This window comes from Legionella rubrilucens, from assembly GCF_001468125.1.
Classification (GTDB): Bacteria; Pseudomonadota; Gammaproteobacteria; order Legionellales; family Legionellaceae; genus Legionella_C; species Legionella_C rubrilucens.
On the sequence record NZ_LNYT01000006.1, the window covers coordinates 198,840 to 256,510 of the forward strand.

Below are 57,671 nucleotides of genomic sequence, written 5' to 3' on the forward strand. Positions count from 1 at the left end.
GGCCTTGACAGATGTGGCCAGTTCCATTCGTTTACTGCGTTTCATTGAGGTCTTAAGCGTCTTATGAGTATTCATGGTGTTCCGAACATTTTCGTTCATATAATTGTAACCCCCCCATATTTAGTGGCATCCTAAATTAGAGTTCATTGGCTGATTTTTTGCCAGATATTCCCACGGCGTTAAATCATTTAGTGAATCATGGGGTCTTTCGTCGTTGTACTCTTTTATCCAGTTTTCTGTTAGCTCTCTTACTTCGTGTAAATTTTTAAACACATACATATCCAGTATTTCTGTGCGATAAGTTCTATTGAATCGCTCAATAAATGAATTTTGTGTTGGCTTTCCTGGTTTGATAAATTCCAATTGCACCTTATTTTTTTCTGCCCAATCAGCCAGAGCACCTGAAATAAATTCAGGACCATTATCCATGCGTAGTTTGGCGGGGAGACCACGCCAGGCAACAACACGTTCTAATACGCGAATTACTCGCTGTGCAGGCAGGCTCAAATCTATCTCAATCGCTAACACTTCACGGTTGAAATCATCCACTATGTTAAATGTTCTGAAGCGTCGACCACACATCAATGCATCGGACATAAAGTCCATTGACCAACACTGGTTAATGGACGCTGGCACACTTAGAGGTTCAGGTGAGCGATTGGGTAACCGCTTTTTTCCCTTACGACGCATATTGAGCTTAAGCTCACAATACACACGGTAAACCCGTTTATGATTCCATCTGTGCCCCTGACGTCGTAAGACCTTAAGCAATTTACTGAAGCCATACGCTGGGTAACGTTCAGATGATTCCTGCAATGCCACAATGACACTTTCATCAGACCGACTATCCGGCTTATAGCGATAAACCGAGTCGCTGATACCTACAACTTTGCAAGCGCGGCGTAAGCTCACAGCATGAGTATTGACTGCATAATCAACCAACTCCCGACGCACAGTTGGCTTCACAGCTTTTTTTCGACAATATCCTTCAGGATTTTGTGGTCAAGACTTAGCTCAGCATACATTTGCTTAAGACGACGGTTCTCTTCCTCAAGCTCTTTCAGACGCTTTATGTCTGATGATTCCATGCCTCCGTATTTTGCTTTCCAGTTGTATATGTTGCGTCAGAAATGCCATATTCACGACAAACTTCTTTAACCAGTCTGCCTGCTTCAACCTCTTTTAGAATTTTGACAATCTGAGTTTCTGTATAACGCGATTTTTTCATCTTTGTTCTCCTTAGGCGTAGTTTAACTTGGAGAACTCTAATCAGGAATACAACTATTTTAGGGGGGGTTTACAACTGAGGCTGGCGTTCTATGGGATTTTGGTTTTAAAAAACGGGCGGGTCACACTTTTAAACATGGTTATTTAAGTCGAGGAGATAAATACGTAATGTAACGCTTGATGCCGTTATGAAGTGTTTTAAGCTTTCTATTGATAGATATTTTCCGATCAAAAAGAAGCTTTAATCCTTGTTCACTAATGAACAACGCTTCAATTAAAACCATTCTAATGTTATTTAACAGTTTATATTTTTTTTTGGTTGATTGCATTTTAGTAGTTATATCCGCAGCACAAGAATTAAGACTTATGTTCTTTAGATAGGTCAAAATCTTCCGGCCAACCAAATTACCTAACTGACTAGCATGATATAAATCAGACTGGATTAAGTCATTAAATACATTATCAGCAAGATTTTGCAAATAATCATAGTCCCCTAACATTTCAACAATCTCATCAATATTTGAAAAATCCTTTTTTAAAAGTATATAGTGTTCTCCAGGTTTACATATACCATTATAGTGACCAGGGAACATAATCATTGGAGTTTTGGTTGCCGCGGCCTCAAATACCCGGGGTGAGATGGCATTATAAACAATAATACCATCATAGCTTTTTAGAACGCGCTCATAAACAGTATCAAAATCAGCATTTTTGTTTTTTGTTAAGAAGAGCTCGGTTTCCTTCTTTACTTGACCATCAAAGTCCCAAATACTAGCACCACTTTCTGTAGCTAGCACGGCTTTAGAGTTTTTCAGCAAATTTAGCCAATTTTCACCATACAGACGATGTGATTCTTCAAGACTAATATCAAGCGAAAGTCCTCTGCTTTCAACTCGTCTCTGGAATTGTTCAGCAATAAGTTCTTTCTCATAAGCTAAGCTTCCTAACCAATAATCACAACGTCTTCCTCGATAAGAAACATCAATAACGCGATCTTTAATTTGAGGGGAAGAAATTTTTTTCATCTCATCATTAACATATCCAGTTAAAACAGTTATTTTTTCTAACTTTTTTAATCTAGGATCAGGATAAGCACGTGATAAAGTATTTTTATTAACCAACGTAAATAAAGTGGTAAACTTTAACTCATAAAGATAGTCCTGCACCTTATTCACACTTTGGTATTCATCCTGAAGAAATATAAATTTGTAGCCATTGAATTGCGATATTTTACTCTTTAAATGATCTGATAAATAATAGTTATTATAGGGTTTAATAGAGTAATGAATACCTATAGCATCAAACAATGATAAATCTAATTTATCTAGAACTTTATTAATTAAAGGATTTTCAATATGCCACTCGATGTCTCTACACGAAGTTACTGCATGAATATGATCGCGAACCGCACCAGCGTTATGAGTGGTATCAGCTAAAAATAATACATTAGGTTTATTCATAAATCCTTTACGTTTTTTATTTAAAATAATTTTTTCCCAATCATGCGGATCGTATTCCTGGGTCTTAATAGCAATTTAATTAAAAACTTTATATTTACTGGCATTTTTTGATACATACTCAAACTTGATTTGTAGAAAATAGTCTTTAAGGAAATATACTGAACATGCTTTCTAAATTGGTCTTCAGTGTAGAACGTATGGACAGTTGATTTATTGCGCGCTGTAAATTCTCTGCTTATAAGATGATCTACTTTTTCTATAAATGCACTATAGTGATACTGAGGGTTTAAGGCAATTTCCTGATAAGCTCTATCAACAATTCTCTGTAAATAATCATCGTCTTTTATTTTTTCCAAAACTTCATGAATATTACTAAAATCCTTTTTTAATTCAATATAATGTCTTTCGGGCTTCAATATGCCTGAGTAGTTTCCTTCATATAACACTAATGCCGTTTTAAGTGCTATTGCCTCAAAACACCGTGGTGAAATCTGGTTAAGATAATATTTTCCTTCATGTTCCTTCAAAAACATAGCTTGAACTTGATGAAAAGTTACTCGCGGATGAAGAAATTGGTACTTGTCAATTTTTTTCTCGAGTTCTCCAGTAAAATCCATTACACTAGCGCCGCTCTCAACCCCTAGTGTTGCTTTGCAATTTCCTATAAACTTAATCCAATTCTCACCGTATATTCTGTCGTTTTCATTATAAGATATATCAACCTTCAATTTTTCATGAGTTGTATGTTTCTTCCATTTTTCAACTATATCCCATTTTTCAAAGCCTAATTCTCCATACCAGAATGGCAAGCGTCTCCCACGGTAACCCACGTGAATAGAGCGATCTAGGACTGGTTTTACATTGTCATAATCTAGAAGTCTCTTAGGTATATATCCAGTTAAGTTGTTGTATTTAGAAACTCCTGGTAATTCATCCTCTGGATATATCCGCTTGATTTCTTCTTCACAAAAACAAGAAAACAATACATCGACATTTAAAGATTTTAATTCTTGCCTCATGGTATTGATTTGTCGATATTCATCCTGAACAAAAATAATCTTTAGTCCCTTATAGTCTGCTATTCTCTTCTTAGCTTTTTCAGATAGATAGTGATCATTTAAAATACATAAAGAGTAGTGAATAATAATAACATCAAATTTATTAAAATCTAGCTTGCTGCTTATATCTCCCATCCCTGAATGAACCCAAATCTTATGGCTTGAATAGTCCTTAAAAGCATCAATATGATCAACAATCGTATTTGCATCATTACCTAATAGAGGTCTATTGCACAGAAAGAGAATATTTAATTTCATCAATCTATCTCACTAAATAATTCAGCTGGTTGTATCTTATTATTATCATCCTCACTAATACACCACTCTGCCGGATGATAGAATAAAGTACAGTCATCCTTGTATTTTCCTTTTACCTCAAACTGGTAGCTTCTAGACAATAAATCATAATAAGTGGCCGTTGATAAATCATACAAATCCAAAGTTTGATAAATAGCTGCTGAGAAAATGTACTTACCATTTCCTAATAGCGTATTCTTATAAACCAATTTCACTGTGGCTTCATCCGATTCATGGAGCTCAAAAGTGTATTTTTGGCTACAGTGACGAGAAAGCCAACGACCATCCTCCGTAAAAAGTAAAACAACAAAATAGACATCAAATTTATCTTTCTTATCCGCCCTAATAGTAAATTGTATAGTTAATTCATCACCTGAATTGATTTCAGATATTTCCTCACTGAATCGATCCAGTAATCTAATTTCTTTTATTTTCAAACCAGCAATTAAGGAGGGCCAACGAGAAACATCCCTGTCTTTTTGATCAATGACATTAAGTAAAAGATCAGATTTTTCAGAATCGGTGGATGTATGTTGAGAAATAACCTGGATCAGTAATTTCTCTCGAAGCCACTTCGATTGAATAATAGGCGTAGGCTTTTTATTAGATAGCTTACTATTAACTTGATTCTCAATTTCCAATCTTTTTGTATACTCTTCGTACCGCTTTACTATATCAATGGCTTTACCCTGCATAACAATTTCACCGCATTCCAGCCAGATTGCAGTTTCACAAAATTGTAAAACTTGAGCAGTTGAATGCGAAACAAGAAGTAAGGTACATCCTGAACCGGTTAATTTTTTCATCCGATCAGCTGATTTAGCACTAAAATAAGCATCACCAGCACCCAAAACCTCATCAACAATGAGAATATCGGGCTTTATTGCTGTCGCTGTTGCAAAATAGAGTCTGGACTGCATGCCAAGCGAATAAGTTTTGATTGGCTGATAAAGAAAATCTCCTAATTCAACAAAATCAATGATATCTTCAACTGCTTCGTTATACTGGTCTTGAGTCAATCCATTGTATATGAGCGAGGCTTTGATGTTTTCCAACCCTGTAAATTCAGGATGAAATCCTAAACCCGTGCTCATCAATGCCTGAATCTTACCATTTACAGTAACATCACCTTGGGTTGGTAAAAAATTACCTGTCATTAATTTCAATAGCGTCGATTTTCCTGCCCCATTTCGGCCTACTATTCCAAGTCTCTCACCTTTATAAATAGTAAGATTGACATTCTTTAAAGCAAAAAATTGTTGGTAATTATTTCCTTTACTGAGTCCTAATGCATCTAACATCATCTGCCAAGGAGTGTTGTAAAGTTTATACGTTTTATCGACATTCTTAAATTCAATGGCCTTATCATGCAAATTCATAAAATACCTTTTTAGTTTTATCGTAAAAATAATGACCAAGGCTAAAGCAAAATAAACTAATAAATGTAGCGATCAAAAAATTATAACTTATGACACCTTTTACAAATAAGTCTTGATAAGACCATACATAATACGAAAATGGATTTAAATAAATAATTAATTTTAATGTTTTAGGCACCATAGCAGGTGTATAAGCGATAGGGCTTACAATCATGAGGAGCATAGTGACAAAAGAAAGTGACTGTTGGATATCTTTAAGTACCAGATTAAGAATAGACAAAACCCAAACAATTCCAGTTGTAAACATTATTTGCAGGATAATAAGTGCAGGCAATACCAAAATGCTTAAGTTTATAGTCCTCAGACAGAGCAGATTAGCAATAATCAACAATAAAACACCTACAAATAATGTCATACAATTTACCACCACAGCTTGCAAAGGAATATATTCTGATGGATAAACTGTATTGAGAAGAAGCGATTTTTTGCTGGATAAAGATGTTGTTCCGGCGGTCAATCCATCAGAAAACCCAAGAAATGGCAGTAGGCCACTCATAATATAAATGACATAGGTGTTAGTACTCATGTCAGTGGGCTTAACACGAAAAATAAGAATGTATAAGGTTGAATAAATAAAAAAAAGTAGCAATGGGTATAATATAAACCAGAATACCCCAATTACTGAACCTGCATGACGCTTGGCAAGTTCAGAAACGATTGAGTTTTTCAATAGACTATAGTGTTTGATAATTGAAAGGAAAGGATTTACCAAGTGATTTATTATTTTCATAGCTTAAATTCAATTAAAATGTTTACTATTTTCTCCGCTGCATTACCATCGCCGTAGAGTGGCAAGCCCCCTTTCACCTGTTGACTACAATTAACAAGTTCAGTCAATAAAAACGCCTTATCCGGAGAACACAATTGGTTCCAGCCCGCCTCCACCAGTTCGACCCACTCCGTTTCATCGCGCAGCGTGATGCAGGGAACCTGATTGAAATAGGCTTCTTTCTGCACGCCGCCGGAATCGGTGACAATAAAGGCTGCGTGTTTTTCCAGGGCCAGCATATCGAGATAGCCAACCGGCTCGGTCAGAAAAACCTGTTTTTCCAGCGTTGTAAAATAGCTTTTCTGGCTCAAGGCAGCACGGGTGCGCGGGTGCAGCGGCAGAATAATCCGATAAGTTTTGCTCAATTCAATCAGGGCATTGCAGATATTCTGCAAGCGTGATTCATTGTCGGTATTTTCAGCACGGTGAATGGTTGCCAACACATACGGTTTAGCCAGAAGTTGCCACTCATCGACTTTGGTTTGCCTTGAGGCATTCAGTTCATTGTAAAACAGCGTCGCATCGAGCATCACATCGCCGACATTAACGATCTGTCTGGGGTCAATCCCTTCCTTCAGTAATTGCTGTTTGCCGTTTTCTGTGGGAGCAAACAATAATTGACTGAGGTGATCGGCCGTGATGCGATTAATCTCTTCGGGCATTTTACGGTTAAACGAGCGCAGTCCCGCTTCGACATGCGCCACGGGAATATGAAGTTTAGCCGCCGCCAAGGCTCCGGCCAGCGTGGAATTGGTATCCCCGTAAACCAGAACCCAGTCAGGCTTTTCCCGGATTAACACGTCTTCAATGGCGGCCAGCATCTGCCCTGTTTGATGACCATGGCTGCCTGAGCCAATGTTTAAATGGTAGCCCGGTTGCGGGATGGATAACTCGTCAAAAAACTGCGACGACATATTGGCATCGTAATGTTGCCCGGTGTGGATGATGATTTCATCCACATCAGCCCGTTTCGCGATGATTCTGGACACCGCGGCGGCTTTGATGAATTGTGGGCGCGCACCCACAATCGTACACACTTTAATCATAATAAATCCCCGTCCTACTGTTCCATCAATGCCACGGTATTGTTTTCAGTCAGAATATAGATGTCGCCCGTCTGTTGGCATTTGGCATAAGAAAGGCCGTCCGTTTCTTTTTTGAACAAAAGCCGTTCACCAAAACGGCTCATCCAGCCGATTTGCCGGGCCGGAACCCCGACCATCAGGGCATAAGCCGGTACATCCTGGTTAACCACCGCACCGGCGCCCACAAACGCGTACTCGCCGATGGTCACGCCGCAGACAATTGTGCAGTTCGCCCCTAAGGTCGCACCCCGTTTTACAAGTGTGTCACGGTATTCGTCCTTGCGGGAGACGGCCGAGCGGGGGTTGTACACGTTGGTAAATACCATGCTCGGGCCGCAGAAAACATCGTCTTCCAGTGTAACATTGTCATAAATGGACACGTTGTTTTGTATTTTAACATTATTGCCAATCACCACCCGGTTGCCGACAAACACATTCTGGCCAAGGCTGCAACGTTCGCCAATGCGCGCCCCACCGCAGACATGAACCCAATGCCAAACGCGTGTGCCTTCACCCAGCTCGGCACCCTGATCAATAATGGCAGTGTCATGAGCCTGATACGACATACTATAACTCCAGGGGTAAATGCACCGTTGAACCATCGCGTGCGGAACGGTAAGCAGCAATTAATAATTCCAGCGAGGTTAACCCTTCACGGCCATCCGTTTCCGGTTCTTCTTTGCCCTGCAGGGTATTGATCACATTGTCATAATAAAGCGGGTGACCAAAGCCATACACGGACGTTGTCTGATAGCTGGCGGCCTTGATTTGATCATCCTCGGGTTGCCTGTCGGCGAATTCCCATTGCTGAATCTCATTGACGGCCACACCGCCAATTCTGACCGTGCCCTTTTCACCGAGAACGGTGATTGAACCCTCAAGATTTCTGGGATAGGTTAGCATCGTCACGCTGACAGACCCCATGGCGCCGCTGCGCCAACGGATGTTCATCACGCCCGTGTCCTCGGTTTCAATGTCGCGGGCTAACGTTCCCATCATGGACTGAACCGATTGCACGGGACCGAGCAGCCAATGGATTAAATCAATGTAATGGCTGGCCTGATTCATGAATGCGCCGCCATCAAATTCCCAGGTACCGCGCCAGGACGCCTGATCATAATAATCCTGTGGCCGCGTCCAGAAAACATTAATATTGGCCAGATAAATCTTACCAAAACGCCCCTGGTCAATGGCTTTCTTTAAGAGCTGCAGGGTGGCATTGCGCCGGTTTTGTTTCACAACAAACAGGCGGACGCCGGCTTCATCGCAGGCATTCACCATGCGTAAGCCATCCTGCCAGCGGGTGGCCATTGGTTTCTCAGTCAACACATGCCGGCCGCTGCGGGCAATCTGGATGGCCTGAGACGGGTGCAGACCACTCGGCGTACACAGTGAAATGATGTCGGCATTGGTGTGTTGCAACAAGTCTTCAAGGCTTCGATAGCCGTCTACGCCGTATTCGCTGGTGGCTTTTTGCAGGGCCTCGGCATCGATATCGCACACCGCCGTCAGGTTCAGGCGATCGCGGTGTTCGGCAATGGATTGCAGGTGGTTGCGCGAAATGCGACCGCAGCCAACCAAAGCGATGTTGATTTTGCGATCCGTGATATTCCAGGGTGCTTTTTTCATCATCAGGCACTCACTATGTTATTGCTTTTAAACGTCTTGAATGCCGCGCGCGTATCGACAATCAGCGGCGCGTGTTCGGCAATCAGGGCATAGTCAAAGGCATTATGGGCTGTGGCTAAAACCACGCAATCGTATTGACTGATGGATTCGGCGGTGATATCCACGCTCTTCATTTCCAGATGGTGATGACGCATGGGCGGCAGTGCCGGTACGTGCGGATCAGAATAGCTGACCAGCGCACCTTTCTCCTGCAGCAATTCAATGATTTCCAGCGAGGGTGATTCGCGCATGTCATCGACATTGCGTTTATAGGCTGCTCCTAAAACCAGTATTTTACTGTTTTTGATTGCCTTGGAGCGTTCATTTAACGCATCGGCCACCTTATTCACAACCCACAAAGGCATGGCACTGTTGATTTCCCCAGCCAATTCGATGAATCGGGTATGCAGGCCATACTCCCTCGCCTTCCAGGTCAGGTAGAAAGGATCGATGGGGATGCAATGGCCGCCAATACCGGGTCCGGGATGATAGGCGACGAAGCCAAAGGGTTTGGTGGCGGCGGCATCGATGACTTCATGAATGTCGATACCCATTTTGTCGGCCAGAATTTTCATTTCATTGACTAAACCGATGTTCACGGAGCGGTGAATGTTTTCAAGCAGTTTGGTCATTTCGGCTACCTTCGTTGAGGAAACCGGCACAACCTTGTCGATAACGCCTGAATACAAGGCCAGCCCTGCTTCAAGGCAGGCCTCGGTATCTCCGCCGCAGACTTTGGGAATGGTCGCGGTGGTGAAATGTTGATTGCCTGGATCTTCACGCTCAGGGGAATAAACCAGGAAAATGTCGCGGCCCACCACAAACCCGCGGCTTTCAATCCGGGTTTTCAATTCCTCTTCGGTGGTGCCGGGGTACGTGGTGCTTTCCAGTGAAATCACCTGTCCCGCGCGAAGATGAGGCAGGAGAGAATCCATGGTCTGCAGCACGAAGCTTAAATCGGGCTCGCGGTATTTATCCAAAGGCGTCGGTACGCAGAGAATAATCGCATCCGCTTCGGCGGCCTGCGAAAAATCAGACGTGGCCGTGATGTAATTTTTTACACCCTCAATCTGCTCTGACGGGATATGTTGAATGTAGGAACGGCCTTGGTTAATCGCCTGGTTTTTACGCTCATCAACATCAATCCCAATGACGCGGTAACCCACCTCGGCAAAACGCAGCATCAAGGGCAATCCAACATACCCAAGTCCTACAATGCTAATCATTGCTTCTTTGTTTTTTATTCTTGGCAATAACGTTGCTAACATCTTCTTCATCCCATCTAAATTGAACTTTTACAGTTACAAGTACACTTATTTTTCTTTTAATACAGCATCCGTACTCTTGAATGTTTATGATCGATAAACATGGCCGGGAATCATAGCACCCAAAATTAAAAAAATCTCTTAATTAAACAAAAACAGTTCAATCGTGAAAAAAATTTACCGATTTTCATTTTAGCCCGCGGAAGTGAAATGATTTAAAAAAGAAAAAAGTCGCCAAAGCCGGGTAATTGGCTATATACTGGCTTAACGTTTAACAACCGGGTGGTTACATGTCCTTAAAGGCCATGTATAACGAAATCGCGAGTCACTACGCTACAGCTGATCGCTTTGGCTCTTTAAGCGAGAGTCATAAAACGGCAATAGAACAGATTAAGAAAGAACATTTGGGTTTTAAAGAGAATTACAAGATTCTTGATTTTGGCGTAGGCAACGGCGCCTTTCTTGAAAAACTTCGAGAATACCTTCCCAATGCTCATTATACCGGGATTGATATTTCCTCCGAAATGCTGACTGAAGCCCGAAAAAGGCTACCCCTGACCACCATCGAAGCCAGCGCCACCGAAGCGAGCCATTATCTCCCCCATCACAGCCAAGATTTGGTTCTGGCGCATTTCATCAATGCCTACATCCCTATCCATACCCTGTTCTCAGAGGCTGACCTGCTGACGCGCTCCAATGGTTATTTTTCGTTAATTACAACGACGTATGAATCCTTCCCCATTGCCCAGCAGCAACTGGCCGATTTCATCGCCCAGGGCACCATGTTAAGCAGCGTGGTCGGCCATTATTACAAAACCATGGTAAAAAACACCACGGTAGCCAGCGGGCTGGATGAATTAATGCATGTGTTCGCCCAGCATCAGTTTAAAGTGGTTAAGCATCAGCGCCTTCATATTCCGGTGACGCTGAATAACATTGATGAACTGGCCCTTTTTGGCATTGAGGGAACCTGGTTTTTAAATACCCTGTCGTTGCGCATGCTGCCTAAAAATTTTTTAGTGGCGCGCCTGAAGCGATTATTCGACAGGATCTTTACTTTTCCCTACCATGACACCCATATTATTGATGTGATCCTCGCCAAGAAATAATCGCTGTTACGCATAAAGACAAGGAGTCGACGTGTTTTTAGAAGCCATAAAAAAACAACTGCCCGTCTGGGATACCCGCCAACTGCAAACCAATAACATCGTGATGATCACCTTCTGGAGTCAGTTTTCGGTTTATGCCTTAAACACGGTCCTCGTTTTATTTTTAACCCGTCCCCTTCTGGCGCATGGTTTGGGTTACAGTCATGCCAAAGCCTACGCCTTTATTGGCATCACTCAGGCAACCAGTTACCTCATGCCGGTTCTGGGCGGTTTTATGGCGGATCAGGTGCTTGGCGTCAGGCGTGCGATTCTTTATGGCAGCATCATGCTGGCCTTAGCCTACCTACTGGTGATGTTAAGCGGCTTAAGCCTAACCGGCTTCGGCGATAAACTGTTTATTGCGGCCTATGCTTTCATTCCGGCAACCAACTCCCTGTTATTGGGGACCGCCTCCGGTCTCGTTTCCCGTATTTATGAAGACGATGCCATTGAAGCCAAAGCGGCCATGACCTTTTACTACATGGCCATCAATGTCGGCGCCCTGCTCGCCACGATACTGGCTCCGGCTTTACTGGACAGCGCCTACGGCCCCCTGTCGGTCCTGGCTGTCACCTTCATTGGCAAATCCATTGCGGCGCTTAATTTTGCCAGGCGCTATTCCCTTTATGACAATGTCATCTGGGGCAAAGACCAGCAACCGATGACCGCCAAAACACGTTATCGTCTGGGCGCTTACCTCGCGGCCATTTATGCCTTTACCCTGCTGGCCTATTCCCATGTCCAGATTGCAAGCCTGGTCATCGGTTCAGGCTGCGCGGCCGGGATTGCCTGGTTCCTCATTAAAACGTTCGCCTTATCCGGCGAGAGCCGCAACCGACAACTGATTGCGTTATTGCTCATCGTTGAAGCGGTTGTCTTTTTTATTATTTACAATCAGATGAACAGTACCCTGGTGCTTTTTGCCAAAAGCAACTCCAACCTCAACCTGTTCGGCTTAACCATTCTTCCGGCGCAATATCAAATTTTAAATCCGCTGCTCATTATTGTGCTTGGCTCGCAATTACCTCGGTTTTACCGCCTGTTTCCGCGGTTTACCATCCCTTATCAATTCGCAGCAGGAACACTCCTGTCCGGTCTGGCGCTGCTGATCATGGCCTTTGCCTCACAGCAGGCTGTCGAGGGCTATGTCGAAGGGAATTACATTGCGCTTACCTACATGCTAATTACCTTGGCCGAATTATGGGTGAGCGCCATCGGCTTAAGCATGATCGGCCTTTATTGCGATGGCCGCAACATCGCTTTTGCCATGGGCGTCTGGTACCTGGCAAGCTCGCTGTCCAATGCCATTTCAGGCCAACTGGCGGGATGGGTTGATATCCCCGAGGCTGTTAAATCAGCGGAGCAAACGCTCCCCATTTACCAGCATTATTACCTCTGGGTAGGCGTCATCGCTGTCGCCCTTGGTACGCTGATGGGGTTTACTGCTTTTCTTATGCAGAGGCATATGGGGCGTCGAGGGGTGCGTTTGGCTTAGGGCTGCAAAGCTCGGAGAATTCCAGACCAATCGGTGTTCAAAACCGTAGCGACAAACAGCTTATCCCGCCATCCAGTTTGCGGAATTCGCTGACGTCGATTTCAATGATGTCATAACCAAGGCTGCTGATAAGGTGTCTGGTTTTTGGAAAGCCGGCGGGCATGAGAACTATGTCATTGATTAACAGGCAATTGGCCGCATCCCTTTCCTCGTCATCAAGGACATGCTGCTGCAACAATCTGAATTCCGGGTGATTGATAAACTCACCGCTCACCAGTAAATGGCCCTTATCCAGGTAACTGACGCCTGTTTTCAAGTGAAGCGCATCCTTCAGAGGGACCACGGAGGCGGTGTATTCGTAATGCGTCAGGATGCGGATAAGCTGCTTTGCGCCTTCCTGATTGGTTCTTTTAGACAAACCGATATAAAAATGGTTGTCCACACGCAGCACATCCCCTGCGTCCAGGGTGCCTGGCGCGGTGATTTCCTTGATGTTCTCTCCATAAAACGCGGCAATCGCCTCGCGATTCAAGGCCACCTCACCCAAGCGCGACAAGGCGCCCGGACGGGTTAAAATGGCGCCATGGCCAGTTAGCAGCACCGGATCTTCGATGAAGCAGGAATCCGGAAAGTCGTCCGCCGGGGGCAGAACCGTCACCTCAAGGTCACAGGCACGCAACATCTCCACGTAATGTTGATGTTGTGCAAGCGCCAACTCGTAATCCGGGTGACCCAGGTTAGCGGAAGTGAGTCCATGCACGAGGCTTTTGGCCGGCTGGCGAACGATGGCGCGTGTGAACATGTTTTTATCCTTAAAATGAATTCCTAAAGCCCCAGATTATCCCGCTTAAATACCCGATCGGCACGATAACTTGATCGTACCATGGGGCCTGAAGCCACTTCAAAAAAGCCTTTGGACAGCCCTATTTCACGAAACGCAATGAACTGTTCAGGCGTGACATAACGCGCCACCGGTAAATGGTTTTTTGTCGGCTGCAGGTATTGTCCCAAAGTCAGAATATCGACCTGTTGCCGGCGTAAATCATCCATGGTCGCAATGATTTCTTCGTCAGTTTCGCCAAGGCCGAGCATTAAACTGGTCTTGGTCAACACATCGGGGCGGTAACGCTTGGCAAAAGCCAGGACATTCAGGGTCTGCCAGTAGCCGGCGCGGTTATCCCGTACCGGGTGGGTCAAGCGCTCGACCGTTTCGACATTCTGGGCAAACACATCCACCCCGCTGTCCAGTAAAACCGCGACATCGGCTTCAATCCCCTGAAAATCAGGTGTTAAGGCTTCCACTTTCGTTGTCGGGCAGCGGGCTTTAATGGCGCGAATGGTATCGGCGTAATGTTGAGCGCCCCCATCGGGCAAATCATCACGATTGACGGAGGTTAACACCACGTAATCGAGGTTCATGAGCGCTACCGTGTTGGCTGTATTGGCAGGCTCGTCTTTATCCAGCCAGCCATGGGGATTGCCGGTGTCCACCGAACAAAAGCGGCAGGCGCGCGTGCACACCGCACCCATCAGCATAATGGTCGCGGTCCCATGGGACCAGCATTCCGCGATATTAGGGCATTTGGCTTCCTCACAGACTGTCGCCAGGCGGTGTTTCACTACCTGTTCTTTTACCTGCTGGTAGGCGGGCGTGGTGTGATTGACGATACGCAGCCACTTGGGTTTAGGCAAACGCTCGGCGTGGCTGTCCACGGACTTGATGCCATCCTTAATTGCAACAATGCCTTCTGCCGTCTTGTATTTCTGGCCGCTTTCAACCACGACAGGTATCTCTTTAAATTTACTCATGCCCGCACCAAAAAATCAGGATGGAAGGATGATCCCAAATCACTCGGTTGAGATCAAGTCCTAGAGTACTTCTACGCGGTTGCGGCCGGCTCGTTTGGCCTGATACATTGCGGCATCCGCACGCATAAACAGGGTTTCAATGTCCTCATCCGGTTTAAATGTGGTCAAACCGAAGGAAACCGTGACATCTACCCGCGTGTCCCGATAGCAGAACTGGCAGCTTTCCACGGCTGAACGCAAGGACTCAAGAATCCGTTTTGCTTCTTTTTCACTGGTCCGTTCAAAAATAAAAATGAACTCTTCACCCCCGTAACGGGCAATAAAATCCACTGAACGGATTGACGTTTTAAACAGCGTAGCGACTTTTTTCAATACTTTGTCCCCCGCCAGATGCCCGTAATTGTCATTGATTTTTTTAAAATGATCGATGTCGGCAATGGCTAAAGACAATTCACCATAACCGCGCTGCCAGCGGTTATAGGCTTCCTGAATGTGTTCATCGTAAGACGCCCTGTTGGGCAGGCCGGTTAAGCTGTCCTGATTAATGATCACCTGTTGCGAGGTTAATTTATGCTTGATCTCCTCAGCAGCTTTCTCCGACTCAGACAGTTTCTGCTGTAGATTTTGCACTTGGACTTCATACTTTTTGATACGCTGTTGTTCACTCTCTTTAAATTCTTTGATTCGCAGTTCAATGGTGGCTAAATTTTTACTGATTTTCCCGGATAATTCTTCAATGGTTTTAGCCTTGTCGACATGGCTTTGAATCTGATTGATGTTGGTGGCGATGCCGCTTTCCAGTTGCTGTGTATGGTGCTTGGCCTGCTGACTGTTTTCATTGGCGAATTTTAAATAACTGTCAAAATCATGCAGTTGACTGGTTAAATCCTGTAAATAATTTTTTAACTGACTCTGCTCAATGCTGAAGGCATCAATCACCAGTTTGGTAAAATTATCTATCACGCTGGGCAATAGCTCGCGGGTAATTTCACTCCTTAACAGGGTTTTGACGTGCTCCACCTTGTCATGAAGTTCCTCAGGAATGGCTAAATGGCTTAACAACTGTTTGAGGCTTTGGTTGACCGTCTCACTGATTGCCTGATGGGACGGCAGATGATCGGATTGAGCCGGTGTCAAAGTGGCAATTAAACGCTCAACCTGAGTGAGAATGGTTTCCGAGTCTTTGTGGGCAGCGACGTCTTCTTTAAGCGTTGTCACCAGGTCGCCAGACATCCCGAGCGGCAGGGTTAATAACAGGCTGATGATTTGACGCAGATTATTAATTTCATCCTGCAATGTATTGCATCGCTGCTCGTATTTGCTGATTGTGTTAATAATTTTTTGCTTCAGCTGCGGATCAATCATCAGCATTCCTTAAAAGACAGCTATTTTTTGTTGCGATTTTTCATATATTCAATCAACAATGGCGCGTGGGAACCATCACAAAAAGGCGGATCCTGTGTCTGCTTGCATTGACAAAAACAAACCGTCTCAGTCACCAGCGCCCGGTACTTTACCGCCTTGTCGCAAGGGTGCACATCGCAAAAAGGCTGTGTCTTGCTTTTGCCGCAACTGCACCAGTCATAAGTTTTCCCCTGTTCCACTTCACAGGCAATGGGGAAAAAAGGCGGATCATCCGGCTGACGCGACATCGTTTCTCCTTTCCTTAACAGAATACCTCTAACATTTTAATAGTAATCCATTTTTAACTTTTTGATTATCCAGGCCCCTGCAAAGGCGATAATGATCACAATGAATGAGGGCAAAAGCCTGGCCAGTAAAGAAGGATAAGCCAATAAAATAGCACCGACAAAAGCCAGAATAATGAAAGCGACATCGCGCAGATAAGCCTGATGCTTATCGGCCCATTTCTGCTTGAGCACGCCCATAATCAATAAAACCAGCAGGGACAGCGAGAAAAAATAAACCAGGTGGTAGATCAGGATGTAAACCATGCGTTGTCCGGAAGACAAAGGCTGCACAATCAGCCATTGCTGGAAAATTAACGCGAAATTGGGTGCGCAATTTTGTTGATAGGACTGAATAAGAACACCGGCCACCAAGGCTAAACCAAAGAGAAACCCCATGCCCTGGAAGCGCCCTCTCGGCGAGGGTTGTAAGCGACTCTCAACCACATAGAGGAGTAGAAGAATACCGGCAATCGCCGCCGGGATAATTAAGAAAGGAAGAATCTTGAAATACAGCGCCGTATTCGCCTGCTGCAAATAATGCGTTAACGTTGTCAATACCAGGTAAAAAACGCCCAACGCCCATTGGCGCGCAGGGGTTTTCTGGAGGGTTAAAAAGGAGATCAGGGCAAACAGACCCAAAATACCGCAGGGGCTTATGGCATCGATGAAGGCCATCATAGGTATAAACGAGCTGGCAGAGGGCGGATTGACAATGTTATTTTCATACCAGCTTGCCATTGCCCACTGCTGGAGGCTTTTGACTGTGGCCTGAGTCAACGCCCCGTCCTTTTCGATTTGTTGACGGCAATAAGTAAGCGCTTCGATTATTTTCTTTCCGGTGGTTTTGGCCCCATCAAAACCTGTCCAGCGCGAATCACAGAAAAAAATAGCCGGTACGGCATAATCATCCACGCCTTTTGTCCCCTGTTTTAAAAACTGACTGAAGGCATCGAGGGCGGCTTTATCTTCATTGATGTAATGCCGCTGGATTTCAAGCCATGTTTTTTCTTGACCCAAGGTATTAAAGAATTCATCAGCCTTGCGGCAATGCGGACAAGTGGTGGACAAAAAGAGATCAACTTTTAATATAACCTGCTGGTTGTCCTGCTTATACCAACGGAGAGGCGAAGGATTACCCCAGGTTGACACAATCCAACAGCCAAGGACAATCGCTAAGAGCAGTTTAAAAACCCGCATGATAACCCTTTATTCTTTTTATTTCACACTATAACCTGTCTACTGTCTCAATGTACATCCGCAATCATGCCTGCCCACATCCCCTAATTGTGACAGCTTACATGTGAATGTAATTTTCCAGATGCTCGATAACCCGGCTTTTCCCTTCGAGAAGATGAAACAGCACATCCCCGATGGACAAAATGGCAACGAGTTCATCTTTATCCTTGACCAGGACATGGCGCCGTTTGGTTTGAGTAATGACTTCCATGGCTTTTTCGACTGTGTCATTGACAGCCAGAATACTCACGTCTTTATAGACAATATCTGCTGCCGTCACCTGATCAGGCAATAGATTTTTATTCAGGCAGGAACGTACAATATCGCGCTCGCTGACAATACCCAGCAGTTCCTGATTGTCACGAACAACCAGTGCACCGATGTCTTTCTCTGTCATCAGCGAAACACAATCACAAACAGTAATCTGAGGTTCAACAAAAGCAATGGGACGGCGTGGGTGGGGTAACATAGAAGAGATGAGATCAGCCATGACACACTCCTGCTTAATGGAATATCAATCCGCCAGATTGTATAAATATAGCACAAATACACCGCCCAGGACGGGGTATTTGTGCCAGCGATTTAAGCAGGAAAACGCCTATCAGCTGACCACTTTCCAGGAGCCATCAGCTTGTCGGCAGGCTTTACCGTAAATTTCCTGGGTTTTGCCGCCGATGATGGCACGCGTGGTGTACTCGCGGCAAGGTTGTGAATTGCTGTAATAAGTACGGGTGGGTCTTACCGTGTAACGGTTACCGGAATCGGGGTTTTGCCAGACGACCGCTTTACCGGTTGGTGCCGTTTCCAGGGCGCGTTGCATTTCCAGACGGTCCAAGCGATCCATGGTACGACCGATATTACCGCCCAGGTAAGCGCCTAACAGGGCACCGCCGGCGGCTGCCGCCACTTTACCGGAACCACCGCCGAACTGGCTGCCGATGAGGCCGCCGACCACGCCGCCCGTTACCGTGCCAATTCCTTCATTATTAACCTGCGCACATCCGCTCAACAACAATGACGCTGAAACTGAGGCCAAAATTAATTTTTTCATGTGAGTTACCTGTTTAATCAGTTACAAAATCGGTTGCCATTCTACCATCTCGGTTAGATATTATCCATAATTTATGCACTGACAATTTTATCCTGGCGAACACGCGGAGAAAACTGACAGAGTAATTCGTAAGCAATTGTTCCTGCTGACATTGCAATCGTTTCTACAGGGATATACTGCCCCCAGAGTTCGACGGGCTCCCCGATTTTAACCGTCGGGCAATGGCTTAAATCAATGGTGAGCATGTCCATGGAAACACGCCCGACGATCGGGGCATGGACACCATTCACCCATACCGGCGTATTCTGGGCAATGTGCCGCGGGTACCCGTCGCCGTAACCCGCTGCCACAACGCCGATGACCGAAGGCTTGCTGGTTTGCCAGCTTCCTCCATAGCCGATCCTTGCCCCGGCGGGAAACTGATGGATTGCACTGATGGCCGAAACAAAACGCATTACCGGCACCAGGCCAAGCTGCTGTCCTGTTTGATTGATAAACGGTGAGACGCCATACAGCATAATCCCGGGCCGAACCACGTCGGCATGCGTATCCGGCAAGGCCATGATCGCTGCCGAATTGCTGATACTCTGGATTAACCGCCTGGAAGGTAAGGCCAGGTCGCGGTAAATCTGCATCTGGCTTTGATTACTGGGATTATCCGGCTCATCAGCGCTGGCCAGATGCGTCATTAAACCAATGTCGTCATCCACCCAGGGGCAGGCCATTAAGGCCTGAAGCACCTCATAACATTCTTCGGGTGCAAAACCCAGTCGATGCATGCCGGTATTGATTTTGACCCAGATTTTGATCGGTTTTGGCAGGGGATTAGCCACCAGCCACTGCAATTGATAGGGTTGATGGATCACGCATTGAAACTGCTGCTCACACACCACCGCGAGTTCGTCCGGAGTAAAAATGCCCTGAAACAACACACAATCACTGCGCGCACCCAGGCTTCGAATAGCGAGCGCTTCTTCAAGGCAAGCCACGCCAAACGCATCCACCTGCCCTTCCAGGGTGGGGACAACTTCCGACAAACCACAGCCATAGGCGTTGGCTTTGACCATGGCAATCACTTTCCTGCCCGGCGCAAACCGTTTCACGCATTGCACATTATGAAGAAGCGCCAGCGAATCAATCTGGACGCGAGTGGGCCTTGTCACTTAATCTACCCCTTGATAACCGTTAAACGCCAAATCTTCAAAGCGGGTGTATTTGCCGAGGAATGCGACACGCACCTTGCCGATCGGGCCATTACGCTGTTTGGCAATAATAATCTCAGCCACCCCTTTATCCGGACTGTCCTCGTTATAGACTTCGTCACGATAAATGAAGCAAATCAAATCCGCATCCTGCTCAATCGCGCCTGATTCACGCAGATCCGACATCACCGGGCGGCGATCACTGCGCTGCTCCAGGCTTCGGTTAAGCTGCGAGAGTGCGACGACCGGCACCTGCAACTCCTTGGCCAGTGCTTTAAGGCTTCGTGAAATTTCAGAAATCTCAGCCGTGCGGTTATCGGCTTTAAAACCCGGCACTTTCATCAATTGCAGGTAGTCGACCACGATTAAACCCAGTTGACCATGCTCTTTGGCCAGGCGCCTCGCCCGCGCTCGCATTTCCGAGGGGCTTAACGCCGGGGTATCATCGATGAACAGTGGTGCTTCGGATAACATATGCACGGCCGACGTTACCCGCGGCCAATCGTCGTCATCAAGTTTACCTGTCCGGATGCGGTGCTGATCAATCCGCCCTAACGAGGACATCATCCGCATGGCCAGCGAATCAGAAGGCATTTCCATTGAAAACACCAGCACCGGTTTGCCGCCGCGAATGGCGGCATGCTCAGCCATGTTCATCACCAGGGTGGTTTTACCCATGGACGGGCGGCCGGCAACGATGATGAGATCAGAAGGCTGTAATCCCGAAGTCATGGCATCCAGATCGCTTAAACCGGTTGCCAGGCCGGTGATGGCATCGCCATTATGATAAAGGGCATCAATTTTTTCTACAGCCTTCACCAGAATGGACTTGATGCTCTCAGGCCCGCCGTCGCCGCCGGTTTGCTCGGCAATCGCGAAAACGCGGGTTTCTGCCAAATCCAGTAATTCCGGTACTTCCCGTCCAGAAGGATTATAAGCCGCGTCCGCAATTTCACCCGCAATGGCAATCAATTGACGCTGGACTGATTTCTCGCGAACGATGTCGGCGTAGGCCGAAATATTGGCCACGCTTGGCGTGTTATTCGCCAACTCGAACAGGTAGGTTTCCCCGCCGGCATCATCCAAATCATTATTGGATTTAAGCATGTCAAGCAGTGTAACCACATCAAAGGGTTGTTCACGCTTGGACAATTCGACGATGGTACGGAATAACACCCGATGCTCGGTGCGATAAAAATCCGCTTCGCAGAGTTTGGTGCTGATTTTGTCCCAAACCTGATTGTCCAGCATGACGCCGCCAATAATGGATTGCTCAGCCTCCACCGAGTGCGGGGGACGCTTTAAGGGGTCGACTGCCGCTGTTTTTCGCGTTTGAACCTCAACCATCATTTTGCCATCGTATGAACCAGACAGCTATTGTATTGAAGTTTGCAGAAAATGCCAAAGCCATCGAGCAAATGGTATCAAGGCCGGCTAAACACGGGTTACGCTTAAATTGAGCCAAAAATTTTGGCAGAATGATTCTACTCAAAGCAATTTTCGTTATTTTTCAAAGAGAGTAACGCGAAGGACTGGTCACTTAGCAATCTTCATCACACCACAGCCCGGCTGTTGAAAGAGATTATAAGTTTATCATCGAGTTCCCAACTCTAAATTAAAAATAATGCCCGTATTGTTTCATTGAAATAAATAGCTCGTCATCCCGTCTCTTTCCTCAGTCGCTACCGTAATCTGTTTGAGGAAAATGAATGAAAAAGAATTTGATTCTTATGAATTCAGGAAAAAATCCCGATTCTGATTGCGTATTAGAGCCGTGCAAAACCTGCACGAAGAAGAAAAGAGCCTGGGTAAATTTAGTGTTCGAGTATTATCCACCCTCTCTGTTGTCTTGTGTCATGAGAGTCGTTTACGATTTGACGTGGAAATAAAAAATCCAATGGCCAAGGCCATTGGATTTCATTGAATCAGTGATTACCTCACCCAAACCTGAGTACGACCCAGAACAGAAACACCCACATAACCGCGAACGTACAGTTTATTGCCTTTTAACGTCATTTTGGCACGGTAAACTTTACCGGTTTTTGGATCAAGGATTTGGCCGCCGTCCCATTCGCCATTGCCTTTGTCTTTCAAACCCCAGACAAATCGCAGGCCTTGAATGGGTTTGCCTTTAAAGCCACCCGGGCATTTGGAACAAATACCGGTGTCGCCGGCCTGGGGGTAAACTTTAACGATGGTACCGCTTAACGTATTGCCTGACACATTGATACGAACAACAGCGCGTTTTTTACCGGTGACATCATCAATGGTGGTCCAGGTTCCGGCTGGTGAGGCAGCCATGACAGCAGGAACAAACAACATCATGACGATCACTGCAAACAACGATTTCAACTGTTCCATGAAATTTCTCCTTGATTTTCATCAATGAAAGAATAGGCCAGGTTGCCCCGCTTTGCAATTGTTTGCCGGTACTCTTTCTTTTTACTGAACGTCAAGCGGTGTGAACAGGACTTCCAAATCGCGGTCCGTTAATAAATCGAGGTGATGGCTATTATCCGCCAGAATGCCCTCAAATAGCGCCCGTTTCCGCGACTGCATGGCAAGAATGGCTTCTTCCACCGTCCCGCGGGTAATGAGTTTGTAAACAAACACGGGGTTTTCCTGGCCAATGCGGTGACTGCGATCGGTGGCCTGCTCTTCAGCCGCGGGATTCCACCAGGGATCATAATGAATCACGGTATCCGCTCGGGTCAGATTTAACCCTGTCCCTCCGGCTTTAAGGCTGATTAAGAAGATGGACGCCTTGCCCTGCTGGAATTGATTCACCAGGTCCTGGCGGTTTTGAGTCTGACCGGTGAGTTTAAGGTAAGTGTACCGCCGCCGCTCCAATTGTTCTTCAATGAGTTTCAGCATGGACGTGAACTGGGAAAACACCAGAATCCGCCGGTCTTCTTCCACCAGATTGTCCAGCAAATCGAGCAGCGCATCAAGCTTGGCAGAAAAGCCGTGGGCGATTGCCGCACCCGGAATGGAAAGCAGGCGCGGATCACAACAAACCTGCCTTAATTTAAGCAAGGCATCCAACAGAACAATATGACTTTTTCCCATCCCCTGACGGGCGATGGCCTCCCTGACTTTTTTTTCCATGCTGATGCGGATGGTTTCATACAAATCGCGCTGATTGCCTGCCAGTTCAATCAGGCGAACCATTTCCGTTTTCGGCGGCAACTCGCTGGCCACCTGATTTTTATTGCGCCTCAGCATAAACGGACGTACCCGTGCGGCTAATAATTCCCGCCGTGTGTCATCGCCGTCCTTTTCAATGGGTGTTTTAAAGAAGCGGCGAAATTGCTTGGCATCCCCCAGCAACCCCGGCATTAAGAAATGAAACAGAGACCACAGCTCACCCAGATGATTTTCAAGCGGTGTCCCGGAAAGGCACAAGCGATGCGTGGCCTTCACCTGCTGAATGATCTGCGTGGTTTTAGCCCGGGCATTTTTAATGGATTGCGCCTCATCCAAAATGAGGTAGTAAAACGGATAATCAATAAAACGGCTCTTGTCGCGTTGAATCAATCCATAGGTGGAAATGACCAAATCATAGCCGTCAAACTCATCCTGATGCCGTTCCTGCCCATGAAAAATGAGTACCTTGAGTTCTGGTGTAAAGCGTTTGGCTTCTTCAAACCAGTTCACCACCAGGCTGGTTGGCGCCACAATCAAGCTGGCTTTTTGAAGACGGCCCTGCTCCTTTTCAAGCTGCATGTGGGCCAGTGTCTGAACGGTTTTACCCAACCCCATGTCATCAGCCAGCACACCGCCCAAACAGCATTCCCGCAGCAGTTGCAGCCAGTTTAATCCCTGTTGCTGGTAATCGCGAAGCATGGCCTTTAAACCCGCCGGCGGTCTGATTTGTTCAAGCCGTGACAAATCAACCAGTTTCTGCAGTTGCATTCTTATCGCTTCACCACCATGCCAACGCAAGGCCGCGGCGGCCAATGCCTGTTCGGTTTCACGAATGAGCATGAGTTGGTGGCGGCTGATTGTCAGGCTGTCCCCTTCGTGAAGAGAGCGGGTGCCGTATTGCATTAAAAAATTCACCAGCGGTTTGATTCGCCCCAGATTCACCCGGAGCGCTTTGCCATTGGCTAAGGACAATTTAACGGTTTGATCATCGGGCAACTGCTGGATATCGGTTGATTGCCATTGGTTAATCAATGCAGCGACAACCGGCACGATATTGACGGGCCGGCCTTCCACCAGGATACCCAGTTGATAGGAAAAGAAATCCGTGCCCTGCTCTTTAAAATCGGAATACCATTCCACCTGCGCTTCATCGACGACTTCCTCGTACAAAGGATGCAGAAATTCCACCTGCCACTGCTTGCTTTTAAGTAAAGGGATGACCTGCTGGTACAGGCGAGTCAGATCCTCTTCGTGATGATAATGGCTTAAGACCTCAATGTCGGTGGTCTTTAGATCAAACTTTAACCGCTCATCCACGGAAGGTTTTCTTAAATTCAGGATTTGAGTTATTTCCTGTTGCTGCTGCTTCTCGGCTGAAAAATCCCGCTCCAGACGGATAAGGTTCTGCCCTTCCTCAAACACCACAACAGGAAACGGGTCTTCGGCGTTGAATTCAAAACCTGAGTAATCAAAAGCCAGGTGCACGTAAAATAAAACACCCGCCGGGTTTGGATTGACAACCGGCTCCTCTTGTTCCGCGGCATCAAAGCGAACAATGCCGCGCGGTTTGCCGCGGCGCACTTCCCGATGAATAAAAGGATTCGGTAGAGGAAGGGCTTCATTGATGCTTCGGATTAGTTCAATGGCTGCTGCGACGTCGTCCAGCGCCACCGGCGGCAGGGCTAGAACCTGTTTTAACTGGACCAAGGGAACAGGGATGGTCATCAAACCGCATTCATCACCGACTGGGTCGATATACCAGGGTTTGTCAAGAAACAGGTAATCCAGGGATTCCTGCTCATGTTTCAGTACCGGCCTCTGAAAACCGTCTTTCTCTAACTGCCAGCAGAGTTCAGCATCCAGACCGTCTCCCCAGTGCAGCAAACACTCGTCTTCGTAACGATAGGCACGTTGTGTTTTTAAAATCTTTTCCAGCAATTCGCTGTTGCGGACAGGCAAACGGTCAAAGCTCCCCTGAATACGTCCCTTGAGCTGCAATTGCGCGATGATTTCTTCGTCATCATCGGTAAAAAACTGGCGGCGACTTTCGGTAATGGTGGTGAAAAGACTCATTTTCCCCAAACTGCGGCGTTTCAGGCGTTTAGCCAAAGCCAGTCTGACGATGACCCGATCGTCATGCTGGCCGTGTTCAAACGTCAGAAGATAAACCACCGCATGCGTACCCGTCTGCTGGACCGGCGGTTGTTTATCACGCAGGGTGTGCAGCCATTCGTTTAAAGTCTGACTCGGGTTTTCAGCCGAAGGGGCGGGAATGGTGATTTGTTCTTTAATTTGCAAAGCCAATAAGCTGGCCGCCGCATGTTTGCAATTGGTTGTGTAATGACAAGTGCAATGAGCCGGTTTGGCCGGCCAGGACTTCAGGTCGATGTGCACATCGTAAATCTGATGGGAACGGCCTTTGACACGTGCCTTTAAAAGGCCGTCACTTAAACGAATATTAAGGACGAAGCCGCGCTGCTGATAATCCTGACCATGCATCAGCACGGAAGGAAGAAAAACATCGGCCATCCGTGATAAGGCATCCTTCAACATAAAGTATCTATATTTGCAAAGTTAAACCGATCATTGTAGCAAATTTTATCGATGCAATACAGTTGCTCTGCTGAAACAAACGGCATGCACCGTTTGTTTCAGCAGAAGTGACAGGCTAGGTGGCGTAGTTCGTGAACGAGCTATTAGGCGCATCGTCGTCTTCGATCGTCGTTTGCACAAGGTTAGAACTCATGTCACCGCTGGGGCTTCCCTGATCAAACGAGTCATCTTGAGTGGGTTTGCTGTTATCGTTCGTCTTCAGCTGATCCATCAGAAGGGCCGAGCGTTGGTCCGATGACGCACCCGGATGAACAAAAAAAGTACACGCCGGCACCGGGTTCACTGCAATCCGCCCAAAGCTGCCAAAGGAATGGTTAAGGCGCAGTCTGGATTTGGTACGAATGCTGTCATACTCCTCCTGCGGCTCGACAAGCAGCGCCTCGGCTGCCAGCGTGGTGGTGCGCACTAACTCTTCCTGGGTTTTGGGCCGGTAAACACAGAGATAGCCCTCACTGTTTTTAACTGTTTGGCAATCCAGGCTTAACAGCAACAGCAATTCCTGCATCGTCGCTGTGGGTTCGATACCGCCATGATACATGGAGTCGTTAATTCTGGAGGTTTCTACAGTGGAACCATCGTATTGACGCATTTCTGCAGCGAGGCTGTAGATGTATTTGACAAAATCACCGGATAAAACCGCTTTTTCCATCTCAGGAAACTGAGGCTCAACGATTTGAATCTCGTAATTAAACATCAACAAGGCAATAAGCCAGGCACGATTAATCTGCGGAGACCATTTATCGTCATCGCAATTTAAATACGCCCCTTCACCGGGATTCTGTCTGACCTTAGCCAGTACACTGCGGGAGGATCCAATCCAGGCAACGGGCTGTTGCTGGGATTCCCTGGCTAAAGCATCAAACAAGTGAAGTTTAATTAATTCAAATACAAATTCGTCTTGATCAAATCGTTTGCCGCCCAGCAACCCCTGCATTTTAGCCACACGGACTTTTTCACCGATATTCCACTGCGGCGCTTCATAAAGGATACGGCCCAACAGGAAATCGCCTAGTTCCGTATTGAACGACAATTCGCCTGAACAAGCCAGTTCGACAATTTTTTTCTTGTCCTGATGAAGAATCTGAGCCAACAGATTACTGGGGTATTTTTTAACAAAATGCTGTAAAGGCTCCAAATGATCCATGAGCCCTGGCCATTGTTTCATGTACGAGTGAACAGCCAAGGTAAAATAGGACGAGACGGAAGCCGTTTGAGTGTAAAAGCCGCCCTTTCTGAAGGTGAAAGGCGTGTCATCTTCCTCATCAGAGCCTAGATCATCCACCTCGTCATCAGAAGGATCCGGCAATTGATAAATCACTTTATAGGGACTGAAGATGGCATCAAAATCTTTCAATTTAGCCTTCTCAACCCGCAAATAAGCCGCCAGGATTTCCCCTGCTTTTTTCGTTGCATCCGGTAACAACTGAGCCAGTTTTTCCTTGTAGACACTGAGCGTGCCTTTCAGCGCAATCAGTTCGGCTTTTTCTTCATTGTTGAGAAAGGCGGCAATGGCATCCAGCTTGGCGTCAAGCTTTTTTGCTAGGGTCAGGGGTGTCATGGAAATGGTGTACGTAATCAGCGAGGGTAGACTGGTCAATATTTGACCTGCCAATACCAAATCATCCTGGGCCGTTTTGGAAGTGGTATTTTCTAACCACCCTATGAGTGTATCATAATTGGTCATAGCTGTTACCTGAATAGAGAAGAGAAGGGCGCATGTCAACACCCATTTGGAGAGACATTAGAACACATAGTGTATATTTTGAATACAGTCATATCGGAAAAATAAGAAATTTTTAGATTATCTTTACAAGGTAGCGCGATAATTGTAAATTGTGCTCACAAATAAATCAGTCTCGTCATTATGGAAAGAAAATGGATAGAGAAAACACCTTTCGGCAACTGCAGATTTACAGTGATCTTCTAGATAAATTAATCGAGGACGTAGCCCAATTCGAGAGCCGCCATCCAATGGATTACCTTCAATCCATTGAGATTGCGGTGACTAATCTGCTGGTTGATCATGCCAATTCCGGCCTGAATGCAAGCAGTGCTGAATGTCCCGAAACCAAAACCGCCTCCCCCACTGACCATCCCTCAGTAACCGACGTGGAATCCATGGCAGTGATATGTCAGGAAAAGCTCCAAAAATGCCGTCAGAAATACGAGCCTTACTGCGAAAAGGCAGAAAAAATAACCAGAAAATTAATGACGGAATTTCAGGACACTTACCCTGTTTTGGGGAATTATTACACCTCAGGCGAATTTCGCTACGATAAAAAGGGCACCCGACTCCTCTTTAGACATGCGGGGCTTTCACTCTTTAATCATTATGTCAGTGATCAAATGAATACCTGGCAAACCATCCGCTTTGACCTCCCGAGGCTTTACCATTTAAGCGGCGGAAAAAAAAATGCTCACAATGCGTTAACGAATTTACTTAACCCGGATAATGACCAATTTATTGATGCCATTGAATTCGGTCCGCTGGGATTGCATGATGAAATCGGTCAGCTCGCCATTTTAAGGCTGAGGGAATTATCCTTTAGCGCCGACAAGGGAGAAAAAGTCAACGCCTACAAAGTATTAAAGAGGTATTTGTCCCTGCAGGTCAAAGACGCCCCCTTGTACATTGACTTTAAAGCCCTGGAAATCGAAATCCTGAAACTCGCTTTTTATGCCTTGATGCACCCGGATAACAAAATCGTCTGGCTCGGCACGTCACGGGCTGTGAACGCCATGATCAACCACCATGCCGGTGACGCCATCTATTTAAACCCTGAACCTGCAAAATTAAACTGGCAATTGAACAAGGCCTGGCTCCTGGCCGCCCGAATACTGGGTTATCGATTTGAGTTGGTCGAACAGCATTTCCCCAACATTGAAGCGGCGATGTTAACGCGAAATCCGGCCCTGTTTCTCGAAGAATTGATAAAAGAAATGCGTTCGCCAGCTTTTGTTTCCCAATACAATGGCAGTGATGCCCCAACATCAACCGCTCAGGAAGTTCTGCTCCTGCTCAGCGCAGGCTGCAGCGTACGTAAACAGACGAACGGCCGTATGTGCCTGTTGCCCGCGTCCTCATTCGAAGCGCCTGGAAAAAGCCATTACGGACGGTTTTCAAAAGCGCACAGTTATAGCTTCTTCCCAACATCCTCCCCGCCTCCGCTTGAACAGCGCCACCACCATTTCCTCCCGCCTGGGCAGGAAAATGATAGCCCGTCTCTGGTTTTGTCGTTGACAGACAATGAGACGAGTGAGAGTACGTCAATCGGGCTATCCTAATCAGGCTATTATGATAGTATAAGCCGTCCTGAATTAACTGAGCCTGCTGTCATGAATAAAACGCTTGATATTCTGCTTGCCCAGGTCAACATGACCGTGGGGGCAATTCACGCGAATGCGGAAACGATATCGACCATTGTTCAGGCAAAGCAATCCTCGCATGATGTGCTGTTATTCCCTGAGCTGGCGCTGACCGGCTACCCGCCTGAAGATCTGCTCCTGCGTCCTGAATTTCATCGGCAGGTAGAGGAGGCGTTACAGGGGCTTGCGAAGCAGGTTGGGGATTGTCATGTTATTCTCGGCCATCCTTTGTTTGAAAATGACCGCTGCTATAATGCCGCAAGCGTTCTTCACCGCGGTCAAATCATTGCTAGGTACCGCAAGCAGAAATTACCCAATTACGGCGTTTTTGACGAGAGGCGTTATTTCACCCCGGGCCCGGAAACCGCCTGCATTCTCACCATTAACGGTTACAAGCTGGGTCTTTGCATTTGCGAAGATCTCTGGCAAACCGGTCCGGTTGAAGCCCTCCTTGCCGAGGGGGCCGATGGCCTGCTGTGCCTTAACGCCTCCCCCTTTGATTATGAAAAATACGAGCGTCGTGTTGAATTGTTGTCGTCCTACGCCCGTCAGGGTCTGGCTGTTTTTTATGTCAATTTAATCGGAGGCCAGGATGAATTGCTGTTCGACGGCCAATCCTTAGCTTTTGATAACAAAGGCAACCTCTGCGCCCGATTGCCGGCATTTAAAGAGACGACCCAATCCGTCTCCTTTAACAAGGACCAGGTGACAGGCCCGATGGAACCCCTGATGGATCCCACAGCCCTGCTTTACGAGGCCTTGGTCTGTGCCGTACGTGACTACGTCAATAAAAACCGCTTCCCCGGGGTGCTGCTTGGGCTTTCCGGCGGGATTGACTCCGCCCTCACCTTAGCCATTGCCGCCGATGCCCTCGGGTCATCGCGCGTACACGCCGTATTAATGCCTTCGCGCTACACGGCCGACATGAGTGTCGCCGATGCGCAGCGTCAATTGCAGGCCATGCAGGTCTCGGGTACGGTTATTCCCATTGAGCCTGCTTTTCAAAGCCTCTTGTCCATTTTAGCCCCATCCTTTGAGGGTTTGCCGACCGATACCACGGAGGAAAATCTGCAGGCGCGTATTCGTGGGATGTTATTGATGGCCTTGTCCAATAAAACTGGAAACATGGTGCTGGTCACCAGCAATAAAAGTGAAACAGCCGTGGGCTATGCCACCCTTTACGGCGACATGGCCGGTGGCTTTGCTGTGCTTAAAGACGTGCTCAAAACCAGGGTGTATGAATTGGCCGCTTACCGTAACAGCCTGTCAGCCATCATTCCGCAGCGTGTGATCACGCGTGCGCCCTCTGCTGAACTGGCTCCCAATCAGACCGATCAGGACAGCTTACCGGATTATGCCACCCTGGATGCGATCATTCAGGATTACATGGAAAACAATCTCGATGCAGAAACGATTATCCACAAGGGCTTCGACCCTGCCATTGTGCATCGCGTGATCCAATTGATTCAACGCAATGAATACAAAAGACGACAGGCTGCTCCCGGCCCCAAAGTAAGTCCTCGTGCCTTTGGTCGCGAATGGCGCTACCCGATTACCAATGGCTATGAGCAGCGCCCTGAACAAAACCGGTTTGAGAAAGCCCGCTTTACGTCGTCGGGCTAGTGCAATAGTACTCGTCCTCATTCAACCATTCCCCATCCTCAGGCGTGGCGTCTGGATTTTCTAACGGTGGTGGCGGCGGCGGCATGTAATCGTCAATCACGACTGGATTCAGCACGGGGTTAACCGGTTTACGGTATTCGTCAATGACTTGCGCGCCAAACAGGGTAGCCACGGCTGAAAATTGAGACACCAGCTTCTTCTTTTTCTCAGCCACTGCTTTTTTGTCCGTTTGCTGATATGCCGTTTCTTTTTCGTCCTTAGTGGTGCTTTTCACTTTGGCCGCATGCCCCCCCAGGCATTTTTCCAGCGCGGCAAATTGAGCAACATTGATTTTTAACACCGGCTTAACCGCTTCTTCAACCCGCACTGCAGCAGGTATGCGCGACAATTTGGTAATCAGCCCGCGTAATTTTTCCTTATCCTCGGCCTGCACCGCTTCTGGTTCAATGTTCCCTAAGCCATCAAGCATCGTGTGGTACTCTTCCCAGGCATCGGTATTCACTGCTTTCGCCGCGCCATCCTGCCATTGATATAAAACCCATAACGATTTTTCACGGGTGAGAATGTAAGCCCCAAGACGCGGCGCAGGCAATCGCGGCAACTCGTTGGTGAACAGCAGTTCACAACTGAATCTCTTTTGCATCAACTGCAAGAGGCTTTTTTGCTTTTCATTATCCACCGCATGACGGGTTGACACACGCAACAGCAGGGATTTAAAAAACAGCACATTGTTTTTGTCGCTTAAATCCCGTGTCTTAAGGTACTCATAGGCCCTGGGGTATCTTTTTAAATCAATGGCATGGCTTCTTCCAAGGCTGTCGTACCAGGTCAACGCCTCGGTTTTTTCATCGAGTGTAAACGCCGAAGTCAGGCCTTCCAGGTCATTGGGTGCTGGATTTTTCAACAAATTGATTTTATCAAGGAACGATTCCAGCAGGATGCGGCATTGCGCTTTAATTTTAGCGTTGTTTTTATCATCAATACTCACCGATTTACCAAGCAGGGCCTGTAATTCTTTATTGGCTAATAACAATTCTTTTTTGCCGGTGCTGTCATACCAACCCATGTACCAGCTCGTTTTATTTTTTACAAAGTAAACGGCGTATTTTTCGGTTTTTTTTGCAGCAAACGCACGGGCAGCGTCTTCTGTGTCAAACCAGGCGATTTCATCCAACTCTTTCTCTTTGCGTTGATTAATCAGATTCAATTCCCTTTGTCGCGCTGCTTTAACGGCGATTTCATTTTGCTGCGTTTTGACCACCAGGGCGATTTGTTCCTTGAGCAAAGGGGTTAAGGCATCGATGATGTGGGTTCGAAGGTATTCATCCGTTTCCTTGTCATAGCCCGGCACAGCCTTGATTAACCCCAGGAGCAGACGGGTATTGGCCGATGTAGTTGTCCAGTTCCCATCCGATATAAACACCTGCAAAGTCTGCAGACGCAGCAGCGGATCGGGTAATTTAAGATCCATTTCGGCTTTGTTAAAATTATCGCTGCGTTGGCGGGAGTATCTGTATATCCAACGCCAGAGATAAGACTCTTTAGGCTCATCATAATCCGCATGCGCTTTGGCAAAGATTTGTTCTAATTTTTTTTTACCTGCTTCACTGGTGTCCGAAATTAAATCAATCAACCCTTGAGTAAATTTTTCCAGATTATTAATTATTTTTGCCATGCTCAACCTCCTTTTTGATAGCACATCTAATCATCTTAGCCCAGTATCTGATAAAGTAACAATAAAAAGCCGCTTGCAAAATCAAAGCAAAACGCTAACATGAATTGGTTTTAACATAATAATAATAGGTAAGTTATGAGAACTGCACTTCTTTCCGCTGCATTGCTGACGTCCAGCGCTGCATTTTCTGCCATTCCGGTTGACGGTTGGTATGCCAGCGTTTTCGGCGGTTACAGTTATCTTCCCGATAATGTCAGCACAGCCAAATACGGTTTGTTCTACAGTGATGCTTCTTACACCAGCGGCTTTAACGCCGGGGGAAGAATCGGTTATAAAAGTTCACCACTTCGCTACGAGGCTGAATTAACCTATATTGAGGCCGATACACGCCAGTTTGAGGTGAATTTCGTTCGCCAGAATGGCGTTAGCGGCGAAGCCATCGCCACGGCTTTAATGGCCAATGTGTATTATGATTTCCCTGAAATTGTACCGGCGATAGAACCTTACCTCGGTGCAGGCCTGGGGTATGCCTGGGTTGAAACAACACTGAAAAGCAGCGGTCCCTTTGGCCCCAATCGCTTTAAGGACTCCAATAACGTCTTTGCTTACCAGGCCACGGCCGGATTGACTTACAATTTTGCTGAAAATTATTCCGTGGATGCCGGTTACCGTTACTTTGCCACGCAGCGAGTCAGCGCTTTTAACAAAACATTCCAGGCGCATTTAGCCAGTGTCGGGGTCACATACCGTTTTGACGTGGCGAATTACAAATAAGGACGTTGTTCATGAAGAATTCTTTTCGTATGGGTTTAGCCGCGATGGCTTTACTGGCTGGCAGTGCAAGCCATGCCGTCAATCCGGTTCAGGGTTGGTACTTAAGCCTTGGCGGCGGCGCCTCCCACATCACCGATCTTGATTTTACCTTCAATAACCCGGTTTTGGGCATCAACGACAGTGCAGCCACCTTAACTTACTCGCTGGGTGGGGACGCGTTCGGATCACTGGGTTACCGCTGGAATAAATTCCGTTTTGAAGGCGAACTTTTCTTTAATTATGATCAGTTTGATAAAATTCAATCCGGTACCTTTGTTCTGCGCAATCACACCACGCCCAACGGTTTCGACATGGAAGGCAAAACCGTCATTATCGGCGGTCTCGTCAATGCCCTCTACGAAATGTATCAGGCTGGAGGGGATGGCAGCTTTGTACCCTACCTGGGTTTAGGCTTAGGTTATGGGACTGTCCGCAGCAACTTCAAGTTATATAATGTCAATTACAACAACAGCCAGGTGCCCATTTTTGAAAACAAGGAATCCTCCAGTGCTGCGATGGCTCAGGGTATTCTCGGCATCAGCTATTTCCTTGATGATTTTGCCGCCTTCGGTCTGGATTTTCGTTATTTAGCCACCAGCCGCGTCGACTCCCTGGATGCGAGCCTGCGCATTCCGACGGTTAATGTCAGCTTTATCTACGCCCTGGATTCTTCCTCTTAATCCCGTTTCCCGTATTGGCCTGCTGATACGGGAAAAAGACAGCCGATTGGTTGCCTAATCGCGTAAGACTGCCTATGATCGAGGTATCTTTCCATGAAGGTTAACCCATGACTTACCTTATCGCACCCTCCCTGTTGTCTGCAGACATGACTCGTCTTGGCGACGAAGTAAAAGCGGTCATGGAGGCCGGAGCAGACATGATTCATTTCGACGTCATGGACAATCATTACGTACCGAATCTGACCATTGGGCCCTTAGTCTGCGAGGCACTGCACAAGCGGTTTCCTGACGTCCTCATCGATGTACATCTCATGACCATGCCCATCGACGATCTTATTGTGCAATTTGCCAAAGCCGGGGCCAAACGGCTCAGCATCCATCCCGATGCCACGATCCATCTGGACCGAAGCCTCACCCTCATTGAGCAACAGGGTTGTGAAACAGGGTTGGTGTTAAATCCATCCACCTCGCCGGATTGCCTGCAATGGGTAGCTCACCGCCTTGACTTTGTTTTAATCATGACCGTCAACCCGGGTTTTGGCGGGCAACGTTTGATTCCTGAGGTTATTGACAAAATTACCTTCATTCACCATCGTTACCCCCATTTACCCATCTGTGTGGATGGCGGCGTCAGTGAAAATAATATTGCGGCGCTGGCACGTGCAGGAGCTACCCAATTTGTTGCCGGTTCTGCTATATTCTCTACTGCAGATTACGGCAAGGCCATTGCCGCCATGCGCAAACAACTGGATTGCATCGGTTAGCGGTGTTTATAGGGATATACACAAAAATAACCATCGCGTTAACTTCTAACATTGAGCGTTTCACCGAATGCTCACGTCTTTAATGAGAGACTATGAAAAAGTTTTTACTTGTGCTGTGGTTAATTGGCGTCACAGGATTCGCCCATGGCGCATCAGGCAACGCCTACCTGACGCGTTTTATGGCTTACCTTGAGTGGAGCCAGAATTTACCGGACCATCCCGACGACACTTTTTTTACTTTTATCAGTGAAGACACGCCGCTTGCCAATAAATTACGTAACCGCTGGCTCTATCATCTCGCGCAAAACAAGGATTGGCCAAACTACCTCAAATATTACAAACCCACGTCCGACGTCAACCTGCAATGTTTTAAAAACCTGGCCAATTATTACCAGGGTAATACCGTGGCCGCCATGCAGGATACCCGGGCGATCTGGTTATCAGGCAACTCTCAACCGCCGGGATGCAACCGACTGCTGGACATGTATGTGAAAAGCGATCAATTCAATGAAAACTTGATTACGGAGCGCATCATTCTTGCCCTGGATAAACGCAATCTCCCTTTAGTCCGTTATCTGCTTAAACAATACAAAAAACCCCGCCTTGAGGATCAGGCACTGCTCATGGGCATCCATCAATCCCCTGGGCGCATCCTGTTGTTAACACCGGGCGGCCTGCATGGCGAATTTTACCTTTACGGCTTAAAACGCATGGTTTCCATCAACATGGATCAGGCGCTTAACTACTGGCAAAATCCCAAAACGAAAAAAATGCTCTCCCCAGCCCAGCAACAGGCTTTTTTAGCGCATTTAACTCTCTACAAAGCCATGCGCAATCATGAAGACACCGCGTTCTGGTTTGCCAAAATTCAACCCGCCTTTTATGACTCCACCCTACTGGATTGGCAGATTCGTTTTGCTTTAAAACGCGGGCAATGGCGGCAGGTGGAAAAATTAATCCAGCATTCCCCGGAAAAAGACAATCCCTGCTGGCAGTACTGGCTGGCACGGGCTATGGAAAAGCAGGGTCGTCAGGAGCAGGCACGCGAAATTTATAAAACCCTGGCACAAACCCGACATTATTATGGTTTTTTAGCCAGCGTACGCATTCATAAAAACCCCAATTTTCAGAATGAAAAAGCCGTGACTGACTTGAACCTGCTGAAACCGTATAAACCATTTACCGATAACATCAAATCCCTGTATCACTCAAAACAAACCCTGCAGGCCTCGCGTCTTTTAAATGATTTCGCCAGCGAATTGCCGAAAAGCGATAAAAGCGCGCTGGCTTTCTGGGTTTCCAACACCCTGCAATGGCATGATAAATCACTGGCTTTAAGCAATAACGACGAATTAAGCAATCAGTTATCCCTGCGCTTCCCCCTGGCCTATCAAAGCACCATTACCCAGCACTCTAAAAATCATCAGGTTCCCCAGGAACTGATTTATGCCATTATTCGTCAGGAAAGCAGTTTTCGTGAGGATGTCGTTTCCGTGGCGGGTGCAAGAGGGCTCATGCAGCTCATGCCTGCAACAGCTGTGGTGGTGGCGAAACTGGGAAAAATTCCTTATGGCGACAAGGCTCAACTCTTTTTATCACAGAAAAACATCAGCATCGGCGTGGCTTATCTTGCCACGCTGGCTAAACGCTTTAATCGTCACCCGCTGTTAATTGCTGCGGCTTACAATGCAGGCCCCCGGCAGGTGAATTACTGGCTGAAAAATCATCCGCCGAGAGAAATTGATGTCTGGATTGATACCCTGCCCTGGCATGAAACCCGCAACTACTTAAAAAATGTCATTTCGTTTTATGCGGTCTACCAATTCCGCATGCAGAAAAAAATCGATTTGAGTGCGTTTATGAGGCCGTTGATGTAAAAATTCCTATACTCAGCCGGTAGTGATCTCAACACCTAAGGTTGCCCTGCCCTTATCAGGCTATGGCGCTAGTGGGAAAGCTGGCAAACCCGTTGTGCGTCTGAAGGGTCCGGCCATGTAAAAACCCACGGCACCAAACCTGGCGTAAAATGACTCTCTCTTTACAGTATGCGTTGGTGATCGTAGCCAGGCTCAATCATCTTGTACTCTTCGTGGTAAATCCTGTAGCGGAAATGAACACCTGCTCTTTTTCCTCTTCCGAATGCGCTTCAAACACTCGGATTTGACGAAAAAGATGGTACTTTAAATAGCATAAACGAACATCGCCAATGAACGTATTTTCAAGTGTAGACCAATAATTAAACAATGTGGAAGCAGGGAAAGTAGCAAGGCATTCCGATTGAAATGCCTTGTCATAGTGAATTACGCTTTTGCAAAGGCGCGCTTTAAGGCATCAGCGGAGGCGCTGAATGCGAGCAACGCGGCTTCGTAATGCGAGGGCAAAGCGCAAAAATCATGGAGGATACCGCCAAACTCGATGAATTGTGCGTCATTACCCGCCTCAGCCAGCTTTTGATAATACAGTTTGGCATCATCATGAATGGGATCGCATTCGGCAGCAATAATTAAAGCCGGAGGCAGATGGCTGAAATCCGTTTGAAACTGAGGGTTAGCAATCGGATTTTTTTCATCCCCTGAATTTAAATATTGCTTACGCATCCAATGCAGGGTTTCTGTTTCCAGGAAATAGCCTTGGGCATAAGTTTTGTCGGATTCCGTGGTGTTGTTGAGATCAACCCAGGGGTAATACAGTAACTGGAAGCAAATAGCCACGTCTTTATTTTTTTTAGCCTGATGGCAAATGCTTGCAGCCACGTTGCCGCCCGCACTGTCGCCGCCGACAGCAACGACGCCATTGCCGCCCAGTTCTTTGGCATGCTTTTGTACATAACGAACCACGCGATAGCAATCATCATGTGCGGTAGGGAACTTGTGCTCAGGGGCTCGGCGATAATCAACAGCCACCACCATGCAATGAGCGCCTTCACACAATGCGCGGCAGGTGTAGTCGAGAAAATCAGGATCGCCAAAAACAAAGCCGCCGCCATGACAATAAACCAGGGCCGGTAAATCATTATTATTTTTCATCGGCTTGTAGATGCGAACACCTGTTTTAACCCCCTCGATATCCAGATGCCGGTTTTCTACCTGCACCTCAATCGGTTTTAATTTGCCAGGGACAGGCGCAATCAGTTTATTAAAGGCAACTCGGGCCTTTTCAGGGGGCAATTCCAGCAGATTGGCGCCATTCAAGGCACTGCCGGCCCTTTCCGTCAGACGTTTGATAAACGCGGTGGAATCAGGGTTTATTTTATGAGACATGGTATCTATCCTTCCTTTGAGCAAGATCATTGAGTCACTGACTTATTAACCATAGCATAAATAAGTTCTTTTTCACTATGTCTTATAAAGTAGCCGTAGTAGGTTCATAGTCTTCTATCAATGCGCCACCCCATGATTCATGCCGGATGATTTCAACTTCCTCGCCCTTTTTGATCGGAAGTGGATGGAGCACGTCCTTCATCAATCGTCCCATGTCTTTCACCAGATCACGCGAAGACATGATGGAAAGGTGCCCATGGCGGGCATAACGTTTAAGCGCATCCGGATGCTCCTTGATGTAGTCTTTGGCATACCCATACTCCAACGGAACAATGCCGTCTTCCAGGGCTTCGACAAAATGATGGGGAATGTTTGATGTGAGCAGCTTTTTATTCAATTCCTCGAGGAATGGGCTGTCCAGTTCCATTTCTGAAACGGAGGAAGAGAACCAGGACAGGGGCGGCAGAGCAAGATAAGATCCAGAGTAGGGAGCGCAGATGCCAATGCATAATAACGGTTCGATGTCACCTTCCTCCGCCAAATCCTCTGCAGCCTTGGTCACCACCAGCCCTCCCCGGGAGTGCCCCATGAACATCACGCGCTTGTGCTTATTGATCTTGACTTTTTTAATTAATTGGCTGGAAAAGTCATTAATGCTCAAGCCCTGTCCCCGCCCTTCAAAGGAAACCAAATGAATAGACTCGACTTCTTCCGGCAATCCCTGCTCAATCAGGCGTTCGGCAATTCGGGTAAAGGCAGCCGGCCTGTCGGCCGTACCATGAACACAATAAATCGCAACACCATCCCGGCCTTCTACCGGTTTGTAGTTCGGATTTTTATAGACCAAATCATTGGCCGGCGAGGTCAGCCAATAAAACGTGTGGGTTAAAACGCCGGTATAACTGACCGGTTGATTTTTAGCAAACAGCCTGCAAAATTTTCCGAGCATGCTACATCCTGTATAAAAATCAGCTTGTGTTCCTATTAAAACGCATGATGGTGTAATTTGCACGCCGAACCGCTTCATCCATCGCTTCTTGGGGTGACTTGAGGCCTGCAAATATCGCTTCCATGGCCTCGTCATTAATGGTGCGGATTAGATTTTGCGGTCCCAGATGCAAAGCGGCCTGCGCCCCGTCATGAAGCAAATCCGCCTGAGCCACCATCAATGTGGGGTGATGACTGTCGGCAAAACGTTGATAAACGCCCTGCATACCCACTGGAATATAACCAGTATGCTCATGCCACCGCTGTTGAATCTCAGGCTGGGTAAGGAATCGATAAAAACGGGCAATCGCATGATAAACCGCCGGCGTATGTCCCTGTACCGCCCACAGGGCCGCGCCTCCGGCGACATTGGGATGACGGGAGCCAGAAGCCTGGTTATCGAGAGGTAACGGCGCGACGCCCACACGAAAAGGCACCAGAGCCGACAGGCTGCTGTAACTTCCGGATGACTGACTGAACATGGCACAGCGTCCACTGGTAAACAGGACGGTTGCGTCGCTGGTTCGGCCGCCGTATTCAAAATAATGCAGGGATTGCCATTTTTTAAGCCGCTGTAAATGGCGAATAACCTGTTCATTGTTGTAAACGGCCTGATGGGTTGTGCTATCAATCAGCGGTAATCCGTGCAACGCGGAAAAGGCTTCAACTTGAATCCACGACGGGTAAGCCGAACTGTAGGCACACGCCGCTCCCCGAGCTCGAAGCGCGGCAGCCAGCGTCTCCATCTCATCCCAGGTTTCAGGGAAATGAGCGGCATCGTAGCCCGCTTTCTGCAAGAGATCCGCATTGTAGAAAATAACCGGCACTGAGGTATTGAAAGGCAAAGCCTGTAGTTTACCGCCCCGGCTGTAAAAGGCACGAACAGCCGGTAAAAAATCGTCCTTATCCAGGGTATACCCGCTTTCCTTCATCAACTCATCCACCGGTTTGATGATCCCTGCCGGGGCCAGCATAGTGGCGGTACCCACTTCAAACACCTGAATGATCATGGGCGGCTGCTTCGCGCGAAAGGCGGCAGCAAAACTGGTGAGGGAATCGATGTAGTCGCCCTTGTAGACCGGTTTTATCCGCGCTTCATTCTGAGAGTGATTAAATTCATCAACCAGCTGCGTCAATTCCTGTCCCAGACGGCCGGCTAAAGAATGCCAGAAAATGACTTCAACGGGCTTGGCAAAGGCGACTATCACCTTGAACAGCAAACAAAGAACAAGGACAAATGGCTTCATAACAACAAATCAGGATAATCACTGAAAACGGCATCCACGCCCCAGTCAAACAGCTTCAAGGCCAACCGTTTACGATTGACGGTATAAGCCAGCACCAGATACCCTTTTTCTTTCATGGCCCCTACCCTGTCGGCATTGAGCGCCCGGTGATTTAAATGGATGGAATAGCATTGCAGTTCCTCGGCCTGCTGTTGCCAATCGTCCTCCCAACGGTCAAACAATAACCCAATGGGCATTTCCGGGGCCAAAGAACGGTACAGCGTTAACGCCGTCTGATCAAAGCTGGAAACAAGCGGCGCAGGCTTGTTCGCCGGCCAGTAACGATTGATGAAGGATAACACGGTTGCCGCCGTCTGCTCCGATTGCCCGGGATAGGGTTTGATTTCAATGTTGGCATTGACATTGGCAAAGGTCATCCATTTAAGAACCTCACGGAAATGAGGAATTTTCTCGCCGCGAAACGTACGCGAAAACCAGCTTCCGGCATCCAGCGTTTGCAGGTATTCGGCAGTCACCAGACCAATTTGCCCCTGACCATTGGTGGTTCGTTTCAACGATTCATCATGAAACACAAACGGTTCGCCGTCGGCGCTTAACATGACATCAAATTCCAGAAAACGACACCCCAGACTTAAGGCTTTATCGAAAGCGGCTAAGGTGTTTTCCGGTGCATACGCGGAGGCGCCGCGATGGCCAATGATTTTTTCAATGACTGGGGCTTGCAACAGCATGGCTTGCCTCGCGATTGGATGCGGCTTCGACCACAGCGGTCATGGTTAATTCATTGCTGACAGCAATGGCAGGCGCGGCAATGGATGTGGCATACATCACCTGGGCTTCTTTCGCCTGATAGGCTCTCGGTTGCGCCACAGGGGCTTCCCCATCGGTGATGTACAGGCGGTTCACACTGTAATGCTGCTCGCCGTAGACTTTGTTTAAACGCGCGATTTCTTCATTCACCAACTGATACAGTTTCTGGCGCAACTGCGATTTCACCACTTGAATTTCTTCAAGGCTCGGCTTGAATTCAACGCCGCTTATCGTATAAGTCGCACCGGGTTTGCTGACGTCTTTTGCATTTTGATAAATATTGGTCAGGTTTGCTTGAGGGACACGGACCTGAGCGGCAACATAGAGTTTATCGAGACCGGAATTATCCTGTGAGCGATCAAACTGCGTGATATGCCATTCGCCTTTGGCAATCCTGTTTAAATGATCCATGATGTCCGCGCGTGCCTTCACTAAATCGGCGCTGTTTAAGGTGGCGTTGATAGCCACCGTCAGCAGCGCTGTCTGAGTACTTACCCACTGTTTAGCTGAGACTTGAAAGTCAATTTTATCAAGCAGCATCGGCGGCGGTGGCGGATTGGCAATGGCGCAGAACGGGGACAGCGTTGCCAAAACAAGCATTGCAGCGATTTTTTTCATGCGTTTCTCCAGATGACTTTCAAGCGTTAATTCCTTAGTGTATACCAAGGCCGTGAGCGAACCAACCGGGCTATTAGAACACGAAAAACACAATATGAATAAAATTAATTTTTAGCGAAAAATATAAGGGCAACTTCAGGAGGATTGCATTGATTTAGTAGGCGAATGGGACTATAACATGTGCAGGAAAATTTCTTGGAGTTTTACCCATGATGTCTGTTGATACAATAAAAATAAACGATCCCGCAATCAGACCGGATGATTTTTTAGACTATGCCCTTTCCCATGGTTTTGGCGACATTCATTTTAAAGTGGATACTAAAACCGGCATGAAAGCCATTATTGCAATCCACAGTACCAAACTGGGTCCGGCATTAGGCGGCTGTCGTTTTATTGAATACCCCTCAACAGAAAACGCCATCAATGATGCCATGCGTCTGGCGCGCGGCATGAGCTATAAAGCCGCTTCAGTCAATTTACCCTTAGGCGGCGGCAAGGCTGTCGTGATTAAACCGCACGGTCCCTATGATCATGAGGCTTATTTCCATGCTTTTGGCGAATTCGTCAATGACTTGGGCGGACGTTACATTACCGCACTCGATAGCGGCACCCAGTTAAGCGACATGGATATTATTGCAGAGCATACACCCTATGTCGCCAGTTTAGCGAGTCATAACGGCGACCCCTCGCCCTCAACAGCCAAAGGGGTTTTCAAGGGAATTGAAGCAGCCGTGCAGTTCAAGCTTGGCAAAGACAACCTCACAGGCCTTCATGTGGCCATTCAGGGTTTAGGCCATGTGGGTTATTTGCTTGCCCGCCATCTGCATGAGGCCGGTGCAAGGCTGACGGTCGCTGACGTTAACAGGGATGCTGTTGAACGTGCGGTAAAAGAGTTTGGTGCAACCGCCATCGCTACCGACACCATTCACAAAGTACCCTGCGATGTGTTTTCTCCCTGTGCCCTCGGCGCCATCATTAACGACATGACCATCAATCAGCTGCAAACCACCATCGTGGCTGGGGCTGCCAATAATCAATTGGCTCATACCTACCATGGCAAACTGCTGCATGATAAAGGCATTGTCTATGCAGCGGATTACGTCATCAATGCCGGTGGTCTTGTTTTCGCAGCCAGCAAATACCTGAATACACCGGAAGAGCAGGTTGTACGACAAATCAACAGCATCGGAACCTCCCTGATGGAGATTTTTGTCCGCTCACAAAAAGAAAACCGCCCTGCCAGTGAAATTGCCGACACTTTAGCCCAGGAAAAGCTGGCCTGACCGATTCAACAGGCAACCCTGGCAGCCAGGGTTGCCTGTGCTCTTTGGAGTTTCGTCCATGATAAAGCACTTAAACATCACACCGGCCTTGTACGATTACATGCTGGATGTGTCATTACGTGAACACCCTGTCCTAAAAGCCCTGCGCGAAGACACCGCCGACATGGCCCTGGCCATCATGCAGGTGGCTCCCGAACAGGCGCAGTTTATGCAGTTGCTGCTTAAACTGCTCAATGCCAAACGCGTCCTTGAGCTCGGTACCTTCACCGGATACAGTGCCCTGGCCATGGCGCTTGCCTTACCGGAAGACGGGGAACTCATCACCTGCGACATTAATAAGGAATGGACAGCCAACGCGCCCTCCTTCTGGCAGCAGGCGGGGCAGGATAAAAAAATTCAGTTGCGTCTGGCTCCGGCCGCCGAAACCCTGCAACAATTACTCAACGAAGGTTATCAACACCGGTTTGATTTTATTTTTATCGATGCCGATAAAACCAATTACCTTCACTATTACGAACAGGCATTACAGCTTGTTAGCCCACACGGTCTCATCGCCATAGACAATATTTTTTGGGATGGTAAAGTAATTGATTCGCAGGTAAATGACGGCCAGACCCGCGAAATCAGACGGCTGAATGAATTGTTAAAACAGGATGAACGAGTGGATACCAGCCTGTTAGCCATTGCCGACGGCCTTTTTCTGGTCAGGCCACGCCAATAGCCAACGGCTTTTGAACAGTATTGAGATTGAGAAGGAATGACTATGAAAAAATACACGGAACAAAACCCCTGCGGACTGGATGGGTTTGCTTTTTTAGAATTTTCATCACCGGATAAAACCCTGCTGGAACGGCAGTTCAAGGCCATGGGGTTCACAGCGAAAGCCACCCACAAAGAACAGGATATTACCCTTTTCCAACAGGGCCAGATTCAGTTTATTGTCAATGCCACAACCAGCAGTCAACCCGAACGCCACGCCAAAACGCATGGTGCAGGGGCCTGTGCCATGGGGTTTAAAGTGCATGATGCCGAGCAGGCTTATGCCTATGCCATAGCCCAGGGCGCCACTCCGTTTGTTGATTGCGAACATGCCCACCATGGGTTACCTGCCATTGAAGCCATTGGCGGCAGCGTCATTTATTTTGTTGATGACCACACCGAACCTTTTGCAGGGCAGTGGCATCTGACCGGCTCAGCATCCACACAACCCGGTTGTGGTTTGACGGCCATCGATCACCTTACCCACAATGTTTATCGCGGCAACATGGACAAGTGGGCGGCGTTTTATGAAAAGATTTTTAATTTTAAAGAAATTCGCTTCTTCAACATCAAAGGCCAGATGACCGGCCTCATCAGCCGCGCTTTAGGCAGTCCCTGCGGCAAAATTAAAATTCCTTTAAATGAATCCAAGGATGATCAATCCCAGATTGAAGAATTTCTCCATGATTACAAAGGCGAAGGGATTCAGCACATTGCCCTGAATTCCAGCAACATTTACACCACGGTCAATACGCTTCGCAAAGCGGGTGTGAGCTTCCTGGATGTGCCCGATACCTATTACGAAATGATTGAACAACGGGTTCCCTGGCATCAGGAGCCGGTCGCCCAGTTGCGGCAGGAAAAAATTCTCATTGATGGCGACAAGGCTCCCGCCGGTGGATTGCTGCTGCAGATTTTTACAGAAAACGTCTTTGGCCCTGTGTTTTTTGAAATCATCCAGCGCAAGGGCAACGAAGGCTTTGGCGAAGGCAATTTTCAGGCGTTGTTTGAAGCCATCGAACGCGATCAAATCCGCCGCGGCACATTACAGGAAACACACGGATGAAATTAGCCAGCTTGAAATCCAGAGACAGCCGCGACGGCGAATTGTGTGTAGTCAATCAATCCATGACGAGTGCCATTCGTGTGGGTCATATCGCAAGGACACTGCAGCATGCCCTTGACCATTGGGACACCAAGGCCCCCGAATTACTGGAAGTGTATGAGGCATTGAATGAAGGGAATCTGGCGCACAGTTTTACTTTTGACCCGACCCATGTCGCGGCCCCCCTGCCGCGTGCTTATCAATGGGCGGATGGCAGCGCTTTCGTCAACCACGTGGAACTGGTCCGCCAGGCACGCGGAGCACAGCTTCCCGACGATTTCTGGACTGATCCGCTGATGTATCAGGGCGGGTCAGACACTTTCCTCGGTCCGATGGATGCGATTGAAGTGGCGGATGAGAAATACGGCATTGATTTTGAGGCCGAACTGGCTGTCATTACGGATGATGTGCCCATGGGCGTCAGTGCCGATCAGGCAGGACAGCACATCAAACTGTTCATGCTGGTGAATGATGTCTCCCTGCGTAACCTGATTCCCGCTGAATTGGCCAAGGGGTTTGGTTTTTTCCATTCCAAGCCCTCGAGCGGTTTTTCACCCGTGGCCATCACGCCGGATGAGTTGGGCAGCCACTGGGATGGGAAACGGGTGCACCTGCCGCTCAGGAGTTACTTAAACGGTCAGTTATTTGGTCAACCCGATTCAGGAACCGACATGACGTTCTCTTTTCCGCAATTGATTGCTCATGCCGCCAAAACGCGATCCTTGGGCACAGGCACCATTATCGGTTCAGGCACCGTCTCCAACCGTGATCGCAGCAAAGGCTCATCTTGTATTGTTGAAAAACGTATGTTAGAGATTATTGCTGACGGAAAAGCAACCACGGATTTTATGCGTTTCGGTGATTCCATTCGCATTGAAATGGTGGATGATCAAGGGCATTCTTTGTTTGGAGCAATTCATCAAACCGTTGTTCAGTATAAAGGATAAACGTGAAACTATATGACTATTTTCGTTCAACAGCGAGCTATCGCGTGCGCATCGCCCTGAACATCAAAAACATCAGCTACGAAACGCTGGCGGTTCATCTGGTGGACAATGGCGGTGAGCAGCATCGGCCGGAGTACCTGGAAATGAATCCTCAGGGCCTGGTTCCTACTCTGGATGAAAATGGTCATATTATTACGCAATCACTCGCCATCATTGAATACCTGGATGAGATGACGCCCACGCCGCCCCTGCTGCCACAGACGCCTTTGGGTCGTGCGCATGTCCGCAGTCTGGCCCTCACCATCGCCTGCGACATCCACCCCTTGAATAATCTCAGGGTGCTAAACCGGTTGAGGTATCAATTCGATGCCGATGAGTCACAGGTGCGCGAGTGGTATTTTCACTGGCTCAAACTCGGTTTCGATGCCGTTGAAAGCCGGTTACAGCAGATGCCGCATAAAAATCAGGTTTGTTATGGCCAGGAAGTGACGCTGGCGGATATTTGTTTAATACCCCAGGTTTACAATGCCCATCGCTTTGGCTTTCCTATGGTCAACTATCCCTTAATTAACGCCATTAATGAGCATTGCCTGTCTTTAAGCCCCTTCAAGAATGCAGCCCCTGAAGGCACTTAAACGTACAGATAAAAGCCATAGGCTAACAAAATGATGCCAATCACCAGGGCAATGCCTGCCGTAATGTAATAACCAGGGCCCGCATAAAAGGTTCGGCTGAACGCCATCATTTTTTCCGGAAAAGCCAGCCATAAGACCGATTTAATTAAAATCAGCCAGGCTATCAGGGTAATGATGACCTCTTCATCCCAAACCCAGAGGTTATGCACGAGCACCAGTATAATACCGATGATGAGCGAGAAAGTCGCACCAATAAGAATGGCATGCGAGCTTTCATGAAGATTAGTCATCAGGTTTCGATAATAATCAGCACGCGTCAACATCACGATGGCCACAATCAGCAGATAAAAACCCAGAACTTGACTAATCAGTAATGAATGGAGTGATTCAGGCATGGTCCGCTCCCTACAGGTTCCCATACTTACAGTTTAGTACATCGTCTGCATTTCCCTCTCCCCAGCGCTGGAGAGAGAACGCCTCTGTTGCAGCCATTGCGAACCTGCTTTAAACCGTCATTAAAACCAGGCCTTTTTCACTGTCACTGTTGTTACCCGCCCCGCAGCATCCCGCTTTAGAATAGTCCACTCCGCCTTGCAGCGCTGCAAATGACCCATCAGGATGGTCTGATCATTGCAATAGTAACGCACCGGGAGGTTCTCAATTGTTTCGCTTTGACGTGCTGCTTCGCATTGCTCACCGCCCAGGAGCTCGACAGCCCAGGGATAGGTTCTCGACATGTCCAGTTCGGTATGCTGGCTGTTGTCTGCGGCTGTGTTCAGTTTTAAGAGCACACTGCGGCCAACCCAGGGCGATTGCGGACAAAGGGCTTCGGTGTTGTCGCTGAATTTTTTAATGAAGCAGGGATCAAACACCTGCCCCTGTGCCAGACAACGCCAGGCATCTTCCCGCGCGATGCGCTGCGATTGCTGCCAGCATTCCCCCGCAAGATGCTTATCAATAATTAAGGGAATTTGCTGTTCTGTTCCTCCAAAAGGCCGGAACAGTTTCAACTCGGTATCCTGTGCCTTGACACTAAAAGAGTAAAGAATGGCTAAAATGATCATTAGAGCACGCGGCATGGATTACCTCACTTATTTCATTTAGTGTATTATCCTAACTTAATCGTGGCTTGAACCACAATCGACACGTATTATGCCTGACTGGCGGACAATGCAATCTTCTATTGGAGTGGATATGACAGAAGTTTATACAATTAAGCAGTGTTTGGACGGCGAGGTTCCGGTTGACGCCCGCGTCACCGTGAGAGGCTGGGTAAAAACCCGCCGCGACTCGAAGGCCGGCCTTTCTTTCGTTGCCTTGCATGACGGTTCCTGTTTTGCACCCATTCAACTGGTTATCAGCGAACAACTGCCCAATTACCAGGATGACGTGCTTAAGCTCACAGCCGGCTGCGCCATTTCGGCAACTGGTCAATTGATTGCCTCACAGGGAAAAGGGCAACAGTTTGAAATTCAGACTGAAAGCCTTGAGGTCGCCGGTTGGGTCGAAAACCCGGACACCTACCCCATTCAGGCCAAACGTCACACGCTGGAATTTTTACGTGAAGTCGCTCATTTGCGTCCCCGCACCAATACCATCAGCGCCGTAACCCGCGTACGTCATTGCCTGGCTCAGGCGGTTCACCGCTTTTTCCATGAACAGGGGTATTTCTGGATTCACACACCGATTATCACCGCCAGTGATTGCGAAGGCGCGGGCGAAATGTTCAGGGTCAGCACGCTTGATTTGCTCAACCTGCCAAAAACGGCACAGGGGCAAGTGGATTTTTCCAGGGATTTCTTTGGTCGAGAAACCTTCCTGACCGTCTCCGGGCAGTTGAACGTCGAAGCGTATTGCCTGGCCATGTCCAAAGTGTATACCTTTGGTCCCACCTTCCGTGCTGAAAATTCCAATACCAGCCGTCATCTCGCGGAATTCTGGATGATTGAACCCGAAGTGGCTTTTGCTACCTTAAACGACGTTGCCGCCTTGAGTCAGAGCATGCTGCGCTACCTGTGCAAGACTGTTCTGGATGAGCGCGGTGACGACATGGAATTTTTCAATCAGTTTGTCTCGCCTGGCTGCATTGAACGGCTTGAGCACATTGTCGCGTCTGATTTTGAGATGATGAGCTACACCGATGCCATTCATGCCTTAAGTAAAGCGGATAAGACATTTGATTTTCCCGTGAGCTGGGGACTGGATCTACAATCCGAACACGAGCGTTATCTGGCAGAAGAATTGTGCAAAAAACCGGTTATCCTCACCGATTATCCCAAAGACATCAAGGGCTTTTACATGCGCCTCAACGACGATGGCCGTACGGTGGCCGCGATGGATGTGCTCGCACCCGGTATTGGTGAAATCATTGGCGGCAGCCAGCGCGAAGAACGCCTGCACATTCTTGATCAGCGCATGGACGAGTGTAAACTGGATAAAGAGAACTACCAGTGGTACCGCGATCTGCGCCGCTATGGCAGCGTCCCCCATGCCGGCTATGGCTTAGGCTTTGAACGCCTGATTAGCTATGTGACCGGCATTGGCAACGTACGGGACGTGATCCCATTCCCGCGCACCCCAGGACATGCCGATTATTAACGACCGGCGGAACCTGGCGCCGACAGCGGCGCCAGGTCTGCATGGCTGTGATTTTCAAACTGCCTGTCATGAAATGGAAGCCGGCTGACTTCCGGGTGAAAAAATGACGGACCCGTATTTCCAATAATTTTACCAAAATCAATGACTTGCGTACGCGACTGATGCAAGGATTTAATTCGTTTGACGGCTGAAAAATCGTCATGGCTCAGTGATTTGGGCATGTTTTCACCTTTACACATAAATCCCTCCATTGGGATAGATCTTTTATGAAAATAAATGGCCGTCCTGAATGGCATAGCGTTTATCCATTCGTTCAGCCAACTGCTTATCATGAGTGACAATAACCAGGGCGGTATTAAATTGCTCATTGAGCTTAAGCATCAGCTCAAAAATTTTCACGGCCGTGGCATGATCCAGATTGCCGGTGGGTTCATCCGCCAGCACGCACTGAGGCTCATGCACCAAAGCCCGGGCAATGGCTACGCGCTGCCGTTCGCCCCCAGACAATTGCGCCGGCTTATGCGTCACCCGGTGGGCCAATCCCACCTTATCAAGCATCATTAATGCCTGCTCACGCGCGGAATTTACGGGTTGATCGCCCAGCAAAAGGGGCATGGCTACGTTCTCAAGGGCCGTAAATTCGGGTAATAAATGGTGAAACTGGTAAACAAAACCCAGTTTCTGGTTACGAAGCTGGCAACGCTTTTTTTCAGTCAGGGACTGCCAATCCACCCCCTGCATCCGCACCTGCCCTTCACTGGGCTTATCGAGACCACCGAGAAGGTGCAATAAGGTGCTCTTACCGGATCCCGATGGCCCCACAATGGCAATCCGATCACCGGCCTGCACTGAAAAGTCAATGCCGTTCAGCACAGGAACAATGGCCGTCCCGTCATGGTAGGATTTGCTGAGGCGCTCACAGGAAAAAATAATCTCACTCATAATGCAAAGCCTCCGCAATAACGGTTCTGGACGCACGCCAGGCCGGGTAAATGGTGGCAATAAAGCTCATTAATAATGCCAAACCGCAAATCTGCACCAGATCGACCCACATGATTTTTGAAGGAAGGTAGTCGACAAAATAAATACTGGAGGATAAAACCTGCACGTGGAATAGCGATTGCAGGTAATTCACAATGGCCGTGGCATTACTGGCTAAAATAATACCGCCAATAAGACCCAGTAAGGTACCGACAATCCCTACCATCAAGCCCTGGACAATAAATATTTTAAGAATCATCGAAGGCGTCGCACCTATGGTTCGTAAAATGGCGATTTCAGCCTGTTTGTCATTGACCACCATGACTAAAGACGAGACCAGATTAAACGCAGCGACGGCGATGATGAGCAGCAGGATGAGGAACATCATGGTTTTTTCCATTTTCACTGCCTGGAAAAAAGGCCCGAACTGCTCAGTCCAGTTGCCTACTTCATACCCATCGCCGAGCTTCTTGTCGATTTCATGAGAGAGTTCCGGCGCTTTGTATATCTCCTTGATTTTCATCTTCACGCCGCTGACCTGGTCCCCCAGTTGCAGCAATTTCTGGGCATCGCCAAGGTTAATAAAGGCGAGTTTGGTATCGAAATTAAATCCGGTACCGGCTGAAAAAACACCCACAACTGTGAACCGCTTGAAGCGTGGAATCATTCCCGCGGGCGTCACCGTCGCCTGAGGAATCATGATGGTTACCTTATCGCCAATCATCAAGCCCAGACTGTCCGCAAGCCCCCGCCCAAGAATTAAACCAAAATGCTTTAAATCATTAAGATCACCCGCCAGCATTTTTTCCTTAAGATGAGTCACTGCCTGCTCTTTTTCAGGCAATACCCCGGTTAATACAATGGGTAGAACCTGTCCGTCATGCGTCAACAGGCCCTGAGCGCCGACATAAGGGGCCACGGCTTTGACATCGGGGAACGTCATCAGCTTTTTGTCGAGGGCCTGCCAATTACTGATTTTGCCATCAAGCCCACTGACTGTGATCTCGGGGGCCATACCAAAAAAACGCTTGTGGATTTCTTCATCAAACCCATTCATCACCGATAAAACAGTGATTAAAACCATCACCCCCAGGGCAATCCCCAGCATGGAGCTTAACGAAATAAAGGACACAAAATGATTTCTTTTTTTTGCCCGGGTATATCGCAACCCGATATAAAACGCCAATGGTTTAAACATAGATGGTTTTTTTTTGATAAAAATCTATTGTAGTGAAAAAGCGCCGCAAGATATAGCTCACGCTGCACAAATCATGCGTTTATTCATCGCTGCCCTCGCCCCCTTAACATTTCCTTAAGAAAAATAGGGTTAAATGAATCCGCATCCAACGAACAGGAAAGAAACAAGATGAAAAAAAGTGCAGAAAATTTTTTAGCCAAAATTGAAAAAATTCTACCTCAAAAATCCGACCCCTTTCTGATTAACAAGATTTTAACCGAGTTAAAACTGGATGATCTGGATACGAAAGACATAGAATTCGCCGAATTTATCGTCAAAGTGCTCTCAGAGAAAAGCGACTTAACCAAGCTTACTCAGTACCTTAAAAACGCCCTCATCAATAATGAGCCTCTTTGTCAACTCCTGGCTTTTATTGAAGAAAAGGGGTTGATTACAGATGCCGACCTGGATTCGATAGCATCCAAACTCGAATTGCAACTGAACCTGCTGTTTCTTTTCGAAGCCATGTTAGTCACCATGGCCAACAGCAAACGCTTTGCCAAAGATGTCTATGCTCATTTAGTCAAATTGAGCGGCAATCGATTTCCCGGAAACCCCCTCGCTGACTTTATTTTTGGCGTACCTTACAACGCGACCCTGTTTGAGCGATTGAAAATGGTTTCCATCAAACCGGTCATGCTGACCGTCCTCTTTCACCGCTCCATGGGTGAGGAGAAAGAAACCCAGGAAGCCCTGGATCAGTTTATCAGGGAGAACGGCTTGTCCGGTACCAACGCCTGGATCGAAACAGCAGAACCGAAGACCTTATCAGAGAAAACAGTCCCGGTGATGGGATTAAATATCCTTGAAGCGGCCTGGGAAGACGCCACCGGCCATGCCAAAGACAATGGCGGAATTGACAATGCAGAATCCGGGATTGGTCTCATCCAAATCATGGAGCAGCAACAGTACATGAATCAATGCGATTACTTCAGCACGCTATTGCCGGAAGGCACTCATCGCAAAGACGACGGCAGCTATGAATTAATCCCTGACTTAAAAATCGATAACTCAAAAAAGCTGGTATCCCAGTTCCATGTTCATCCGCAATGGCGGGATTTATACACCAGTTGGAATCTTTTTTTTGTGGCGGCCAATATTGATACCGTGGTCATGCCTTTAAAATTACTGCTTCCTACCGTCATGTCGGCCCACCCCTCCAACTACAAGGAAACGCGGGTTTTATCGTTGTTTTTAATCGGAAATCTGTTTCTTCATGCCAGTAAGAACAACCCCTTTTTCAAAAATTTTACCTTAGCGAATGCCGATATTATTTTCAAAGAATGGGGCAGAATTAACAAGGAATACGCCAACCAGCAACTGCATGCGCTTTGTCCCGAAGTACCCGCGTCAACCAAACCCTCGTTACAGGAGGTTCTCGGTTACCATACCCACCTTAATTTTTTAAAACACCTGTACAATTTTGTCAGGGATTCCAGCCATTACCGTTTTACGCCCTCATCTAAGGGTAAGCAGCCCGGGTCGCAATTCTTTACGCCAGTAAAAACCACAGACACCATGGAATCGGTAAATGAGGAAAAAGCAGAGTGCACGGGACCTTAATCCGCATGGCCTGAAGCTCTCAGGCCATCCTTCAGGATTATAGCTTGGGGGATTTAAAAACATCCTGTTTACACGATTGCTCGGCCTTGGCCTGAGCAGACGCCCAAAGGGTAAAGGCATTTTCCTGCTTGCCGGCGAGTGCCGCAGCATGCCTGGCCCGCTCACGCAATGCTGGAGCATCATGCAATTCATTGCATTTTTCTATCATGGCATCAATCGTGTCCAGGGAAAAAGGATTACTGTTCTTAAGACCACAACCATAATAGGCATTATGAATGGCCTCTATTGACTGGTTTTCAGCCTGCCTTGCCAGATAAAGCGACTTCCATAATGAAAACAGACTGCCTTCATATTGCGTTTGCCATTCATGGGAAGACTCTTCCTTGTTGATTTGCGACAGGGAGTTCAGCAAATGAAAATAACCATTGGCCAACAACAGATAACCCGGAGTCCCATGCCGCTTCGCCAGACTTTCCCGGCTGTAGAGGATGGCGGCAAATGTCTTTATAAAATTCAGATCGGGCTTATTGGCTGCGATGACGATTTCGTGAACCCAGGTTTGAGCGGCATGAATGGAGTGACAATTTAACGCCTGATTCAGATACTCCTGATAGTGCTCCAGATTACCTTGCGCTTTCTCACGCTGAGCCAGCAGATAAAGCGTATGCCCCACCGTCAAATCGGCGTCACAGACCCCATTCTGGGCTTTTAAGGCATATTTGCTGATTGCCTGTCGTCGCGCCTGCCAAAACCCATCAAATGGATTCGATTTCAGCATCTCGTAAAGATCAGGCGATTTCATGCAAAATTCGGCCAGCTTGCTGGCGCTCCAGGAAGACAACTGGTCAATCACTGCCTCAAACGCTTCCTCGTGCAGCAAGTCACCAATGGAAGGGGAACTTTCATCTGTCATGAGTACCTCGATGCTTAAAGCCCACAAATATACTCTAATTTAACTACAAATTAACATTCTTTGCATATATTTTTCCCATGAAGAACAATTAAATATCAAATAATCACCTATATTTACAATAATCCTTTTTGATTCTTTACGAGAACAGCATGCCTCTATCAGAGCAAACCAAAATTGCCATCATTAAACGTTTTCTCACCGAAAACAGTGTCCCCCCTCTGGACCAGGAACTCTCTGACGAAGGGATAAGGACAATGCCCTTGTTTAATGGGCTGGGCAACAGCCTCGATCAGCTGGCTGATTTTGACCCTGTGATAAATTTTGCAACGTTAAACCAGGACATCAATCAATGGAAATTGTTAACCAGTGTGCTTAAAAGTGGCTTGGAACTTCGCGCAGGCAGCCCGCCCACGATTGAAAACGTCAATTACCCTGCCATGCGGGCCTTTACGGATCGCCATGCAATCAGCCAGCTACCGCAACCTGACTATTACCAGCGTGCGACGAAATTCAATCCCGGTGCTCAGCAAATGCTGGATCCTCTGATTGACAACGCGCGTAATGCACTGGGCAAACTGCTTAAAACATACCCTGGTTTTGAAAAATTTGATCCAGCACACGTTCCAGACATCCAAAAAAACATGGAGATCCTGAAAGGCAATATAAAAATCGCTGAATCGATCAAAGATGACGTGAATCTTAAAAAATTCACGGCGCAATTGACGATATTGGAAGACCTCTACAAAATAAATCAATTAAAAATCATTCAGATCCCCAATGAAAACGGCCCGGCTTTAAACTATTGCGAGTTGGCTGAATCAGCTGGTGGAGTCACTGAAAAAGTATCACTGATTAGTCTGTCTAAAGTCACAAGCCAGTTGACCACACTCGTAACAACGGCTCCGACTACCGTGCAGGATTACCTGGATCATCGTAACGATTACAAACTCAGTACGCAGGCCATTTTAAAATTGCCCAAACACGGTAAAATTGAAGAAGTCCAGCGCGAAGCCCTGGCTCTTAATTTTTCCCGCCTGTGCGGTCTCGATACTACCCAATCATCCATGGTGATGTATGATGGCAAACCGGCCCTGTTTGTCCCCTTCGATGACATTCGACTGCTGAAAGATTTCGCCCATGGTAAAGTATTCAAAGCTGGATTGACCGGCTCCCAGACCTATGAACATTATTCCACGATTGATCCCGTGGGTTCAGGTTTACAATCCAATGTATTCATTCACGATTTTGGTAAAAGCCTTGGTGTATTCTATCTTTGCAGTGATCCGGATTTTGTCGGCGGGTACAATCAAAACAAAGCCTTACGCAACAACAGAAGCCTTTTCATGTTTGATATGGTTGTCATGCCGGGCGATAAACTGAAACTGGATAGCCGCCTAAGCCTCCAACCCAATGAATTTTTGGTTAAACATACCCGTCATGGGCAGGGCCGCAACCGAACCTTGATTGAAGACTCTTCCTTCCATGAAAAATTCAATAGCCTGCTGACGGTAATGAGGAATGAAAATCGCATGCTGGCCTACCTTGATTTAACCATCAGCCGTCACGCCGCCCGCATTGAGCAGTTGAAAAAATCACTGGACAATGCCACATCCAGTGAGGCGAAGGAGATAAAGAGTGAAATCAAGCAAGTGGCCGCTCTGCTAAAAGATGCCGAGCTTATCCGGCAAAGCGTCAAAAACCGGATAAGCAAGATTCCTGAAACCTTCCCAGGCTCCGATAAAATCAGTACTCATGGCATGGCGAAAGGCCTTATCCTCGAAAAGCTGCTTAATAATCCGGTTTTATTTAATGATGAAGGACGGCCCTATCGCAATCCCTGGACTTATCGTAATGAAACCCAACTCACCTACATGAAATTCATGAAGGGCCAGAATCCAGACGAAGACAAGGTGCTCCTGGCCTTTTCTTCTATCGTTGCACCGCAAATGGTCAGTTTTCTCAAACGGCATGGGGCGCCTTCTTTAACCATCGTCCCTCACCGGAATGAATTTGAACTCACCCACATGACCATTTCGGTGAATGATCTGGCCAGGCTTCAGGAAACCATGCTGTACCCGGAAACGCATCTTGATGGGCTTTTAAAGACGGATTACCTGAATTTAAGTGATTTGCAGGCCATTGGCAATGCGTATGGCGAGGGGCATAGAACACGCATCCTTTCCCTGATACAGGATTATAAACAATTCATGAATCAAACCGGGGAAAAAGAACCCAGTGTCCATAGCAAATTAAAAGCGATTAATACTGTCGATGCCGAGTTGCTCGAATTCATCAACACGGCCAAAGACAAAGGCTTTGCCATGCATGTCCGCAAGAAATTTCAGTTTGACATTCAGCAGCAATTGCGCAGCATGATTCCCCCGCAGGAATTACCCGACAACCTGGATGAAGCCTTCAGTGCTGCATTAAAACTGGATCAGATAAACACCTTCAATCGCGTCATGGAAACGGCCATTGAAAATAAAAAATGGAATTCACCGGAATTTAAAAAGTTCCTTCAGGACTGCATTACCGAGTATCAACGGGCAACCGATCATGCGTTGGCCATTGACGCCAGCAGCAACGTCGCAACGGCTGGTGGAAAAACCATGAACGCCTTCAGACTTCCTTTGAAAGCGGTCTTAGCCCCTGTGTCTAAAGGCAGTAAGTCAGAAGATGACCACCTGGATGACATTGATCCTCTCACCATTCAAACGCAACAACTTAAGGAACAACGAGAAAAATTAGAAAAATCTGTTTCTATGGCTAATACTAAGAGTGAGGAGGAAGTAGATAATCAGGAAATATCACCAACTACCGTCAGTGTAGAGGTGAAATGACTGTAACAGCACTTTTAAAAGGGACTTGAGGAGTGATTATGCCTGTACATGAACGACGACAGCACTTTCGCATCGATGACCAGATTTATTTTGATTACAAAATCCTGCAACCGGGAGGCTTTTTTTCGGATAAATCAATCACTGATGAGCTATTGGGGCAAAATGGCCAGCGTTACGTGGAAACGACCCAGTATTTTCAAAGCCTTGACTACGAGTTGTCCGAGCTCACTCAGGAAATCGCTTTGAAAGACCCAACCATGGCCCATTACCTGAATCTTATCAATGCTAAAATTGACCATTTGGCACACCACCTGTTAATTGGTGAAAAAATACACCTACGCAAGGTCAATATCAGCTTAGGCGGTATGGCTTTTAAAGCCAAAGATAGAATCAAGGAAAAAACCCGCTTAAAAATAGTGATTTATACTAAACCGAAAATGGTGCCCATCATCCTGGATGCCACGGTGGTTTACAGCCAGTTTTTAGGTGAAAGCATGTACAGAACCGCCGTGCAATTTGAAACATTAACGAATGAGCAGGAGCAACTGCTGTCCCAGCACATCATGCTGGCCCAGGTCCGATGCCGTGCGGATTAAAAATTGAATCATTGCATTGCTGAGTCTGACACAATCCAGCATAATTTGGGTTCCTTTTTGTTGTTATTTGCAGGTATAACATGCCCAGACACGTTTTTTGTTCGAAATTAAACCAAGAAGCCGAAGGCCTGGACGCCCCTCCTTTCCCCGGTGAGCTCGGCGAAAAAATCTACCATCATGTTTCAAAACAAGCCTGGACCATGTGGCTTTCCCATCAAACCATGCTCATTAATGAATACCGTCTAAGCCTTATCGACCCCAAGGCGCGCGAATTTCTCACGAAAGAAATGTCGAATTATTTTTTTGGCGAGGGCTCTGCCAAACCGTCCGGCTTTGTTCCTGAAGGGTAGGTGATGTATGTTTCATGATTTGCTGAATGTCCATAGTGAAGTCTTCTCTGCCATTGCACACCGACAACCGGTCGTCGTCCTCGAATCCACCATCATTTCGCATGGCATGCCCTACCCCGACAATCTCGCCACCGCCCGCCTGGTGGAGCAGCTTATTCGTGAAGAAGGCGCCATTCCGGCGACTATCGCTCTGCATCAGGGAAAAATTCATATTGGCATCGATGAGGAAATCATGGATGGGCTGGCCCAGGCTAAAGGCGTGATGAAAGCCTCGCGCCGTGATTTAGCCTATGTATTAAGCCAGAAACTCACCGCCAGTACGACGGTCGCCGCCACCATGTTCTGCGCCTATTTAGCCGGC

51 protein-coding genes and 1 pseudogene (1 of these 52 only partly in view) are annotated in these 57,671 nt (G+C 47.4%); 19 read left to right on the plus strand and 33 right to left on the minus strand.

Annotated features, from left to right (window positions below):
- Positions 1-120: 120 nt before the first annotated feature.
- The 9 genes and pseudogenes from Lrub_RS03150 to Lrub_RS03195 form a co-directional block, all read right to left on the minus strand.
- Positions 121-1,228 (minus strand): annotated as a pseudogene (locus Lrub_RS03150) (IS3 family transposase).
- 139 nt (positions 1,229-1,367) lie between these two features.
- Positions 1,368-2,687, minus strand: a complete 1,320-nt coding sequence (locus Lrub_RS03160) for a hypothetical protein (protein WP_058530747.1) — start codon at positions 2,685-2,687, stop codon at positions 1,368-1,370.
- A gap of 20 nt (positions 2,688-2,707) precedes the next feature.
- Positions 2,708-4,003, minus strand: coding sequence for a hypothetical protein (locus tag Lrub_RS03165; RefSeq protein ID WP_058530748.1), 1,296 nt, complete (start codon positions 4,001-4,003; stop codon positions 2,708-2,710).
- On the minus strand, positions 4,003-5,421 hold the full coding sequence (locus Lrub_RS03170) for an ABC transporter ATP-binding protein (RefSeq protein ID WP_058530749.1): 1,419 nt from the start codon (positions 5,419-5,421) through the stop codon (positions 4,003-4,005). The genes Lrub_RS03165 and Lrub_RS03170 overlap by 1 nt, the downstream gene beginning before the upstream one ends.
- A complete protein-coding gene (locus Lrub_RS03175; RefSeq protein WP_058530750.1) occupies positions 5,408-6,211 on the minus strand; it encodes an ABC transporter permease in 804 nt (267 codons plus the stop codon). Before Lrub_RS03175 ends, Lrub_RS03170 begins: the two co-directional genes overlap by 14 nt.
- On the minus strand, positions 6,208-7,296 hold the full coding sequence (gene wecB / locus Lrub_RS03180; RefSeq protein WP_237760740.1) for a non-hydrolyzing UDP-N-acetylglucosamine 2-epimerase: 1,089 nt from the start codon (positions 7,294-7,296) through the stop codon (positions 6,208-6,210). The genes Lrub_RS03175 and wecB overlap by 4 nt, the downstream gene beginning before the upstream one ends.
- 14 nt (positions 7,297-7,310) lie before the next feature.
- Entirely contained in the window at positions 7,311-7,901 is a 591-nt protein-coding gene (locus Lrub_RS03185; protein WP_058530751.1) for an acyltransferase, read from the minus strand.
- A gap of 1 nt (position 7,902) precedes the next feature.
- A complete protein-coding gene (locus tag Lrub_RS03190) occupies positions 7,903-8,967 on the minus strand; it encodes a Gfo/Idh/MocA family protein (RefSeq protein WP_272946945.1) in 1,065 nt (354 codons plus the stop codon).
- Complete coding sequence (locus Lrub_RS03195; RefSeq protein WP_272946946.1) at positions 8,967-10,280, minus strand: nucleotide sugar dehydrogenase; 1,314 nt, start codon at positions 10,278-10,280, stop codon at positions 8,967-8,969. The genes Lrub_RS03190 and Lrub_RS03195 overlap by 1 nt, the downstream gene beginning before the upstream one ends.
- Positions 10,281-10,558: 278 nt before the next feature.
- Between Lrub_RS03195 and Lrub_RS03200 the strand changes: the two genes are divergently transcribed.
- Both Lrub_RS03200 and Lrub_RS03205 read left to right on the plus strand, forming a co-directional pair.
- A complete protein-coding gene (locus Lrub_RS03200) occupies positions 10,559-11,377 on the plus strand; it encodes a class I SAM-dependent methyltransferase (protein ID WP_058530754.1) in 819 nt (272 codons plus the stop codon).
- Positions 11,378-11,408: 31 nt separating this feature from the next.
- Positions 11,409-12,911, plus strand: a complete 1,503-nt coding sequence (locus Lrub_RS03205) for a peptide MFS transporter (protein ID WP_058530755.1) — start codon at positions 11,409-11,411, stop codon at positions 12,909-12,911.
- Positions 12,912-12,948: 37 nt separating this feature from the next.
- Here Lrub_RS03205 and Lrub_RS03210 read toward each other — a convergent pair whose 3' ends face one another.
- The 12 genes from Lrub_RS03210 to Lrub_RS03265 form a co-directional block, all read right to left on the minus strand.
- Positions 12,949-13,713: a dimethylarginine dimethylaminohydrolase family protein gene (locus Lrub_RS03210; RefSeq protein WP_058530756.1), complete on the minus strand. Its 765-nt coding sequence runs from the start codon at positions 13,711-13,713 to the stop codon at positions 12,949-12,951.
- A 23-nt stretch (positions 13,714-13,736) separates the two neighbouring features.
- Positions 13,737-14,720 carry a lipoyl synthase gene (gene lipA / locus Lrub_RS03215; protein WP_058530757.1) on the minus strand — a complete coding sequence of 328 codons (984 nt, stop codon included), beginning with the start codon at positions 14,718-14,720 and terminating at the stop codon, positions 13,737-13,739.
- A gap of 60 nt (positions 14,721-14,780) precedes the next feature.
- A complete protein-coding gene (locus tag Lrub_RS03220) occupies positions 14,781-16,085 on the minus strand; it encodes a GGDEF domain-containing protein (RefSeq protein ID WP_058530758.1) in 1,305 nt (434 codons plus the stop codon).
- Positions 16,086-16,105: 20 nt separating this feature from the next.
- Positions 16,106-16,372, minus strand: coding sequence for a CDGSH iron-sulfur domain-containing protein (locus Lrub_RS03225; protein WP_058530759.1), 267 nt, complete (start codon positions 16,370-16,372; stop codon positions 16,106-16,108).
- A 36-nt stretch (positions 16,373-16,408) separates the two neighbouring features.
- Entirely contained in the window at positions 16,409-17,608 is a 1,200-nt protein-coding gene (locus tag Lrub_RS03230; protein ID WP_058530760.1) for a glutaredoxin family protein, read from the minus strand.
- 97 nt (positions 17,609-17,705) lie between these two features.
- A complete protein-coding gene (locus Lrub_RS03235) occupies positions 17,706-18,137 on the minus strand; it encodes a CBS domain-containing protein (RefSeq protein ID WP_058530761.1) in 432 nt (143 codons plus the stop codon).
- A gap of 111 nt (positions 18,138-18,248) precedes the next feature.
- Positions 18,249-18,698, minus strand: a complete 450-nt coding sequence (locus Lrub_RS03240) for an RT0821/Lpp0805 family surface protein (protein WP_058527145.1) — start codon at positions 18,696-18,698, stop codon at positions 18,249-18,251.
- A gap of 71 nt (positions 18,699-18,769) precedes the next feature.
- Entirely contained in the window at positions 18,770-19,861 is a 1,092-nt protein-coding gene (alr, locus tag Lrub_RS03245; protein ID WP_058530762.1) for an alanine racemase, read from the minus strand.
- The gene (gene dnaB, locus Lrub_RS03250; RefSeq protein WP_058530763.1) at positions 19,862-21,247 is read right to left on the minus strand and encodes a replicative DNA helicase; all 1,386 of its coding nucleotides are present in this window, start codon (positions 21,245-21,247) and stop codon (positions 19,862-19,864) included.
- Positions 21,248-21,832: 585 nt separating this feature from the next.
- The gene (locus Lrub_RS03255) at positions 21,833-22,225 is read right to left on the minus strand and encodes a DUF2147 domain-containing protein (RefSeq protein WP_420324163.1); all 393 of its coding nucleotides are present in this window, start codon (positions 22,223-22,225) and stop codon (positions 21,833-21,835) included.
- 117 nt (positions 22,226-22,342) lie between these two features.
- A complete protein-coding gene (locus Lrub_RS03260; protein WP_058530765.1) occupies positions 22,343-25,600 on the minus strand; it encodes a DEAD/DEAH box helicase in 3,258 nt (1,085 codons plus the stop codon).
- Positions 25,601-25,715: 115 nt separating this feature from the next.
- Positions 25,716-27,344 carry a hypothetical protein gene (locus Lrub_RS03265; RefSeq protein ID WP_058530766.1) on the minus strand — a complete coding sequence of 543 codons (1,629 nt, stop codon included), beginning with the start codon at positions 27,342-27,344 and terminating at the stop codon, positions 25,716-25,718.
- A 191-nt stretch (positions 27,345-27,535) separates the two neighbouring features.
- On the opposite strand from Lrub_RS03265, the gene Lrub_RS03270 reads away from it, so the two are divergent.
- Complete coding sequence (locus tag Lrub_RS03270; RefSeq protein WP_058530767.1) at positions 27,536-28,945, plus strand: hypothetical protein; 1,410 nt, start codon at positions 27,536-27,538, stop codon at positions 28,943-28,945.
- Positions 28,946-28,996: 51 nt separating this feature from the next.
- Positions 28,997-30,649, plus strand: coding sequence for an NAD+ synthase (locus tag Lrub_RS03275; protein ID WP_058530768.1), 1,653 nt, complete (start codon positions 28,997-28,999; stop codon positions 30,647-30,649).
- Here Lrub_RS03275 and Lrub_RS03280 read toward each other — a convergent pair.
- Positions 30,633-32,324 carry a hypothetical protein gene (locus Lrub_RS03280; RefSeq protein ID WP_058530769.1) on the minus strand — a complete coding sequence of 564 codons (1,692 nt, stop codon included), beginning with the start codon at positions 32,322-32,324 and terminating at the stop codon, positions 30,633-30,635. The two genes, Lrub_RS03275 and Lrub_RS03280, sit on opposite strands and share 17 nt — an antisense overlap.
- A gap of 135 nt (positions 32,325-32,459) precedes the next feature.
- Here Lrub_RS03280 and Lrub_RS03285 point away from each other — a divergent pair, with 135 nt between their 5' ends.
- From Lrub_RS03285 to Lrub_RS03300, 4 genes are all read left to right on the plus strand, one after another.
- Positions 32,460-33,098 (plus strand): outer membrane protein, encoded by a 639-nt coding sequence (locus tag Lrub_RS03285; protein ID WP_058530770.1) that lies wholly within the window; start codon positions 32,460-32,462, stop codon positions 33,096-33,098.
- An 11-nt stretch (positions 33,099-33,109) separates the two neighbouring features.
- Positions 33,110-33,817 (plus strand): outer membrane beta-barrel protein, encoded by a 708-nt coding sequence (locus tag Lrub_RS03290; protein ID WP_058530771.1) that lies wholly within the window; start codon positions 33,110-33,112, stop codon positions 33,815-33,817.
- Between the two features lie 107 nt (positions 33,818-33,924).
- On the plus strand, positions 33,925-34,581 hold the full coding sequence (gene rpe, locus Lrub_RS03295) for a ribulose-phosphate 3-epimerase (RefSeq protein ID WP_058530772.1): 657 nt from the start codon (positions 33,925-33,927) through the stop codon (positions 34,579-34,581).
- 92 nt (positions 34,582-34,673) lie between these two features.
- Positions 34,674-36,458 carry a transglycosylase SLT domain-containing protein gene (locus Lrub_RS03300; RefSeq protein ID WP_058530773.1) on the plus strand — a complete coding sequence of 595 codons (1,785 nt, stop codon included), beginning with the start codon at positions 34,674-34,676 and terminating at the stop codon, positions 36,456-36,458.
- A 423-nt stretch (positions 36,459-36,881) separates the two neighbouring features.
- On the opposite strand, the gene Lrub_RS03305 is transcribed toward Lrub_RS03300, so the two are convergent.
- From Lrub_RS03305 to Lrub_RS03325, 5 genes are all read right to left on the minus strand, one after another.
- Complete coding sequence (locus Lrub_RS03305) at positions 36,882-37,841, minus strand: alpha/beta hydrolase (RefSeq protein WP_058530774.1); 960 nt, start codon at positions 37,839-37,841, stop codon at positions 36,882-36,884.
- An 82-nt stretch (positions 37,842-37,923) separates the two neighbouring features.
- The gene (locus Lrub_RS03310) at positions 37,924-38,790 is read right to left on the minus strand and encodes an alpha/beta hydrolase (protein WP_058530775.1); all 867 of its coding nucleotides are present in this window, start codon (positions 38,788-38,790) and stop codon (positions 37,924-37,926) included.
- Positions 38,791-38,809: 19 nt separating this feature from the next.
- Positions 38,810-40,075, minus strand: coding sequence for an extracellular solute-binding protein (locus Lrub_RS03315; protein ID WP_058530776.1), 1,266 nt, complete (start codon positions 40,073-40,075; stop codon positions 38,810-38,812).
- Positions 40,072-40,806, minus strand: coding sequence for a glycerophosphodiester phosphodiesterase (ugpQ, locus tag Lrub_RS03320; RefSeq protein ID WP_058530777.1), 735 nt, complete (start codon positions 40,804-40,806; stop codon positions 40,072-40,074). Before ugpQ ends, Lrub_RS03315 begins: the two co-directional genes overlap by 4 nt.
- Positions 40,781-41,503 (minus strand): hypothetical protein, encoded by a 723-nt coding sequence (locus Lrub_RS03325; protein WP_058530778.1) that lies wholly within the window; start codon positions 41,501-41,503, stop codon positions 40,781-40,783. The genes ugpQ and Lrub_RS03325 overlap by 26 nt, the downstream gene beginning before the upstream one ends.
- Before the next feature lie 209 nt (positions 41,504-41,712).
- On the opposite strand from Lrub_RS03325, the gene Lrub_RS03330 reads away from it, so the two are divergent.
- From Lrub_RS03330 to maiA, 5 genes are all read left to right on the plus strand, one after another.
- The gene (locus tag Lrub_RS03330; RefSeq protein ID WP_058530779.1) at positions 41,713-42,786 is read left to right on the plus strand and encodes a Leu/Phe/Val dehydrogenase; all 1,074 of its coding nucleotides are present in this window, start codon (positions 41,713-41,715) and stop codon (positions 42,784-42,786) included.
- A 61-nt stretch (positions 42,787-42,847) separates the two neighbouring features.
- Entirely contained in the window at positions 42,848-43,507 is a 660-nt protein-coding gene (locus Lrub_RS03335) for a class I SAM-dependent methyltransferase (protein ID WP_058530841.1), read from the plus strand.
- A gap of 42 nt (positions 43,508-43,549) precedes the next feature.
- Entirely contained in the window at positions 43,550-44,611 is a 1,062-nt protein-coding gene (hppD, locus tag Lrub_RS03340; protein WP_058530780.1) for a 4-hydroxyphenylpyruvate dioxygenase, read from the plus strand.
- Positions 44,608-45,597: a fumarylacetoacetate hydrolase family protein gene (locus tag Lrub_RS03345; RefSeq protein ID WP_058530781.1), complete on the plus strand. Its 990-nt coding sequence runs from the start codon at positions 44,608-44,610 to the stop codon at positions 45,595-45,597. The genes hppD and Lrub_RS03345 overlap by 4 nt, the downstream gene beginning before the upstream one ends.
- A gap of 2 nt (positions 45,598-45,599) precedes the next feature.
- Complete coding sequence (gene maiA, locus Lrub_RS03350; protein WP_058530782.1) at positions 45,600-46,232, plus strand: maleylacetoacetate isomerase; 633 nt, start codon at positions 45,600-45,602, stop codon at positions 46,230-46,232.
- Here maiA and Lrub_RS03355 read toward each other — a convergent pair.
- Complete coding sequence (locus tag Lrub_RS03355; protein WP_058530783.1) at positions 46,229-46,627, minus strand: hypothetical protein; 399 nt, start codon at positions 46,625-46,627, stop codon at positions 46,229-46,231. The two genes, maiA and Lrub_RS03355, sit on opposite strands and share 4 nt — an antisense overlap.
- Before the next feature lie 120 nt (positions 46,628-46,747).
- A complete protein-coding gene (locus Lrub_RS03360; RefSeq protein WP_065235705.1) occupies positions 46,748-47,311 on the minus strand; it encodes a hypothetical protein in 564 nt (187 codons plus the stop codon).
- Positions 47,312-47,426: 115 nt separating this feature from the next.
- On the opposite strand from Lrub_RS03360, the gene asnS reads away from it, so the two are divergent.
- Positions 47,427-48,830: an asparagine--tRNA ligase gene (asnS, locus tag Lrub_RS03365; RefSeq protein WP_058530784.1), complete on the plus strand. Its 1,404-nt coding sequence runs from the start codon at positions 47,427-47,429 to the stop codon at positions 48,828-48,830.
- On the opposite strand, the gene Lrub_RS03370 is transcribed toward asnS, so the two are convergent.
- From Lrub_RS03370 to Lrub_RS03380, 3 genes are read right to left on the minus strand one after another with little or no spacing between them, the layout of a single operon-like run.
- Positions 48,827-49,051, minus strand: a complete 225-nt coding sequence (locus Lrub_RS03370; protein WP_133134168.1) for a hypothetical protein — start codon at positions 49,049-49,051, stop codon at positions 48,827-48,829. The genes asnS and Lrub_RS03370 overlap by 4 nt on opposite strands.
- Positions 49,052-49,094: 43 nt before the next feature.
- The gene (lolD, locus tag Lrub_RS03375) at positions 49,095-49,772 is read right to left on the minus strand and encodes a lipoprotein-releasing ABC transporter ATP-binding protein LolD (RefSeq protein WP_058530786.1); all 678 of its coding nucleotides are present in this window, start codon (positions 49,770-49,772) and stop codon (positions 49,095-49,097) included.
- On the minus strand, positions 49,765-51,009 hold the full coding sequence (locus Lrub_RS03380; protein ID WP_058530787.1) for a lipoprotein-releasing ABC transporter permease subunit: 1,245 nt from the start codon (positions 51,007-51,009) through the stop codon (positions 49,765-49,767). The genes lolD and Lrub_RS03380 overlap by 8 nt, the downstream gene beginning before the upstream one ends.
- A gap of 168 nt (positions 51,010-51,177) precedes the next feature.
- Between Lrub_RS03380 and Lrub_RS03385 the strand changes: the two genes are divergently transcribed.
- Positions 51,178-52,611: a hypothetical protein gene (locus Lrub_RS03385; RefSeq protein WP_058530788.1), complete on the plus strand. Its 1,434-nt coding sequence runs from the start codon at positions 51,178-51,180 to the stop codon at positions 52,609-52,611.
- Positions 52,612-52,648: 37 nt separating this feature from the next.
- Here Lrub_RS03385 and Lrub_RS03390 read toward each other — a convergent pair whose 3' ends face one another.
- Positions 52,649-53,524, minus strand: coding sequence for a DUF5630 domain-containing protein (locus Lrub_RS03390; RefSeq protein ID WP_058530789.1), 876 nt, complete (start codon positions 53,522-53,524; stop codon positions 52,649-52,651).
- Between the two features lie 149 nt (positions 53,525-53,673).
- Between Lrub_RS03390 and Lrub_RS03395 the strand changes: the two genes are divergently transcribed.
- The 4 genes from Lrub_RS03395 to Lrub_RS03410 all read left to right on the plus strand — a co-directional run.
- The gene (locus tag Lrub_RS03395; RefSeq protein WP_058530790.1) at positions 53,674-56,364 is read left to right on the plus strand and encodes a hypothetical protein; all 2,691 of its coding nucleotides are present in this window, start codon (positions 53,674-53,676) and stop codon (positions 56,362-56,364) included.
- Positions 56,365-56,402: 38 nt separating this feature from the next.
- Positions 56,403-56,960, plus strand: a complete 558-nt coding sequence (locus Lrub_RS03400) for a PilZ domain-containing protein (RefSeq protein ID WP_058525448.1) — start codon at positions 56,403-56,405, stop codon at positions 56,958-56,960.
- Between the two features lie 80 nt (positions 56,961-57,040).
- Positions 57,041-57,310 carry an oxidative damage protection protein gene (locus tag Lrub_RS03405; RefSeq protein WP_058530791.1) on the plus strand — a complete coding sequence of 90 codons (270 nt, stop codon included), beginning with the start codon at positions 57,041-57,043 and terminating at the stop codon, positions 57,308-57,310.
- A gap of 7 nt (positions 57,311-57,317) precedes the next feature.
- Positions 57,318-57,671 carry the start of a pseudouridine-5'-phosphate glycosidase gene (locus Lrub_RS03410; RefSeq protein WP_058530792.1) on the plus strand. The gene runs 573 nt beyond the window's last position, so 354 of the gene's 927 nt are visible here — the first part of the coding sequence; it begins with the start codon at positions 57,318-57,320; its stop codon lies beyond the right edge, outside the window.

Bases quoted from the DNA above. Each gene is read 5' to 3' on its own strand.
- Lrub_RS03230 (WP_058530760.1), bottom strand. From the start codon at position 17,608: ATGCGGGTTTTTAAACTGCTCTTAGCGATTGTCCTTGGCTGTTGGATT.
- Lrub_RS03165 (WP_058530748.1), bottom strand. From the start codon at position 4,003: ATGAAATTAAATATTCTCTTTCTGTGCAATAGACCTCTATTAGGTAAT.
- Lrub_RS03285 (WP_058530770.1), top strand. From the start codon at position 32,460: ATGAGAACTGCACTTCTTTCCGCTGCATTGCTGACGTCCAGCGCTGCA.
- hppD (WP_058530780.1), top strand. From the start codon at position 43,550: ATGAAAAAATACACGGAACAAAACCCCTGCGGACTGGATGGGTTTGCT.
- Lrub_RS03385 (WP_058530788.1), top strand. From the start codon at position 51,178: ATGAAAAAAAGTGCAGAAAATTTTTTAGCCAAAATTGAAAAAATTCTA.
- Lrub_RS03305 (WP_058530774.1), bottom strand. From the start codon at position 37,841: ATGTCTCATAAAATAAACCCTGATTCCACCGCGTTTATCAAACGTCTG.
- Lrub_RS03185 (WP_058530751.1), bottom strand. From the start codon at position 7,901: ATGTCGTATCAGGCTCATGACACTGCCATTATTGATCAGGGTGCCGAG.
- Lrub_RS03330 (WP_058530779.1), top strand. From the start codon at position 41,713: ATGATGTCTGTTGATACAATAAAAATAAACGATCCCGCAATCAGACCG.
- Lrub_RS03405 (WP_058530791.1), top strand. From the start codon at position 57,041: ATGCCCAGACACGTTTTTTGTTCGAAATTAAACCAAGAAGCCGAAGGC.
- Lrub_RS03275 (WP_058530768.1), top strand. From the start codon at position 28,997: ATGAATAAAACGCTTGATATTCTGCTTGCCCAGGTCAACATGACCGTG.
- Lrub_RS03235 (WP_058530761.1), bottom strand. From the start codon at position 18,137: ATGGCTGATCTCATCTCTTCTATGTTACCCCACCCACGCCGTCCCATT.
- Lrub_RS03370 (WP_133134168.1), bottom strand. From the start codon at position 49,051: ATGCCCAAATCACTGAGCCATGACGATTTTTCAGCCGTCAAACGAATT.
- lolD (WP_058530786.1), bottom strand. From the start codon at position 49,772: ATGAGTGAGATTATTTTTTCCTGTGAGCGCCTCAGCAAATCCTACCAT.
- Lrub_RS03400 (WP_058525448.1), top strand. From the start codon at position 56,403: ATGCCTGTACATGAACGACGACAGCACTTTCGCATCGATGACCAGATT.
- Lrub_RS03225 (WP_058530759.1), bottom strand. From the start codon at position 16,372: ATGTCGCGTCAGCCGGATGATCCGCCTTTTTTCCCCATTGCCTGTGAA.
- asnS (WP_058530784.1), top strand. From the start codon at position 47,427: ATGACAGAAGTTTATACAATTAAGCAGTGTTTGGACGGCGAGGTTCCG.
- Lrub_RS03260 (WP_058530765.1), bottom strand. From the start codon at position 25,600: ATGTTGAAGGATGCCTTATCACGGATGGCCGATGTTTTTCTTCCTTCC.
- Lrub_RS03200 (WP_058530754.1), top strand. From the start codon at position 10,559: ATGTCCTTAAAGGCCATGTATAACGAAATCGCGAGTCACTACGCTACA.
- Lrub_RS03315 (WP_058530776.1), bottom strand. From the start codon at position 40,075: ATGAAGCCATTTGTCCTTGTTCTTTGTTTGCTGTTCAAGGTGATAGTC.
- rpe (WP_058530772.1), top strand. From the start codon at position 33,925: ATGACTTACCTTATCGCACCCTCCCTGTTGTCTGCAGACATGACTCGT.
- Lrub_RS03160 (WP_058530747.1), bottom strand. From the start codon at position 2,687: ATGAATAAACCTAATGTATTATTTTTAGCTGATACCACTCATAACGCT.
- ugpQ (WP_058530777.1), bottom strand. From the start codon at position 40,806: ATGCTGTTGCAAGCCCCAGTCATTGAAAAAATCATTGGCCATCGCGGC.
- Lrub_RS03380 (WP_058530787.1), bottom strand. From the start codon at position 51,009: ATGTTTAAACCATTGGCGTTTTATATCGGGTTGCGATATACCCGGGCA.
- Lrub_RS03345 (WP_058530781.1), top strand. From the start codon at position 44,608: ATGAAATTAGCCAGCTTGAAATCCAGAGACAGCCGCGACGGCGAATTG.
- Lrub_RS03265 (WP_058530766.1), bottom strand. From the start codon at position 27,344: ATGACCAATTATGATACACTCATAGGGTGGTTAGAAAATACCACTTCC.
- wecB (WP_237760740.1), bottom strand. From the start codon at position 7,296: ATGATTAAAGTGTGTACGATTGTGGGTGCGCGCCCACAATTCATCAAA.
- Lrub_RS03220 (WP_058530758.1), bottom strand. From the start codon at position 16,085: ATGATTGATCCGCAGCTGAAGCAAAAAATTATTAACACAATCAGCAAA.
- Lrub_RS03190 (WP_272946945.1), bottom strand. From the start codon at position 8,967: ATGATGAAAAAAGCACCCTGGAATATCACGGATCGCAAAATCAACATC.
- Lrub_RS03355 (WP_058530783.1), bottom strand. From the start codon at position 46,627: ATGCCTGAATCACTCCATTCATTACTGATTAGTCAAGTTCTGGGTTTT.
- Lrub_RS03390 (WP_058530789.1), bottom strand. From the start codon at position 53,524: ATGACAGATGAAAGTTCCCCTTCCATTGGTGACTTGCTGCACGAGGAA.
- dnaB (WP_058530763.1), bottom strand. From the start codon at position 21,247: ATGGTTGAGGTTCAAACGCGAAAAACAGCGGCAGTCGACCCCTTAAAG.
- Lrub_RS03175 (WP_058530750.1), bottom strand. From the start codon at position 6,211: ATGAAAATAATAAATCACTTGGTAAATCCTTTCCTTTCAATTATCAAA.
- Lrub_RS03255 (WP_420324163.1), bottom strand. From the start codon at position 22,225: ATGATGTTGTTTGTTCCTGCTGTCATGGCTGCCTCACCAGCCGGAACC.
- Lrub_RS03360 (WP_065235705.1), bottom strand. From the start codon at position 47,311: ATGCCGCGTGCTCTAATGATCATTTTAGCCATTCTTTACTCTTTTAGT.
- Lrub_RS03210 (WP_058530756.1), bottom strand. From the start codon at position 13,713: ATGTTCACACGCGCCATCGTTCGCCAGCCGGCCAAAAGCCTCGTGCAT.
- Lrub_RS03280 (WP_058530769.1), bottom strand. From the start codon at position 32,324: ATGGCAAAAATAATTAATAATCTGGAAAAATTTACTCAAGGGTTGATT.
- Lrub_RS03290 (WP_058530771.1), top strand. From the start codon at position 33,110: ATGAAGAATTCTTTTCGTATGGGTTTAGCCGCGATGGCTTTACTGGCT.
- Lrub_RS03300 (WP_058530773.1), top strand. From the start codon at position 34,674: ATGAAAAAGTTTTTACTTGTGCTGTGGTTAATTGGCGTCACAGGATTC.
- lipA (WP_058530757.1), bottom strand. From the start codon at position 14,720: ATGAGTAAATTTAAAGAGATACCTGTCGTGGTTGAAAGCGGCCAGAAA.
- Lrub_RS03240 (WP_058527145.1), bottom strand. From the start codon at position 18,698: ATGAAAAAATTAATTTTGGCCTCAGTTTCAGCGTCATTGTTGTTGAGC.
- Lrub_RS03395 (WP_058530790.1), top strand. From the start codon at position 53,674: ATGCCTCTATCAGAGCAAACCAAAATTGCCATCATTAAACGTTTTCTC.
- Lrub_RS03310 (WP_058530775.1), bottom strand. From the start codon at position 38,790: ATGCTCGGAAAATTTTGCAGGCTGTTTGCTAAAAATCAACCGGTCAGT.
- Lrub_RS03195 (WP_272946946.1), bottom strand. From the start codon at position 10,280: ATGAAGAAGATGTTAGCAACGTTATTGCCAAGAATAAAAAACAAAGAA.
- Lrub_RS03170 (WP_058530749.1), bottom strand. From the start codon at position 5,421: ATGAATTTGCATGATAAGGCCATTGAATTTAAGAATGTCGATAAAACG.
- Lrub_RS03270 (WP_058530767.1), top strand. From the start codon at position 27,536: ATGGATAGAGAAAACACCTTTCGGCAACTGCAGATTTACAGTGATCTT.
- Lrub_RS03325 (WP_058530778.1), bottom strand. From the start codon at position 41,503: ATGAAAAAAATCGCTGCAATGCTTGTTTTGGCAACGCTGTCCCCGTTC.